This window comes from Gluconobacter roseus NBRC 3990, from assembly GCF_006538885.1.
Classification (GTDB): domain Bacteria; phylum Pseudomonadota; class Alphaproteobacteria; order Acetobacterales; family Acetobacteraceae; genus Gluconobacter; species Gluconobacter roseus.
The window spans coordinates 461,374-519,044 of sequence record NZ_BJLY01000002.1 but is presented as its reverse complement, the minus strand read 5'-3'; the positions used below and the strand labels follow the sequence as shown (position 1 = coordinate 519,044).

General features: G+C 60.5%; 46 protein-coding genes, 1 tRNA gene and 1 pseudogene (2 of these 48 only partly in view). 22 read left to right on the top strand and 26 right to left on the bottom strand.

Annotation, left to right across the window (positions count from 1 at the left end; genetic code table 11):
• The 3 genes in view from ispG to prfA are tightly spaced (at most 4 nt apart) and all read left to right on the top strand, a layout consistent with a single transcriptional unit that may run on beyond the window.
• On the top strand, positions 1–625 hold the 3' portion of the coding sequence (ispG, locus tag GRO01_RS06345) for a flavodoxin-dependent (E)-4-hydroxy-3-methylbut-2-enyl-diphosphate synthase (protein ID WP_062510248.1). The gene continues 521 nt to the left of window position 1, outside the view; the window shows 625 of its 1,146 coding nt (coding positions 522–1,146); its start codon lies off the left edge, out of view; it ends in the stop codon at positions 623–625.
• Entirely contained in the window at positions 625–1,872 is a 1,248-nt protein-coding gene (hisS, locus tag GRO01_RS06340; protein WP_062510250.1) for a histidine--tRNA ligase, read from the top strand. Before ispG ends, hisS begins: the two co-directional genes overlap by 1 nt.
• Before the next feature lie 4 nt (positions 1,873–1,876).
• Positions 1,877–2,938: a peptide chain release factor 1 gene (gene prfA / locus GRO01_RS06335; protein WP_062510253.1), complete on the top strand. Its 1,062-nt coding sequence runs from the start codon at positions 1,877–1,879 to the stop codon at positions 2,936–2,938.
• Positions 2,939–2,941: 3 nt separating this feature from the next.
• Here prfA and GRO01_RS06330 read toward each other — a convergent pair whose 3' ends face one another.
• The gene (locus GRO01_RS06330; protein WP_011251633.1) at positions 2,942–3,412 is read right to left on the bottom strand and encodes a hypothetical protein; all 471 of its coding nucleotides are present in this window, start codon (positions 3,410–3,412) and stop codon (positions 2,942–2,944) included.
• Between the two features lie 30 nt (positions 3,413–3,442).
• On the opposite strand from GRO01_RS06330, the gene prmC reads away from it, so the two are divergent.
• On the top strand, positions 3,443–4,288 hold the full coding sequence (gene prmC / locus GRO01_RS06325; RefSeq protein WP_062510578.1) for a peptide chain release factor N(5)-glutamine methyltransferase: 846 nt from the start codon (positions 3,443–3,445) through the stop codon (positions 4,286–4,288).
• Between the two features lie 264 nt (positions 4,289–4,552).
• Positions 4,553–5,011, top strand: coding sequence for a DUF4167 domain-containing protein (locus tag GRO01_RS06320; RefSeq protein ID WP_062510581.1), 459 nt, complete (start codon positions 4,553–4,555; stop codon positions 5,009–5,011).
• Between the two features lie 58 nt (positions 5,012–5,069).
• On the opposite strand, the gene GRO01_RS06315 is transcribed toward GRO01_RS06320, so the two are convergent.
• Together GRO01_RS06315 and GRO01_RS06310 are read right to left on the bottom strand one after the other, a co-directional pair.
• Positions 5,070–5,939, bottom strand: coding sequence for a glycosyltransferase family 2 protein (locus GRO01_RS06315; RefSeq protein ID WP_141306888.1), 870 nt, complete (start codon positions 5,937–5,939; stop codon positions 5,070–5,072).
• 76 nt (positions 5,940–6,015) lie between these two features.
• A tRNA-Met gene (locus GRO01_RS06310) sits at positions 6,016–6,090 on the bottom strand.
• Positions 6,091–6,292: 202 nt separating this feature from the next.
• Between GRO01_RS06310 and GRO01_RS06305 the strand changes: the two genes are divergently transcribed.
• The gene (locus GRO01_RS06305; RefSeq protein ID WP_062510257.1) at positions 6,293–7,498 is read left to right on the top strand and encodes a mechanosensitive ion channel family protein; all 1,206 of its coding nucleotides are present in this window, start codon (positions 6,293–6,295) and stop codon (positions 7,496–7,498) included.
• Here the strand turns inward: GRO01_RS06305 and GRO01_RS06300 are convergent.
• Together GRO01_RS06300 and GRO01_RS06295 are read right to left on the bottom strand one after the other, a co-directional pair.
• Positions 7,490–9,031, bottom strand: a complete 1,542-nt coding sequence (locus GRO01_RS06300; protein ID WP_062510259.1) for an amino acid permease — start codon at positions 9,029–9,031, stop codon at positions 7,490–7,492. The two genes, GRO01_RS06305 and GRO01_RS06300, sit on opposite strands and share 9 nt — an antisense overlap.
• A 38-nt stretch (positions 9,032–9,069) precedes the next feature.
• A complete protein-coding gene (locus GRO01_RS06295; protein WP_062510261.1) occupies positions 9,070–9,912 on the bottom strand; it encodes an undecaprenyl-diphosphate phosphatase in 843 nt (280 codons plus the stop codon).
• Positions 9,913–10,060: 148 nt separating this feature from the next.
• Between GRO01_RS06295 and GRO01_RS06290 the strand changes: the two genes are divergently transcribed.
• A complete protein-coding gene (locus GRO01_RS06290; RefSeq protein ID WP_062510263.1) occupies positions 10,061–10,525 on the top strand; it encodes an MlaD family protein in 465 nt (154 codons plus the stop codon).
• Between the two features lie 21 nt (positions 10,526–10,546).
• On the opposite strand, the gene GRO01_RS06285 is transcribed toward GRO01_RS06290, so the two are convergent.
• On the bottom strand, positions 10,547–11,611 hold the full coding sequence (locus tag GRO01_RS06285) for an ATP-grasp domain-containing protein (protein ID WP_062510265.1): 1,065 nt from the start codon (positions 11,609–11,611) through the stop codon (positions 10,547–10,549).
• A 5-nt stretch (positions 11,612–11,616) separates the two neighbouring features.
• Positions 11,617–12,183 (bottom strand): DedA family protein, encoded by a 567-nt coding sequence (locus GRO01_RS06280; RefSeq protein WP_041110405.1) that lies wholly within the window; start codon positions 12,181–12,183, stop codon positions 11,617–11,619.
• A 182-nt stretch (positions 12,184–12,365) separates the two neighbouring features.
• Between GRO01_RS06280 and GRO01_RS06275 the strand changes: the two genes are divergently transcribed.
• Genes GRO01_RS06275 through GRO01_RS06240 form a run of 8 tightly spaced genes read left to right on the top strand, consistent with a single transcriptional unit; the run spans position 12,366 to position 20,166 of the window.
• Positions 12,366–13,349: a lytic murein transglycosylase gene (locus GRO01_RS06275; RefSeq protein ID WP_062510267.1), complete on the top strand. Its 984-nt coding sequence runs from the start codon at positions 12,366–12,368 to the stop codon at positions 13,347–13,349.
• Complete coding sequence (locus GRO01_RS06270) at positions 13,336–14,184, top strand: septal ring lytic transglycosylase RlpA family protein (RefSeq protein WP_244926372.1); 849 nt, start codon at positions 13,336–13,338, stop codon at positions 14,182–14,184. The genes GRO01_RS06275 and GRO01_RS06270 overlap by 14 nt, the downstream gene beginning before the upstream one ends.
• On the top strand, positions 14,181–15,455 hold the full coding sequence (locus GRO01_RS06265) for a D-alanyl-D-alanine carboxypeptidase family protein (protein ID WP_062510271.1): 1,275 nt from the start codon (positions 14,181–14,183) through the stop codon (positions 15,453–15,455). The genes GRO01_RS06270 and GRO01_RS06265 overlap by 4 nt, the downstream gene beginning before the upstream one ends.
• Before the next feature lie 4 nt (positions 15,456–15,459).
• Entirely contained in the window at positions 15,460–16,104 is a 645-nt protein-coding gene (gene tmk / locus GRO01_RS06260) for a dTMP kinase (protein ID WP_062510584.1), read from the top strand.
• Positions 16,101–17,024, top strand: a complete 924-nt coding sequence (locus GRO01_RS06255; protein WP_062510273.1) for a DNA polymerase III subunit delta' — start codon at positions 16,101–16,103, stop codon at positions 17,022–17,024. The genes tmk and GRO01_RS06255 overlap by 4 nt, the downstream gene beginning before the upstream one ends.
• 30 nt (positions 17,025–17,054) lie before the next feature.
• Positions 17,055–18,590, top strand: a complete 1,536-nt coding sequence (gene metG / locus GRO01_RS06250) for a methionine--tRNA ligase (protein WP_062510275.1) — start codon at positions 17,055–17,057, stop codon at positions 18,588–18,590.
• A complete protein-coding gene (locus tag GRO01_RS06245; protein WP_062510277.1) occupies positions 18,587–19,372 on the top strand; it encodes a TatD family hydrolase in 786 nt (261 codons plus the stop codon). The genes metG and GRO01_RS06245 overlap by 4 nt, the downstream gene beginning before the upstream one ends.
• The gene (locus tag GRO01_RS06240) at positions 19,369–20,166 is read left to right on the top strand and encodes an MBL fold metallo-hydrolase (protein WP_062510279.1); all 798 of its coding nucleotides are present in this window, start codon (positions 19,369–19,371) and stop codon (positions 20,164–20,166) included. The genes GRO01_RS06245 and GRO01_RS06240 overlap by 4 nt, the downstream gene beginning before the upstream one ends.
• On the opposite strand, the gene GRO01_RS06235 is transcribed toward GRO01_RS06240, so the two are convergent.
• Together GRO01_RS06235 and GRO01_RS06230 are read right to left on the bottom strand one after the other, a co-directional pair.
• Positions 20,163–20,678, bottom strand: a complete 516-nt coding sequence (locus tag GRO01_RS06235; RefSeq protein WP_141306884.1) for a hypothetical protein — start codon at positions 20,676–20,678, stop codon at positions 20,163–20,165. The two genes, GRO01_RS06240 and GRO01_RS06235, sit on opposite strands and share 4 nt — an antisense overlap.
• A gap of 51 nt (positions 20,679–20,729) precedes the next feature.
• A pseudogene (locus GRO01_RS06230) lies at positions 20,730–22,285 on the bottom strand (porin).
• 595 nt (positions 22,286–22,880) lie between these two features.
• Between GRO01_RS06230 and GRO01_RS06225 the strand changes: the two are divergent.
• Positions 22,881–24,311: a peptide MFS transporter gene (locus tag GRO01_RS06225; protein ID WP_062510282.1), complete on the top strand. Its 1,431-nt coding sequence runs from the start codon at positions 22,881–22,883 to the stop codon at positions 24,309–24,311.
• Here the strand turns inward: GRO01_RS06225 and GRO01_RS06220 are convergent.
• The 12 genes from GRO01_RS06220 to mutM all read right to left on the bottom strand — a co-directional run bounded on the left by GRO01_RS06220 (position 24,308) and on the right by mutM (position 42,611).
• Positions 24,308–26,881, bottom strand: coding sequence for a cation:proton antiporter (locus GRO01_RS06220; RefSeq protein ID WP_062510284.1), 2,574 nt, complete (start codon positions 26,879–26,881; stop codon positions 24,308–24,310). The genes GRO01_RS06225 and GRO01_RS06220 overlap by 4 nt on opposite strands.
• A 49-nt stretch (positions 26,882–26,930) precedes the next feature.
• Complete coding sequence (locus tag GRO01_RS06215) at positions 26,931–27,551, bottom strand: thiamine phosphate synthase (protein ID WP_062510286.1); 621 nt, start codon at positions 27,549–27,551, stop codon at positions 26,931–26,933.
• Positions 27,552–27,667: 116 nt separating this feature from the next.
• Positions 27,668–30,634 (bottom strand): FAD-binding and (Fe-S)-binding domain-containing protein, encoded by a 2,967-nt coding sequence (locus GRO01_RS06210; RefSeq protein ID WP_062510288.1) that lies wholly within the window; start codon positions 30,632–30,634, stop codon positions 27,668–27,670.
• Between the two features lie 78 nt (positions 30,635–30,712).
• Positions 30,713–32,539 carry a glutamine--fructose-6-phosphate transaminase (isomerizing) gene (gene glmS / locus GRO01_RS06205; protein ID WP_062510290.1) on the bottom strand — a complete coding sequence of 609 codons (1,827 nt, stop codon included), beginning with the start codon at positions 32,537–32,539 and terminating at the stop codon, positions 30,713–30,715.
• Complete coding sequence (gene glmU, locus GRO01_RS06200) at positions 32,539–33,873, bottom strand: bifunctional UDP-N-acetylglucosamine diphosphorylase/glucosamine-1-phosphate N-acetyltransferase GlmU (RefSeq protein ID WP_062510292.1); 1,335 nt, start codon at positions 33,871–33,873, stop codon at positions 32,539–32,541. Before glmU ends, glmS begins: the two co-directional genes overlap by 1 nt.
• 104 nt (positions 33,874–33,977) lie before the next feature.
• Positions 33,978–34,769 (bottom strand): DUF3108 domain-containing protein, encoded by a 792-nt coding sequence (locus tag GRO01_RS06195; protein WP_062510295.1) that lies wholly within the window; start codon positions 34,767–34,769, stop codon positions 33,978–33,980.
• On the bottom strand, positions 34,759–37,203 hold the full coding sequence (gene gyrB, locus GRO01_RS06190; RefSeq protein ID WP_062510587.1) for a DNA topoisomerase (ATP-hydrolyzing) subunit B: 2,445 nt from the start codon (positions 37,201–37,203) through the stop codon (positions 34,759–34,761). The genes GRO01_RS06195 and gyrB overlap by 11 nt, the downstream gene beginning before the upstream one ends.
• Before the next feature lie 85 nt (positions 37,204–37,288).
• The gene (gene recF, locus GRO01_RS06185) at positions 37,289–38,392 is read right to left on the bottom strand and encodes a DNA replication/repair protein RecF (RefSeq protein WP_062510297.1); all 1,104 of its coding nucleotides are present in this window, start codon (positions 38,390–38,392) and stop codon (positions 37,289–37,291) included.
• A 13-nt stretch (positions 38,393–38,405) separates the two neighbouring features.
• The gene (dnaN, locus tag GRO01_RS06180) at positions 38,406–39,530 is read right to left on the bottom strand and encodes a DNA polymerase III subunit beta (RefSeq protein WP_062510300.1); all 1,125 of its coding nucleotides are present in this window, start codon (positions 39,528–39,530) and stop codon (positions 38,406–38,408) included.
• An 89-nt stretch (positions 39,531–39,619) separates the two neighbouring features.
• Positions 39,620–41,059 carry a chromosomal replication initiator protein DnaA gene (gene dnaA / locus GRO01_RS06175; protein ID WP_371857382.1) on the bottom strand — a complete coding sequence of 480 codons (1,440 nt, stop codon included), beginning with the start codon at positions 41,057–41,059 and terminating at the stop codon, positions 39,620–39,622.
• Between the two features lie 322 nt (positions 41,060–41,381).
• Entirely contained in the window at positions 41,382–41,651 is a 270-nt protein-coding gene (gene rpsT / locus GRO01_RS06170; RefSeq protein WP_062510301.1) for a 30S ribosomal protein S20, read from the bottom strand.
• 126 nt (positions 41,652–41,777) lie between these two features.
• On the bottom strand, positions 41,778–42,611 hold the full coding sequence (gene mutM, locus GRO01_RS06165; protein ID WP_062510303.1) for a bifunctional DNA-formamidopyrimidine glycosylase/DNA-(apurinic or apyrimidinic site) lyase: 834 nt from the start codon (positions 42,609–42,611) through the stop codon (positions 41,778–41,780).
• A gap of 30 nt (positions 42,612–42,641) precedes the next feature.
• On the opposite strand from mutM, the gene GRO01_RS06160 reads away from it, so the two are divergent.
• From GRO01_RS06160 to GRO01_RS06140, 5 genes are all read left to right on the top strand, one after another.
• Complete coding sequence (locus GRO01_RS06160) at positions 42,642–43,430, top strand: class I SAM-dependent methyltransferase (RefSeq protein ID WP_062510305.1); 789 nt, start codon at positions 42,642–42,644, stop codon at positions 43,428–43,430.
• Positions 43,431–43,434: 4 nt separating this feature from the next.
• Positions 43,435–44,625 (top strand): bifunctional phosphopantothenoylcysteine decarboxylase/phosphopantothenate--cysteine ligase CoaBC, encoded by a 1,191-nt coding sequence (gene coaBC / locus GRO01_RS06155; RefSeq protein WP_062510307.1) that lies wholly within the window; start codon positions 43,435–43,437, stop codon positions 44,623–44,625.
• Between the two features lie 28 nt (positions 44,626–44,653).
• Entirely contained in the window at positions 44,654–45,109 is a 456-nt protein-coding gene (dut, locus tag GRO01_RS06150; protein WP_062510309.1) for a dUTP diphosphatase, read from the top strand.
• Positions 45,110–45,199: 90 nt separating this feature from the next.
• Entirely contained in the window at positions 45,200–46,843 is a 1,644-nt protein-coding gene (locus tag GRO01_RS06145) for an ABC transporter permease subunit (protein WP_062510311.1), read from the top strand.
• 25 nt (positions 46,844–46,868) lie between these two features.
• Positions 46,869–48,182 carry an ABC transporter ATP-binding protein gene (locus tag GRO01_RS06140; protein ID WP_062510313.1) on the top strand — a complete coding sequence of 438 codons (1,314 nt, stop codon included), beginning with the start codon at positions 46,869–46,871 and terminating at the stop codon, positions 48,180–48,182.
• A 15-nt stretch (positions 48,183–48,197) separates the two neighbouring features.
• On the opposite strand, the gene GRO01_RS06135 is transcribed toward GRO01_RS06140, so the two are convergent.
• The 3 genes from GRO01_RS06135 to GRO01_RS06125 all read right to left on the bottom strand — a co-directional run bounded on the left by GRO01_RS06135 (position 48,198) and on the right by GRO01_RS06125 (position 52,214).
• Positions 48,198–49,580: a DUF2252 domain-containing protein gene (locus GRO01_RS06135; protein ID WP_062510315.1), complete on the bottom strand. Its 1,383-nt coding sequence runs from the start codon at positions 49,578–49,580 to the stop codon at positions 48,198–48,200.
• 59 nt (positions 49,581–49,639) lie between these two features.
• Positions 49,640–50,194: a peptide-methionine (S)-S-oxide reductase MsrA gene (msrA, locus tag GRO01_RS06130; RefSeq protein ID WP_062510317.1), complete on the bottom strand. Its 555-nt coding sequence runs from the start codon at positions 50,192–50,194 to the stop codon at positions 49,640–49,642.
• Between the two features lie 73 nt (positions 50,195–50,267).
• The gene (locus GRO01_RS06125; protein ID WP_141306881.1) at positions 50,268–52,214 is read right to left on the bottom strand and encodes a CocE/NonD family hydrolase; all 1,947 of its coding nucleotides are present in this window, start codon (positions 52,212–52,214) and stop codon (positions 50,268–50,270) included.
• Positions 52,215–52,367: 153 nt separating this feature from the next.
• Here GRO01_RS06125 and ilvD point away from each other — a divergent pair, with 153 nt between their 5' ends.
• Positions 52,368–54,224 carry a dihydroxy-acid dehydratase gene (ilvD, locus tag GRO01_RS06120; RefSeq protein ID WP_062510321.1) on the top strand — a complete coding sequence of 619 codons (1,857 nt, stop codon included), beginning with the start codon at positions 52,368–52,370 and terminating at the stop codon, positions 54,222–54,224.
• Here the strand turns inward: ilvD and GRO01_RS06115 are convergent.
• Positions 54,202–55,077 carry a hypothetical protein gene (locus GRO01_RS06115; protein ID WP_083541391.1) on the bottom strand — a complete coding sequence of 292 codons (876 nt, stop codon included), beginning with the start codon at positions 55,075–55,077 and terminating at the stop codon, positions 54,202–54,204. The two genes, ilvD and GRO01_RS06115, sit on opposite strands and share 23 nt — an antisense overlap.
• Positions 55,070–57,671: the 3' portion of a valine--tRNA ligase gene (locus GRO01_RS06110; RefSeq protein WP_062510323.1), read on the bottom strand. The gene runs 65 nt beyond the window's last position; only the last 2,602 of its 2,667 coding nucleotides appear in the window; its start codon lies off the right edge, out of view; the stop codon is at positions 55,070–55,072. Before GRO01_RS06110 ends, GRO01_RS06115 begins: the two co-directional genes overlap by 8 nt.

Genomic DNA, 57,671 nt, shown 5'->3' with positions numbered 1-57,671 from the left:
CGACTTCCATGAGTTCAAGATCAGCGTGAAGGCCTCTGACGTGTTCATGGCCGTCGCAGCCTATCAGCAGCTTGCGGATTGCTGTGACCACCCGCTGCATATCGGCATCACCGAAGCCGGCTCCAAGCGTGCCGGCACAGTGAAGTCCTCCATCGGCCTGGGCAACCTGCTCTGGGCTGGCGTGGGCGACACGATGCGTGTTTCGCTTTCCGCCGCTCCGGAAGAGGAAGTGCTGGTTGGCTGGGATATCCTGAAGTCCCTCGGTCTGCGTCATCGCGGCGTGAAGATCATTTCCTGCCCGTCCTGTGCGCGTCAGGGCTTCAACGTCGTCGAGACGGTGCAGACGCTGGAAGACCGTCTGCAGCACATCAAGACGCCGCTGACGCTGTCCATCATCGGCTGCGTGGTGAACGGACCGGGTGAGGCCCTGATGACCGATATCGGCGTGACCGGCGGTGGCAATGGCCGTCACATGGTCTATGCCGCAGGCCGTCAGGATCACACGATGCCGGCTGGCGACATGATCGAGCATATCGTCGAACTGGTGGAAAAGAAGGTTTCGGATATCGAAGCCGGCAAGGTCGAGGCTTCCACGGCCAAGCAGATGGACCCGGCAGCCAGCTGATGTCAGGACTTCAGCCCCCACGCGGTACCCATGACCTCATTGGCGAGACCATGCGCCGTCACCACCATGTTGTGGAGACGGCCCGCAGGGTGCTGCGGACCTATGGTTTCGAGGAATGGAGCACACCCATCTTCGAGGACACGCGCGTCTTTTCGCGCACGCTCGGCGAGACATCCGATGTCGTGTCCAAGGAGATGTACACGTTCGAGGATCGCGGCGGTGAGAGCATCACCCTGCGCCCCGAAGGCACGGCAGCGATCTGCCGGGCACTGGTCACGAATGGTCTGACGCAGTCCCTGCCGCAGAAGGTGTTCTATCACGGACCGATGTTCCGTTATGAGCGCCCGCAGAAGGGGCGTTACCGGCAGTTCCACCAGATCGGCGCGGAACTGATCGGCGCGGAAAGCCCGCTTCGGGACGCCGAGACAATTGCCATGGCGCAGGACATCCTGCGTGAACTGGGTCTGGGCGATCACGTCACGCTGGAACTCAACACGCTTGGCGATCTCGCCAGCCGTCAGGCCTGGCGGGAGGCTCTGGTGGCGTATTTCCGCGACCACGCGGATGCACTGTCGGAAGAAAGCCGCGTCCGGCTTGAAGCCAATCCGCTGCGAATTCTGGACAGCAAGTCCGAGCAGGACCGCAAGATGCTCGACAATGCTCCGGCATTCGCGGATTATTTGAACGACGACTCCCGGCAGTTCTGGGACGGATTGCGTTCCAGCCTTCAGGCGTTCGGCGTCGATTTCGTTGAAAACCCACGCATTGTCCGTGGCCTCGATTACTACAGCCACACGGCGTTCGAATTCGTGACCTCGAAGCTTGGCGCTCAGGGCACGGTGCTGGCCGGTGGCCGGTATGAAGGGCTTGTGGAGCAGATGGGTGGTCCGGCTATTCCGGCGATTGGCTGGGCTGGCGGGATCGAGCGTCTGGCGATGCTGCTGGATAGCGTGCCCGAACTTCCGGCTGGTATTGCGCTGGTACCGATGGGAGATGAAGCCGTCCTCAAGGCTGCGTCCATTGCCCGTGCTCTGCGCTCTGCTGGTCTGCGGGCCGAGATCGAGACCCGTGGCAACATGAAGAAGCGGATGGAGCGTGTGGTGAAGTCCGGCGCATCCCATGCGATTGTTCTGGGCGATGAGGAAATCGCCAAGAATGTTGTGCAGCTTCGGGACCTGTCCAGCCGTGAGCAGCAGGAAGTGCCGGTTGCGGATCTGGTGCGGGTCCTGAGCGCAGGACGCGCCTGAACAGATGGCTTTTGACGACAGGCTTGAGCGGATTGTCGCGCGTTCGGAGGAAGTCCAGGCCCTGATGTCTTCCGGCGAGCTGACGGGTGAGAATTTCACCCGTCTGTCGCAGGAATATGCCGAGCTGGAGCCGGTGGTCGCATCCATTCAGGCCTGGAAAAGTGCTGAGGAACAGAAAGCCGGGGCGCAGGCCCTGCTTGATGATCCGGAAATGCGTGAGCTGGCCCAGATGGAGCTTGCGGAGATCGAAGCGACATTACCCGATCTTCAGCATGCCCTGCGTCTGGCGCTTCTGCCGAAGGATGCGGCGGATGAACGCAGTGCCATCCTTGAAATCCGGCCGGCGGCGGGTGGCGACGAAGCGGGACTGTTCGCAGCGGAACTGTTTGATGCTTACCGCCGCTTTTCCGAACAGAATGGCTGGCGTTTTGAAGTCATGGAATATGCCGAGAACGAGGTAGCCGGCCTCAAGGAAGGCATGGCGACCATTTCCGGCCGGTCTGTTTTTGCGCGGCTGAAATACGAATCCGGTGTGCACCGGGTGCAGCGTGTTCCGGCCACGGAAAGTCAGGGGCGGATCCACACCTCGACCGTGACCGTGGCCGTACTGCCCGAAGCCGAGGAAGTCGATGTGACGGTCAATGACGATGATTTGCGGATCGACGTCTACCGCGCTTCGGGGGCGGGCGGCCAGCACGTCAACAAAACGGAGAGTGCGGTCCGCATCACGCATATGCCCAGTGGCATTGTCGTGGCGATGCAGGAAGAGAAAAGCCAGCACAAGAACAAGGCCAAGGCCATGAAGATCCTGCGTGCCCGGCTCTATGAGCGGGAGCGTGCGCAGCTTCATGCCACCCGGGCAGCAGACCGGAAATCACAGGTCGGGACGGGTGACCGTTCAGAGCGTATCCGAACGTATAATTTCCCGCAGGGACGCGTGACGGACCATCGGATCAATCTGACGCTCTACAAGATCGACCGGATCATGGGGGGCGAGTTCGACGAGATCATTGATGCGCTGACCCGCGAAGAGCAGACGGAACTGCTCGCCGCCGAAGGGTTTTGAGCCTCAGGTATTCGGTGTCGCGCAGACGGCGGCACGGCCATGCCGGTGCGTGGCAACAGCCGCGTCATCGTAATCGACCAGAAAGAAATCGGTGAAGTTGTTGGTGCCCACGGCGTCGAGCGAATGCCCTTCGGGATGGTGGAGCTGGCCTTCGCTGCTGACCTGATGGGTTTCCTGATGGCCGTTATGGACGATGGTGATTTCGCCACACAGGGCATAATCGACATCGAAGCGGCCGACTGGAAGCGGGATCGTCTGCGTCTCGTGGGCCTTGGACAGGCCCAGCCTGAAGGTCGCAACCAGATTGCCGTCCAGATAGAGGCGTGAGACTTCCGAAATTTCTTCGGGCGCGCGCTCGTCCGTCACGGTAAAGGACGGGGGCAGCTCCGTGGACAGTTCCGACTGGGCGTGAACAGGATTGAGCGTGCAGCCAAGCAGCAGGGCGGAATAGAGGAAGGCGCGTTTGGACTTCATGACACCAACTATAACAGGTTCGCTTCGATGATGATGGCCAAAGATGATCTTTTGCGCGAGGCCTCACAGGCGCTGGAACAGGCCGGGATCGAGGATGCGCGCCGTGAAGCCCGGCTCCTGCTGTGCTGGGCGACAGGGCGGGATCTGGGCGGTCTGCTGTCTCTGGATGGTGTAGAGCCTGCGCAGAAATCGCGATTCGCAGAGGCTCTGAAGCGGCGTTTGAACCGGGAGCCCTTGGCATTCATTACCGGAGAGACGGGTTTCTGGACGCTGGATCTGGAGACGGGACGTGACACGCTGATCCCCCGTGCCGACAGTGAAGCCCTGATCGAAGCCCTGCTGGATGTCTGTCCGGATCGCAACGCGCCGCTCTCCATTCTCGATCTTGGAACCGGAACAGGCTGCCTGCTGCTGGCGGCCCTGTCCGAATATCCGCAGGCGAGGGGTGTCGGCGTGGATCTGTCTCCGCAGGCAGCGGCATTGGCACGACGCAATTCCGTTCGCACCGGGCTGGAGAAACGCAGTGTCTTTCTGGCTGGAAGCTGGGCGGATGCGCTGAACGCCCGCTTTGATGTCGTTCTGTCCAATCCGCCTTACATCGAGACCGGAGATCTGGCCGGACTGATGCCGGAAGTCGTGCAGTATGAGCCAGCCCGGGCTCTGGATGGTGGAGCGGACGGGCTGGAAGCCTACCGTATCCTGTGCAGGGCACTGCCAGATCTTCTGGTGCTAGGTGGTCACGCGATCCTGGAAATGGGCATTGGCCAGATCGATGCGGTGTCCACGCTTGGGACGGAAAATGGCTTGCGGGAAGTTGCTCGCAGGGCAGATCTGGGCGGAGTGGACAGGGCCCTGGTCCTGCAATCGGACGGGTAAGGGCGGATCGTGGCGAAAAACCGTTGGCTTGACTGACGGAACTTGGTATTGCTAAAGCCAATGCATGCGATTTGAGGGTGTTTTATCAGCACTGTCAGGCGTATCTTTGCCCATCGTTCATGTCATCATGCACTGACGATGGAAGACTGGCTGAGCCGGGTTCAGCCATAGCGGAACAGACAGACGTCTTTTTCGACAGCGGCGGTCGGAACTTTCTGCGCTTGCAGAACGGTCCACGTCATCATGAAAGTGCATCACGGGTCGATGAATATGAAGCGCATAAGAGGCCGGCATCATCGTGCGGGCAGTGGGCCATCACGCAGCAGCAATGCCCAGACACCTCTGAACCGCAACCATGTGTTTGACAGTAACGGACCCGATCTGCGGGTCCGCGGTACGGCGCAGCAGCTGTTCGAGAAGTATCTCCAGCTCGGCCGCGACGCGACCGGAACTGGCGACCGCATTCTTGCAGAAGCGTATTTCCAGCATGCGGAGCATTACTTCCGCATTCTCAACGCCATGAACCAGGCTGCCGAGAAGAGCCAGCAGGAACGTAACGAACGCCAGCAGCAGCGTCAGCGCGCCTATGAAGACCGCAGGGAGCCACGTGGCGAGCGGAACGAGGACGATCAGCCTTCACAGGACCAGGACGCGGAACACGGCTCCGAACGGTCTTCGGATGAAGATCAGGATCGTCGGACGGCTGAAGCCGAAGCGGACTGAAGCGAAAGCTCTGAAACAAAGAAAACTGGCTCTGCAAGGAGCCGGTTTTTTTTATGTCTCAGACACGCCCCACGAAGCGGTCGGGCAGGCGCCAGAGTTCGGTTCCACTCAGATGTAGATCAAGGCGATAGCGGTCATGCAGGCGCGACTGGGCGCTGTCTTCCACCTGCTGACGCCACTGAGTTAAGCGTTCATCGCGGCTGTCGAGTGTACTGTCGCTTCGGGGAAGTCCGGCCATGGCACGCAGCATGTTTTCCCAGTCTGTGTTCTCAAGGCGCTGGTGACGCCCGACCTCGTCCGAGACCCAGGGCTGCCTGCGTGTGCGTTCCAGTCGTGCCAACCCTGAGGACAGGTCGGCATAGCGCAGGTGGAACAGGAAGAGCGGAGCCGCAAGACTGGGCACGGCTTCTTCGCAGCTGTGAAAGCCCGGTGCCCATGTAATGGGAATACGGGTCAGAACCGGTTTGCACATTGCGCTGGAAAAGCGGAGATGCCGACGTTGGAGGGAGAAGGGGCGACTGTAATCGAACGGCGCTTCTTCGTCCGGAACATGAATAACGTCAAAGCCCGTAGCGGTGATGACCGGATTTCGGTTCAGAAGTGCGAATTCTGTCAGGGAAGAGACAAGCGCCGGATCGGCAAGAAGGATTTCGTCTATATCCGTGTAGATAACGCTGTCATACCATTCGAGCAGACTGTCGCAGAACTTGCCGATGGCGCGGGTCCGGCGTTCGTCATCCTGCGGGGAGCGCGGAATGCGGACGACATTGACCTGCCCAAGATGTGCGGTTGAGTCGTCGTCAGAACCGTGATCGATGACATAACAGGCGGTTTCTCCAACCTGTGCGCCATAGTGACGGCGCCACACCTGCAGGTGTTCCGGCTCGTTGTAAACCATCGTCATGACGGCGAGGGGCTTCTTGATCATGCACGGCAGGATACAGGAAACTGCCCGGCAAAACAGGACGCTGCCGCTGTCTATTTTCTGTTTCTGGGAAAAGGGATGGTAGCGGTGGACGGATTTGAACCGCCGACCAAGGGATTATGATTCCCCTGCTCTACCACTGAGCTACACCGCCATCCCGCCGGTCGAACCGGCGTTGACGCGGGGTTTTAAGGGGGATCTTTCAGGGTGTCAACACGTTAGTCCCGGGAAAATAAGATGTTTTTTCGGGTCGCAATGGCGTGGGTGCCCGTGGCATTTGAAGTATCACTGTTTTCCATTCTGCGCGGCTCCCTGCGGCGCGTTCTGTTTCCCCGTTGCAAGGAGTCCTCCGTCTGGTGACGCAACACTTCGTCAGCACCCTGTTTGCCATAAGGTCCTACTTCACCTGGCTGCCTGCTCCCGTTGTGTCGGTGCTGATGCTAGTGGTGGTAGGGGTGCTGGCGTTCTATTGCGGCAATCTGGTCACGACGCAGCTTCTGCGGATTCCGGGATCGCGCAAGGCCGCGCTGATCCGTCGCATTGTCTCATCCCTGCGCAGGCCGACACGGCTGATGGTGGCGCTTCTGGCCATGCTGTCCGCGCTGCCGGCCGCAACCGGCTTCACGGCAGCGCAGGAAGACGATCTTCAGCTTTTCTTCCTGTTCCTGCTGATCCTGACCTTCGGGTTCTCGGCGATTATGGTCTTCCGGATCATGACGGAAGTCTATCTCAACCGCCTCGCAGCGCGCGAAGAGACTGACGACATCATGATCCGCTCGCACCAGACGCAGATCCGCGTCCTGCGCCGGTTGACTGAAATCCTGGTGGGTATCGTGACCGTGGCCTCGGCGCTCATGCTGTTTCCGTCTGTCAAGCAGTATGGGTTATCCCTGTTTGCGTCCGCAGGCGCGGCGTCCCTGATCGTGGGTCTGTCAGCGCGCGGATTGCTGACGAACCTGATCGCGGGTGTGCAGATCGCACTGACCCAGCCGATCCGGATGGAAGACCTGATCATCATCAATGGCGACTGGTGCTGGGTTGAGGAAATCAACGCGACCTATGTGGTGCTGCGGGTCTGGGACTGGCGGCGGCATATCGTGCCGATCTCGTATTTTCTGGAAAACCAGTTCGAGAACTGGACGCATAATTCAGCGGCCATCATCGGTGTCGTGTTCCTGTGGGTCGATTATCAGGCGCCGATGGACAAGATCCGCGAGATGCTGAACGAAATCGTACGGGGATGCCCGCTCTGGGACGGCCGCGTGTTCGACGTGCAGGTGGCGGATTGCGATGCGCATGTCATGTCCATCCGCATTATCGCCAGTGCGCGCACGGCGCTTCAGAGCTGGGATTTGCGGTGCGATATCCGCGAGAAGATCATCGCCCGCATCCGCGATGAATGTCCCGAGGCGCTGCCCCGGTCGCGCTTCTCCATGATGCCGCCCGCAACTGGGGCGCAGGAGCCTTGGGAGCGGATGGCGCCCCCGATCAGCCGGCCACCACCGGGAAGCTATATGGGCCCGGGTATGGGGCCGGGCAGTTCCTCGATGTCGTCAGACTGAGGGATGCTCAGGGCGCATTTTTGAATGGCGCCGCCCGTAGAAGACGTAAGTTGCAATGCCCAGCGCCAGATAGGTCACCAGAAGGATCAGTGGCACCGGGTTGCCGCTGGTGACGGCGTGAACCATGTCCGAGACCAGCGGAATGGTCATAACCAGACAGAACAGGATGCCAAGTGCAGGTGTCGTGCCGATCCAGATCCCGCGGATGCGGATACCGCCGAGCGGGACGCTGAAAGGACGCACGATGTCAGGCCGTGTGTTGCGCTGCCAGATGACCGTAAAACAGACAATTCCGAACGCTGCGGCCGTTCCGATGGAAACGAGATCGCTGATGATGTCGATCGGTAGCGTTGCGGTGATGAGGGCCACGACCAGACCAAGGACAATCGTTCCGATCCACGGGGTCCGGAACTTTGGATGGATCAGGCAGAAAATGCCTGGGATCAGACCATCACGGCTGATGGTGAGCAGAACACGGGACTGGGCATACATCAGGCCCATCAGAACCGAGCACAGGCCGATCGTGGCGCCGACATTGACCAGCAGGGACAGCCAAGGCGTGTGCATGATCTTTACGGCAATGGCGAGCGGGTCAGGGACGTCCAGCTCACGATAAGGCACGATGCCGAGCAGCACGGTCGCGACGATCATATAGACGATAGTGCAGATCAGCAGGCTGCCGATAATGCCGATCGGGACATCGCGGGTGGGATTGCGAGCTTCGGCGGAGGCTGTGGATACGGCCTCGAACCCGACATAGGCGAAGAAAATGACTGAAGCCGCACGGAAAATGCCGCGCACGCCGTAATGGAAGCCGCCTTCACTGGCGGGAATGAACGGATGCCAGTTTGCCGGATTGACGGCACCAATGCCCAGCGCCACGAACACGAACAGCACACCGACCTTGAGCGCCACGATCATGGTATTGATCCGGGCTGATTCCTCAACGCCTCGGACCAGCAGGGCCGTAACGAGAAGTGTTGCGGTGAAGCCGATCAGATCAAACCGCCATCCCGCACCGATCCGGGCACCCGCCGTGCCGGCAATGGGTTGCAGCGTCGCCTGCGTTAACGACGCGGGCATATGGATGCCAGTGACGCCAAGCAGCGAACTGGCATAGCCTGAAAGGCCTGCCGCGACAGCAGAACAGGAAATCCCGTATTCAAGAAGCAGCAGCCAGCCGACCATCCAGGCGGCCTTTTCGCCCATCGAGATATAGGCGTAGGAATAGGCTGAACCCGACACAGGCAGGGTCGAGGACAGTTCGCCGTAGGAGAATGCCGTGAACAGGCAGGCGAGGGCGGCAATAACGAATGAGATCAGGACGGAAGGGCCGGCATATTCGGCAGCGGCCGTACCCGTCATGACGTAAATGCCAGCCCCGATTGTCGAGCCGACGCCCAGGATAACCAGCTGCGTTGCCGTCAGGCTTCGTTTGAGGCCGTTCGTGTCATTCTCGAACAGGACCTGTTCAAGCGTCTTGCGACGACTGGGGCCGGGAGCATCAGGAGAAGATTGTATCGAAGCTGGCATGATCCGCAATGTGCCGCGAAAAACGGCGGCTGGAAAGGTCAGAGAAGAATGACGGAACCGGCAAAAAGGCCCGCCACAACGCAGTAGATTCCAAAGGGTGTCAGCGCCCAGCCATCATGGTTGCGAAAGAAGCGCAGCATCAGCAGCGAACAGATCAGCGCGGTCAGTCCCGCGACGACGGCACCGGCAACGCACTGCACCATGACGTCATGCGAAATCGTCATGTGACGCATCTGCCAGGCTTCGCGCACGGTTGCGGCCAGAACGATGGGCTGGGCCATCAGCAGGGAGAAACGCGCAGCCGTTTCATGATCAAGGCCGCGCAGCAGACCGCCGTTCATGGTCGCTCCCGAACGCGACAGGCCCGGCAACAGGGCAAGACACTGCCAGATGCCGATGATTACGGCGTCCTTCGGGGCAAGCGTGGCGATGGGCTTGTGATCGCGATGGCCTTTCTGACGCCGGAGCCATTCCGTCGCCATGAGCAGAAAGCCGTTGAGGATCAGGAACCCGGCAACGGCGAGAGGGGTACCGAACACGGCGCGCAGACGGTGTTCCAGAAGCCAGCCAACCAGCACGGCGGGAATGGTCGCAATGACGAGCAGCCCGAAGATCCGAATCGCTTCTGTCTGCGCATAGCGTCCGTACCGGCCGAACATGCCGCCCAGAATGGCCATCCAGTCCCGCCAGAAAACACCGGCCAGCGCAACCAGTGTTCCAACATGGAGCATGGTCAGAAATGGCAGGAATGTTGGTGCGTGTTCATCCAGATCCCAGTGCAGGAGCGCGGGCAGGAGAACGGCATGACCAAGGCTACTGACCGGAAATGGTTCGGTAATTCCCTGGACAACGGCGAGAATGAGGGCCTGAAGAAGCGTCATGGAGCCTGTTTCGGGTAGAGGCCTTTGTCACAAAGGCGGGAAAAGCAGATCACTTGCCCCATGGTGGCAGACGACGCAACCTTGACCGGGCAGTCATGGGAGGACTAACTCCCGTTCTGTTCAAGATTTTCCGGAAGGCGAGGCTGGCATGCAGTCAACATTGAGCGGCCGCGGGGGCGCCATCCTGGCCAGTGGTCTTGTGCTGGCGATTGCCGGAACATTCCTCGTCTATGGCAATGCGCTGCGCAAGGGACCTGACTTTCAGGGCGAAGTCCTGCACGCAGCCTTTAATTCCGCGAATGGCCTCCATACGGGCGCGAATGTCGATCTCGCAGGCGTGCCGGTGGGGCGTGTCGTGTCCATCACGCTCGATCCCCGGACGCAGATGGCCGACGTGGCCTTTACGGTGGACCAGCGCCTGCATCTTCCTGTGGATACGGCCGTGGGCATCGGCGCGCCGACCATGACGGCGGATAATGCCCTGCAGATCCAGCCCGGTCATTCCCGCACAACACTGTCCAGCGAAGGCAAGATCACCGATACACGGGATCAGCTTTCCCTGGAGCAGCAGGTCAGCAATTACATCTTTGGTGGCGGCAAGCTGGGCCAGTAAGGCCAGCCTGCCGCGCCGGGTTCAGTCGTTCAGCGGATAGGACGCCAGCAAACGACGCTGCTTGCGCCAGGAATGCAGCATCGAGAACGCGCCCGACGTCTTCCAGCCCCGCGCCCTGTTGGCAGCCCCGATCAGGAACGTCTGACGGTAATGTGAGAACTGGGCGCGATAGGCTTCCCAGAGCGTCGTGCGACGGTCCCAGATATGCGTGGCTTCGGAACCAACACCGTTGATTTCGATGATCCGGAAGTTCTCACCCCGGCGCAGATCTTCAATGGACGCGGCTTTCACATCCACCCGCCCGAAATGGAAATCCGGGATGTCCTTCATGATGGCATCCAGCCGTGTGGTCAGAGCCTCCGTCGTATCGGCGCGACCATCGCGGAAGACGGAACCCTTGCAGTGGTTTCCGGCAAACACCAGCGGCATTTCCTCACCTTTGGCGAGGACGTTCTTTTCCTTGCCAGCCAGACGCGGCAGATAGATCTGCGGAACGAGGCCCATGCGCGGATCACGCAGGATCAGTTCCTCGACCGTAGACACGCCATCGCCCGTCAGGATCGGCGCTTCCTTGTAGGTGATGGACGTGATGCGGCCACGGGGTTCGTCAGGGTGACGGATGTAGAACAGCCCTGCTTCGACCGGATAGGTGATGAGTTCCTGAACCAGCATGTCCACATCATAGGGGAACTGCGGCAGGACGGCTTCAAGCTGTTCGCGGGACTGGACGAGTTTCACACCCGTGCCATTGCAGCCGATATCGGGCTTGATGACGACGGGGAAGGACAGGCCCTTGCGTTCCATGGCGTCCAGCGCCCGGCGCTCCGAGCCCCTACCGCTGCGGAAGACGACGTAGGGGGCAATATAGGACTGTGCCGTGGAGCCACCCATGTCGAGAATGGAGGACTTGCTCTCCCCGCACAGGCCACCGGTTTCAATGCGCGGATTGGCGGCGGTGGAGATGCTGAGGTCGCGGTATTTGATCCCCATGGCGATCCAGTACAGGACGATGGGGGTGTAGAAGATGGATCCGGGCCAGAATTCGAAAAGGGAGAGCGGGTTCTGGTCGGCTTCTGACTTGGACATTGCTGTTACTGGCTCACGGTCTGGAGACGGGCGATCAGGCGCCCGACGACAACGATACACAGGACAAACCCCGCCAGTCCGGCCCAGCGCCAGCCGCCCTGATGGGCGAGCAGCCAGCCTCCGACTCTCATGGCGAGCAGGAAAAGACACGTCGTCCAGACCAGCGTAGCCAGAACTGCGGTCATGGCAAAGGGAAGGAACGGCGCGCGGAAAAAACCGCAGGCGGTATAGAGCGGCAGTCTGGCGCCGGGCACGAAGCGGGAAATGGCCACGACGCGGATGACGTTCGTACTGAACCAGTCCTGTGTACGTTCGCGTTTAGGAAGGGTCAGGAACCGCTTGAGGTAAGGCCAGCGGGCACCGGCGGCGCCAAGGCCGTACAGGCCCATATCCCCGACAGCCACGCCGAAATACAGTGCCCCCAGGGCGAGGGGGATGCTGACTTCGCCGGCACGGGCTGCAATCGCGGAAAGCACCGTTGCCACGTCTTCAAGAATGAAGGTGCCAACAATGATGGTGGCTGCCTTCAGCCAGGCTGGCTGGGAGGCCATGGCAGGGCCGATGGCAATCACGATTGGGAAGGTTCCATGAACATTGAGGCGCCGGTTTCGCACGCCAGCGCGCCAACGACAATCTTGCCCTGCCATATTTCGGTGCGAATGACCTGCGACACTCCTTGGGAGGCTGGCGGTCCGTGCTGCGGATTGCTAGCGTATATCCTATCATTTCTACCCGTAAGGGATCATTCCTGACCGTGCTTCAACGACGCCATCTGCTTGCCGCCCTGACCTCCGTTGCCGGCTCGGCGGCAGTCGGGTTTTCGTCCGCCCGCGCACAGGATTACAGCGCTTTTCTTGCCAGTGTCCGGGCACAGGCCGTGGCGCAGGGACTGTCCCCCTCGATCGTCTCGCAGGCGCTCAGCCTGACGACGCAGCCCAACGCCTCCGTCCTCAAACTCGACCGTCATCAGCCGGAATTCACCCTGACCTGGGCGCAGTATCGTGATCGCGTCCTGCCGGAGTCGCGTTTTGCAAAGGGGCGGAGCGTTTACGCTGCCCAGCAGTCCGTGATGTCACCCGTGAGCGCACGTTTCGGATGCGACGACCGCGCTGTCATGGGGATCTGGGGGCTCGAGTCGGGATTTGGCGTTCATGACGGGACATATTCCGTCATCGATGCGCTGGCGACGCTGGCCTTTGACGGACGGCGTTCTGCCTTCTTCCGTAACGAACTCATGAAGGCGCTTCAGATCCTCAATGACGGCGATATCGCACCTGCGGCCATGATCGGAAGCTACGCCGGCGCCATGGGACAGGCACAGTTCATGCCCAGCGCCTATCTGCGCTACGCGGCGGATGGGGACGGGGACGGCAAGCGCAATATCTGGACCTCGGAAGCGGATGTGTTCGCCTCCATCGCCAATTACCTCGGCAAATGCGGCTGGCAGGTCAACGAGCCCTGGGGGCAGGAAGTCACCCTGACCAAGGTGCTCGACAAGGCGGAAATCGGCCGGACCCGTCAGCGGACGCTGGGTGAGTGGATGGCGCTGGGCGTGCGCCGGGCTGACGGGACGGCATTCTCGCGGTCCGATGCACAGGGTGCTGTCGTGCAGCCTGATGGTCCGAACACGCAGGCCTTCATGGTCTATCACAACTTCAACGTGATCCGACGGTACAACCCGTCGGACTATTATGCGCTCGGCGTCGGGCTTCTGGGGACCGGAATTGTCTCTGCGTAAATACGGGGCCGTTCTGGCCCTTCTGCCGCTGCTCGCATCCTGCCATCGTGATGAGCCTGCGCCTGTCGTCCATCCGCATTACGAACTGGGTGACGCGTGGCATGGTACGCATGGATGGTTCTATCCGAACGAGCAGTTCGACTATCACGCGACAGGACTGGCGACGCGCGAACACGCGCCTGCCTCCAGTCTGACGGCTGATGGCGAAGCCTGGTCTGCGGATGGGATGACAGGGGCGCATCAGACGCTTCAGCTCTCGGCGATCGTCAGTGTCCGAAATCTCGTGAACGGCCGGATCGTGCGCATCCGGCTGACGGATCGTGGACCGGCTGATCCCGGACGCATCATTGCACTCTCGCCGAAGGCGGCAGACCTGCTCGGCATGCAGGCGGATACGCCTGTCGAGGTCACGGAAGACGAAGCGGCCAGCCGTTCGCTGGCGGAAGGGCTTGTGAAGGCACCGGTCCAGAACATCTCGGCAGCGCCGGTCGGCGAAGTCCGGGCGACATCGCTGAGCGACGGCTCCTCGCAGGTTTATGGCAACGACTCGTCTGCAGCCACAACATCCGTTGCTGTCGGGCCATTGCCAGCGACTTGGACGCAGGGCAGTCCGGGGCCATCGGGGCTGTATATCCTGATGGGAATATTTTCTGGCCGGGGGACGGCAGCAGGTGTCGCGGCGCGCTGTGGGGGCACTGTCCTGCATGCCCGGGAGGCCGTAGGACTTGAGTGGCGCGTTCTTGGTGGACCCTATTCCGACATCGCACAGGCTGATGCGGCACTGGACCACACCCGCCTGTGCGGGGTAGAGGGCGCGCGGATCATTGTGGAATGACGGCCAGTCGTGTGAAGGCCGTGGAACTGGGGACGAACGTGCGGACTAGACGCTCTCTTTTCGGTGGGGTGGCAGGTATTGCGGCCTGTGCTTCTTTTGCGGGACCCCTGAAGGCGTTTGCCCGCCCGCACCGCCATACGGCCCATGCTGCAAAAGCTGCTGCGGCCGCTGCGGCAGACGCTCCGGTCGGCACGCCTGCGAATACGCCCATCGGTCCGTTCGATACCGTGGCGCGCTGGGCCTATGTCGTTGATTACGACACGGGCGCGGTTCTGCTGGACAAGGCCTCCGACGAGCGCATGGCCCCGTCTTCGCTGACGAAGATGATGACGGCCTATATCGTGTTCGGGATGCTGGCCACGGGGCGTATCCGTCTGGAGCAGAGCCTGCCTGTGAGCGAGAAAGCCTGGCGCACGCAGGGTTCCAAGATGTTCGTGCCGCTGGGCCAGAGCGTTCTGGTATCCGATCTGATCCAGGGCATGCTGATCCAGTCCGGCAATGACGCCTGTATCGTTCTGGCTGAAGGCATCGCCGGTTCGGAAGAGCGCTTTGTCGCGATGATGAACGAGGAAGCGCCGAAGCTCGGCATGATGAACTCGCACTTCCTCAACGTGACGGGCCTGCCGGCGGACGGCCATTACATGACGGCGCGCGATGTCGCGACGATCGCCTCGCATCTGATCCGCGATTTCCCGCAGTACTACCATTATTTCGGTGAACTCGAGTTCACCTACAATCACATCCGTCAGGGCAACCGGAATGTGCTGGTCGACAAGGGCCTCGCTGATGGGCTGAAGACCGGTCATACGGATGCGGGCGGTTTCGGCCTCTGTGCAAGTTCTCAGCGCAACGGCAACCGCGTCATCGTCGTCATCAACGGCACGTCGTCGAGCAACGAGCGCGCCCATGAGGGTGAGCGCCTGATGTCCTGGGCCTTTGCGAATTTCGAGAACGCCACGCTGTTCCGTCGCGGGCAGGTCGTGGATTCCGCGCCGGTCTGGATGGGCGAACACCGTCAGGTCCCGCTGGTCGCAGGGGCCGATATCGTCATGACCCTCCCGGTGGGCTGGCAGCAGCGCTCCCATATCGGGGTGGACTATGCCTCTCCGGTGATCGCACCGGTGGCAAAGGGTCAGGTCTGCGGTGCGCTGGTGATTTCCGCGCCCAACATGGCTGACATCCGCGTGCCGCTTGAGGCTGGCGAATCGGTGGCGAAGCTCGGACTGGTCGCCCGCGCCATGACGCGTCTGGGCCATGGTCCCGCGCAGTAAGGGCATGGCTGGAAAAGGACTGTTCATTACGCTCGAAGGCGGCGAGGGCGCCGGGAAATCCACCCAGGCCCGCCTTCTGGCCGAGGCCCTGAGCGCGGAAGGGCATAAGGTTCTTCTGACGCGGGAGCCCGGTGGGACGCCGGGCGCGGAGGAAATCCGCAATCTGCTGCTGTTCGGTAAGGTCGATCTCTCCTGGCGGGCAGAAATCCTGATGCACATGGCCGCCCGGTCGGACCATCTCGACAACGCCATTCTGCCGGCGCTTGAGCGAGGCGAAATCGTGGTCTGTGACCGCTTCCATGATTCGACGCTGGCCTATCAGGGCTATGGCATCGGGCAGGGGGCGTCCGAAGTTCTGGCGTTCCTGAATGGCGCCCGCAAACTTGTGGATTTCGAGCCGGATCTGACGCTGATGCTCGAACTTCCCCGGACGCAGGCGCTCGCGCGTCTGAAAGCGCGAGGCGGCCAGACGGACCGTTACGAGGCTCAGGCGGAAGCATTCCACGAGCGCGTTCTGGCCGGGTTCGATGCGATTGCGTCTGCTGATCCGGCGCGGGTGAAACGTGTGGATGCTGGTCAGACGCCGGAGGCCGTCAGTGCAGCACTCCTGCAGGCCGTGCATGAAAGCCTGACGGTTCAGGGCGTGTGAGCGATCCGCGGCACACTCTGAACCTGTATGGCCACGCCGAGGCGGAAGCGACGTTCCGGCAGACTCTGGCCAGTGGCAAGCTGCATCATGCCTGGCTGATCTGTGGTCCGGCAGGGATCGGCAAGGCAACGCTGGCCTTCCGTCTGGCCCGACTGCTTCTGAACGCAGAAAATCCGGACTCGTCGCAGGCACGGCGTATCGCGGCTGGCACGCACGGAGACCTGCTGGAAATTTCGCGGGCCGTGGACGAGAAAAAAGGCCGTCTGCGCGGTGAAATTACCGCCGCGGATGTGCGCCCGGTGCAGACATTTTTGCATCACACGGCGACCGAAGGTGGATGGCGCGTGGTGATCGTGGACGGGGCGGAATATCTGAACCGGTTTGCGGCCAATGCGCTGCTCAAGATCCTCGAAGAGCCACCCCCGCGCTGCATTCTGCTGCTGACCACGTCCTCTCCGGGGGCGCTTCTGCCCACGATCCGCAGCCGCTGCCGGATGCTCACACTGTCCGCGCTGTCGGACGCGGATATGCGGGCCGCATTGCCTGGCATCTCTGCGGATGTGCTGGTGCGGGCGCATGGATCGCCTGGGCGGGCACTCTTTCTCTCGCACGACCGGGACGGGGCGATTGCCTCATTTGTGGCGGAAATCCTTGCCGGACAGGTGCGTGGATCGGAAACCATGGCCCTGAGCGAGCGTATTGCGAGAGAGGCTGAAGGTTTCGCATTGCTCTGCGATTTGCTAGGCGAGGGACTGGCAGACCGTGCGCGCTCGGCAGCGCGGCGCGGGGATCTTGCAAAAGCCGATCTGGCGGCGCGGCAGTGTTCTGAACTGGACACGCTGAGGCGCCAGACCGAAGGCTTCAATCTGGACAAGGCCCAGGCCATCCGTCAGGCAGCGGAATTCGCTTCCGGCAGTTGAGATGGTCCGGGCGTTATGAAACGAGTGGACATGACGCGGCGCTTCACCATCACGACCCCGATCTTCTATGTGAACGGCGCTCCGCATATCGGGCATGCCTATACCTCTATTGCGGCCGACGTTCTGGCCCGCTTCCATCGCCTGAATGGCGAAGAAGTCCTGTTCGTCAGCGGCACCGACGAACACGGACAAAAAGTCGAGCAGACGGCCGTCGCCAAGGGCATGGACCCGCAGGCCTATGCTGACGAGGTTTCGGCATCCTTCCGCCAGATGCAGAAGGACATGGCGATCTCGACCGACGAGTTCATCCGCACCACCGAAGAGCGCCACAAGGGCGCAGCCAAGGCGCTGTGGGAAAAGGTTGCCGCGAACGGACATATCTATCTGGGCGCCTATGAGGGCTGGTATTCCACGCGCGATGAAGCGTTCATCGGCGAGGACGAACTGGTCAAGAAGCCCGACGGAACATTCGTGGCGCCGTCCGGCGCGCCGGTCGAGCGCGTCAAGGAGCCGTCCTATTTCTTCCGTCTGTCCGATTTTCAGGACCGGCTTCTGAAGCTCTACGAAGACAATCCCGACTTCATTGGACCCGTCGGCCCGCGTCGTGAAATCGAGAGCTTTGTCCGGCAGGGCCTGCGCGACCTGTCCGTCAGCCGCACGAGCTTCAAATGGGGCGTTCCGGTTCCGAACGATCCGGATCATGTCATGTATGTCTGGTTCGACGCGCTGGCGAACTACCTTACGGCCGTTGGCTATCCCGATCTCAATGACCCGCGGGCAAAGTTTTGGCCGGCGGATGTCCATATCGTGGGCAAGGAAATTGCTCGCTTCCATTGCGTGTACTGGCCGGCCTTCCTGATGGCGGCTGGCATCGATCTGCCGAAGAGCGTCTTCGCTCATGGCTGGTGGACGGTCGAAGGCGAGAAGATGAGCAAGTCTCTCGGCAACGTCCTCGACCCGAAGGCGCTGGCCGACGAGTTCGGGCTGGATGCGCTGCGCTTCTTCCTGATGCGCGAAGTGCCGTTTGGCGGCGATTCCAATTTTAGCCGCCGCTCCATGATCACCCGCACGAATGTCGAACTGGCGAATGATCTCGGCAATCTGTGCCAGCGCACGCTGAGCCAGGTGGCCCGCAATCTGGGCGGCGTTCTGCCCGAGCGCGGCACTCTGACTGAAGACGATCAGGCCATGCTTGCGATGGTGACGCTGCTGCCGACGATCATGTCCGAACAGATCGAGCGCAAGGTGATCACTGATGCGCTGGAAGAAGTCTGGAAGGTCATCCGCGCTGCCAATTCCTATATCGACCGTCAGGCGCCCTGGGCTCTGAAAAAGACCGATCCGGAGCGTATGGCGGACGTGCTGCGGGTTCTCGTTGACATGATCCGCGGCATCGCAACCATGCTTCAGCCCTACATGCCGAACACGATGGACCGGATGCTGACACAGCTCGGTGTGCAGGAAGACGAACGGACATTCGCGGCCCTCGAAACGCCGCTGCCGGCGGGTCGCACGCTTCCCAAGCCGGAAGGTCTGTTCCCGCGTTTTGTCGAGGAAGAGGCATGACGGGACTGATCGACACCCACTGTCATCTGGACAAGCTCGACGATTTCGCGCCTGCTTTCGAGCTTGCGCGGGCGTCGGGCCTGTCCGGCATGATCACGATCGGCACGCGTTTTTCGCAGGCGGATACGCAGATTGCCCTGACGCAGCATGACACGCCGGATCTGCGGATCTGGTGCGCGATCGGCATCCATCCGGATTATGCGGGTGAGGAGCGTCTGCCTTCCGTCGAGGAACTCGTCGCCAAGACCGAAGCGCCTTCCGTTGTGGCAATCGGAGAGACGGGGCTGGATTATTTCCACAGCGGAGACGAAGCCAAACCCGCCCAGCACGCTGCCTTCCGTACCCATATCGCGGCCGCACGTCAGACGGGACTGCCGGTCGTCATCCATACCCGCAACGCCGATGACGACATGATCGCCATCCTGCGCGACGAACACGCGAAGGGCGCGTTTCCGTTCCTGATCCACTGCTTCGCGTCGGGCCCGAAACTGGCAAAGGCAGCTCTGGAACTCGGGGGCTATATCAGCTTCTCCGGCCTGCTGACCTTCCCGAAGTGCGAGGAAATCCGCCAAGTGGCGCGGATGGTTCCGGAAGACCGCATTCTGGTCGAGACGGACAGTCCGTTTCTGGCACCTGTCCCGAAACGTGGGAAACCCAACACGCCGGGTTATGTCGCCTATACGGCTGCCCGACTGGCCGAAGAGCGGGACGTGTCGCTGGATGAAATCACGCGGATCACATCTGAAAACGCCCGTCGTCTGTTCACGAGGATCGCTGCGTGAAAGTGACAATCCTTGGATGTGGCGGCTCCGCCGGCGTTCCCATGATCGGGGGCGAGGAGGGACCACGGACGGGGATCTGGGGCGCGTGCGACCCAACTGAGCTGCGTAACCGGCGCACACGCTCCTCAGTCGTGATTGAAGGTGAGGGCGGTTTCCGGCTTCTGGTGGATTCCGGGCCTGATTTCCGCGATCAGATGCTGAACTGCGGCCTAAGCCACGTGCATGCGGTTCTCTACACGCATCCGCATAGCGATCATATCGGTGGCCTCGACGAATTGCGGGCCATCAACCGCGTGATCGAAACGCCTCTGCCGCTGCTGGCCACGCCTGATGTTCTGGAAGAACTGCGCCTGCGCTACGCCTATGCGTTCGCGCCTTGGAAAGGCCCAGAATTCTACCGACCGGTTTTTAATGAGCATGTCGTGCAGCCCGGAGAGACAGTCACGTTCCCCGGACTGACCGCTCGGATTTTCGAGCAGCGACACGGTCGGATCACGTCCCTTGGCGTGCGCTGCGGAAACTTTGCCTACAGTACGGATGTCGAGACGCTTTCGGATGAGTCCCTGTCGCTGCTTGAAGGCGTGCAGACTTGGATCGTGGACTGCTTCCAGTATGAGCCGCATCCGGCCCATGCCTGGCTCGAACGCGTGCTGGAGTGGCGTGAGCGCCTCGGCATAGGGCACGTCATTCTGACCCATATGGGGCCGGAGATGGATTACCAGACCCTGCGCCAGACTTTGCCGGCAGGTGTTGAGCCTGCCTATGACGGAATGGTGCTCGACCTTCAGGCTTAATGTTGTGGGGCGCTGGTCTGTATCGGGCTGTCCGGTGCGAGAACGATCTGTCCTTCCGGCCGCTCGACCGGTTCGGCAGGCGGGACTGATGGATTGAGCGGATACCGCGCACCGTCAAACCGTATGTGACTAGTGACAAGGGCAGGGCGCCCATCCGGCAGTTTTCCGGAATAGGACACTTCGAGATCATGCCAGCCCTTCGACAGATGCGGCAGGACACGCACGGGCAGGTGAACCAGCGTCATACGTGACAGGACATGCCAGTTACCGCCACTGCTCGTGAGAATGAAGAGCGTGCAGCCACCGGTTGCCCCGCACCATGTGCTGTCTCGAGCATAGACAAGATACTGCCCTGTCGTACCGCTCCCGTTCAGCACGACATCCGCTTCCTGATAGCGGGACAGCCCAAGCTTTGACCTTACGAAGTCCTGTATTGTGGCGGCAGATGCGGCTCCCGCCTGTTCATGGAGCGCAAACAGGGCGCACAGGACAAAGGGAAGAGGCATTTTCATGACCATTTTCCTTTTGAAAGACCGGGCAGGGGAATGCCCGGTCTTTCAGGCTCAGAACGTCATCATCGCACCGGCGGACATCGTGTGATCGCTTTCGTGAGCAATGCTGTGGGAGTCCGATTCCGTATGGGCATATTCGCCCACGATCGTGAACCAGTCCGTCAGATTGTAATAGATTGCTCCGACTTCCGACTGGTTGCGCCGAACCATGGACGGATTGTCTTCGCCCGGAGCCTGATAGAGGTTGCTGACGCCATAGCTGCCAACTAGCTTGAGCTTGGGCAGAATCTTATAGCAAGACCACTGCCATAGTAGTAATAGGCTACACCTTCGAACGGACCGCGCGAGACTTTTACGCCAACGTCGCCGGCCTCGACCGTCGTGCCTTTCCGGCTGCTGCTGCCCAACGTCGAGCTGGTCAGGTTCTGCTGGTGCTGAACGAGGAAGCTGCTCCAGAAGCGGGTCGTAAAGCCTGCAATATTGCCATCATAGGTGACCTTGCCCTGAAGCATGGGAGAGCTGTGCTGGGTCGTGGTTGCGGAAATGCCGCCGCCGGCAAAGTTGAACTCGTCGAGTGGCGTCATGATGCCAACGGAGGCCTGAAAGCCTTTCCATTTCGGCGAGATATAGGTGATCTGCGGCAGCCAGTCGGTATAGACGTAACCGACGCCGATACGGCCCAGAGACGTGTTGGCGGGATTGGCGTTACTGCCAGTACTGCCAACGCTGAGAAGTGTGGCGTCGTTCAGGATGGCGTCAGACGCGAACAGCGCAATGTCGCGACCCAGCTTGACCGTACCGAACCTGTCGGTGCCAGCGGTCATGTAGACCTGACGAAAATCGAGGCCGGCCGTTCCAAGGCCGACCGGGCTGCCGCCCGAGTTGGCATTGAAGGTGCTGGGGTTGTTGTTGTTGATGCCGGGATACATGCCGAAGACGGCACCAAGCTTGATTCCGTCCTGAACCGTATTCAGCTTGAGGATCAGACCACCGGGCAGGAGGCCGTTACGCACGGACGAAGAATCAAAGCCGCTGCTGCCGGTCGAAACGCCACCTGCGACCGGGCGACCACCGCCGGGGCTATTATAGGTGTAGTAGGCGTTGACGAAGCCCGAGATATTGATGTCGATCTGGCCGGCTTGGATCGTGACACCTTTGCCCGCGACATAGGGCTTCACGCGCACGATGCTGTCCGGGTTGTAGGTCCGGCGTGCTTCCAGAAGCGAATTGCGGGCATCCTGTGCACTGGCCGAGGCATCCATGGCGGCACGGCGCGCTGCGGAAACGGCCGCGATGGTCGTCACATCCGGGGGAGCCTCTAGGCTGCTGCCTTCGTTCTGGGGCCCATAGCGCATGTAGCGGTTGCGGTGTCGTGAGGGGGCGGCAGGTGTGCTGTCGTCATCGCGCTGCAGCGAAGGGTGCGAGTGATGCTGGTGATGGGCCAGCAGCACATTATATTCCGAGCGGGTCAGACTGCCCTTGGCCCGGAGAATGTCGAGCAGTTCCGTATAATCATCAGCCCGTGCAGCGTTCGGGAGGACGGAGAGTGCAGCAATGCAGAATGTGCTTCCCAGAAGACTCAGGCGGCACAGGGACATAGATGGCATATGAACAGCCGCTCCCGCGGATACACCGGCAACCGCAATGCGGGCGCTCACCGGTAGAATGGACTACACTGCTTTTCCTAGCGCGAAAGGAGACATTCTTCGCAACAATAGGATGTGTTCTCACAAAAACGTCAGAAATTCGTAGCTTTCAGATATGTTAGTTGGCATAATATATCTTATGCGACATGCATGTGAGAAAGGCCCTGCCTGAGGCTCGCGGTTCATCCATTTTGTTCAGCATGATTCCTGAACGCGCAAAATCCGCAGTTTTCAGCCGTTCTGATTATGGTAATAAGCCATAAGCCATAAGCCATAAGCCATAAGCCTGTCTTTCCCTAAGCCAGCTTTGAATCGGTCCGCATAACGCACGGACATTCACGCTTCAGGATGCTGCTGAGCAACACATCTATGGCAAAAAGCCACAGATCGAAACTCAGGACAAAATGCCACAGCCAGGACATGTGCCTGTGGCATGATGGCAAAATGCCATCAAATGACACCTATGGCATTTTGCCATCCCCTATTCTCTGCCTCTTTACCTCACCGACTTTCTGCCTCTACGCAGGATCTTCTTCCCCTGCGCATATGAGGCCGCATGACCGAGATCATTCCTCAATCCCCAGCCGTCGATCGGTCTGCGGTCTCAAGCACGCAACAGGAACTCTGGGGCCATCCAATCGGTCTGTGGGTGCTGACGCTCACCGAAGGCTGGGTTGGTTTTTCGCTTTATGGAATGCAGGCCATTCTGGCGCTGTATCTGACGGATCATCTGCTGCAACCGGACCATGCGGAACATGTGCTGGCTCTGGAGCCGCTTGAGGCTCTCGTTTCGGCAATTTATGCACCTGTTGGAACCCAAGCCTTGGCTGGCGCCATTACGGGCCTGTTCCTGGCCCTGATTTACGCGACCCCTCTCCTTGGCGGTTTTCTTGCAGACCGCGTGCTCGGCCAGACAAGGACCATTCTGCTGGGCGCGATCCTGATGACAGCGGGACATTTCCTGATGTCGTTCGACTGGAGCTTCGTGCTGGCGCTCGGCCTGCTGCTTCTGGGTCTGGGTATGGCAGGTGGTCTGCGGGCGCAGGTAGGCGCATTATATGCCCTGACAGACCGACGACGCTCGGATGCCTATCAGATCTACACGATGGGGCTTCAGGTTGCAGTCATCGTCTCCCCGGTCCTCTGTGCGAGCCTGGCGCAGATCGAATGGCACTGGGGATTTCTGGCCGCGGGTCTGGGCATGCTGATCGGGCTGGTCGTCTATCTTGTCGGGCGGCGCTGGCTCCCCGCCCCGTCTCTGTTGGGGCGGACTACCCCTGACGCGATCGGGAATGGAAAAAAGCCGCGCCCTGCCCTGACCTTACAGGAAAAGAAAACAACGATCCTGCTTCTTGCGCTCGTTCCTGTCATGGCCGTGGGGGCTATTCCGAATTCCGAGATTTTCGATGGCTATCTGCTCTGGGGGCGTGAACATTTCCAGCTTCACCTTCTTGGATATGAAATGCCGGTCAGCGATCTCATATCCCTCGACGGATTCATCAGTACCCTGTGCGCCGTGCTCGTCCTCTGGTTCTGGAAAGCCTATGCGCGCCGACGTCAGGACCTGCCGGAAATCGCCAAGGTGGCGCTGGGAGCTTTCATCGCAGCTTTCGCGCCCCTGATGCTGGCTCTCGGAGCATGGCTGAGCCCTGGGCCGCATGAAGTCAGCCTGTTCTGGGGGCTGGCTTTCCATATCATCAACGATATCGGGTTTTCGATGAATTACGCGATCGGCATGGCGCTTTTCTCACGGGCCGCACCTGTCAGCCTGAATACCATTCTCGTCGCCTGCTTTTCGCTCCATCTCTTCCTGTCCAACCTGCTGATCGGAAAGCTGGCAACGCTGCTGGGCCGTATTTCGGACGTCTCGTTCTGGCTGCTGCATTCAGGAGCCGCATTACTGGCAGCGGCGACCCTCGGCTTCTGCGCCGTGCGCTTCCGCGATCTGCTTGCGCCCGGAAAAGAGACCGCGCCGCCCGTTTCTTAAGGCGGCGCGACCAGACGACGCATCTCGGTGGCGGAGGCTGTCGAGACCGCATCGCCATCCAGCGTCCGAACCGTGACAGGTGTGAGCAGCCCATCCGCCCTCTTCTGGCTCCGCTGGATGATGAGCCGCTGAACGATCGGATAGTCCTTCAGCAGCCTTTCAAACACGGGACGTGGAATGGCCAGAAGATGGCTGAACTGCAGCGAGCGGACTGTCCCCGGCATAACATCGTTCCGGATAACGGACGCCGCCCCGATCAGATCCCCGCTCCCGAAAAGCAGATCCCGTTCGGCAAGATTGACCTCTGCCAGTCCAGCCACCTGTGCGTAGACGAAGCGCACGCGCTGCCCACGCTTGAACAGGACCTCGCCAGGCGAGACGAAATGCATCGAGACCTTGCCTGCGAGCTTTTGCAGCACATTGTCAGGCACACCATTAAAGGCAGGAAACGCCCTGAGACGCTGCTCGATACCGCTCTTGAGATTAAAGCGCAGAGGTGCGTCGAGCCGCGCACGCTGACGTTCGATCTCGCGATGCAATTCGCGGTGCAGTTCCTCCGAAATCAGATTGTCGGCTTCGAGCGCATCATATTCCTCGTCCTCCAGACGCAGTGCGATCTGGCGCAGAATACGGCTCTCCAAGGCCTCCGAATAACCGGAATAATGCAGACGCAACGTCTCAAGCGCATCGTCCAGAAGTTTGCGCTGCCGTCCCAGAACCTCGGAAACGATTTCCGTAATACGAGGACCGAGCGTTGGCTCCATACGCTGGCGGATAAAACGCTGGAGGGAAAGTGAGACGAGATGCGCGATGATGAGCATCTCAAAACGCTCCATCATGCAGTTCGTCAATGGCTCGTCGATATGCAGGCGACTGTGCAGTTCCTGCGCAATCCGGAAACGCCAGGACGGCTGAAGACGCCGCTTGAGCGCACGGACATAACCATACCGCCCTTCCAGACGGGCGCCATCCGCCATCGCCTCAGCCGTTCGCAGTAGCGTCTCCATCACACGGCGCGACAGTCCCTGTATGCGGAACAGATCCAGCAGCAGAGAGCGCTCCTGATTGGCGATCGTGATCAGAGCAATATTGACGCGGTTGCGGTCACTCAGGGCGGACTCAAAATTATTGGCCGCCCTCTCCTTCTCGGCACGCCGCTCAAGACGGCTGATGACGCCCGCACGCGTTTGCTCGCTGAAGCCAAGTTCTTCTGAAAGCTCACGTGTCCGCTCAGCAACCTCGCCTAGTCCGATCCCCACGATCTGCTGGCGGATGGCCTGATCAATCGGTGAAAGCTGGTCCAGCTTGAAGAACAGGACGAGAGCCCGAAGCGTGGTGCCGTTGACCAGAAGGGTGATGAGCACGAAACCGGTCGCAATAATACCGACGAAATGCGCAACCGGGCTCGACACACTCTGGTTTTCGGTCACGGCCAGAGCCAATGCGAGTGTGATAGCGCCACGGATGCCACCCCACGCCATCGTCGCCTTGAAGGGGTTCGGCACAGGCGGAGACAGCTTGGTGACGGCCAGCAGCGGCAACATCCCGAAGATCACCGCCGCACGTGCAATCAGACCCGCAAGGCTCGCAATAACGATCAGCACGAAGTCCCATTTCGTCATGCCGATCAGCAATCGGGGCACGAGCATGGCCGCTAGAAGGAAGACGAGCGAGCCAGCCCAGAAGACGAGCTGCTCCCACATTTCGTTCAGGAATCGCCAGACCTGCGGCCGGAAAGTGGACGGCCCGTAAGCAGAGACCGTCAGACCCGCTGCTGCCGTCGCCACAACCCCCGAAAAGCCGAGCATTTCATCGCACAGGATATAGACTGCATAGGGCAAGGCCAGCGTCAGCGTCACCTCGGACGCTGCCGATCCCCCCAGCCCTGCAATCAACAGCAGCGTGAGACGCGCCAGACAGACGCCAACCACGATTGCTCCGATAAAGGCGGTCAGGAAGTCCATCAGCGCATCGGCCAGATGGATCTGATGATGCGATGTTACGGCCGCCAGAAGGATCGAGAAGATGGAAATGGCCGCAGCGTCATTGAGAAGCGCCTCACCCTCAACAAGCCGCGTCAGGCGCGAGGCCGCGCCGATTTCCCGGAAGATTCCCGCCACGGCAGAAGGATCGGTCGTGGCAACGATGGAGCCGAGGAGCAGACAGACAACGAGGCTCTGTTTGGCAAAGGGATAGAGCGCAAAACCGATCGTCGCGGTCGAGACGATGACTGCCACCACAGCCAGCAGAAGCACCGTCGCCGTCTCATGCGCCAGACGCCGGACGTCAATGGCCATCGCGCCTTGGAACACCAGGATTGGCAGGAAGATCAGCAGGAAGGCTTCACTGTTGACCGGGAAATAGATCAGCGCCTCGGCAGCCCCGTCCAGCAGATCGGTCGCAGAAGAGCGAACGATCAGAGACGCAACAAGCCCAAGCCCGATCCCGGTCAGCGCTAGCAGAACCGCCTCGGAAATCTCAAGACGTTTCGCGAGAGGCTGAATGATGCTGACAAGCGTGAGCAGGAACGCAAGCGCTAGGAGTACGGCCGCCAGTCCTGTCACCATCATCGTTGGTTCTGTCCCTTCATGAGATCGTCCGCAGACGACTTATCGTGTTTCAAGTTGATATGGTCTCCCGGGAGACGGCATCGAGCCAGCGCCGTACCTGTCCTTCCGGATCCTGATGGCCGATGAAGTCGCTCATGACGGCCACCGTATCGGCCCCGGCTTTGAGACAGTCTTCCAGACGGGACACGTTAATTCCGCCAATCGCAACAAGCGGAACAGTCCCGCACAGCTTCCGCCATTCCGCCAGCTGCTTCAGCCCGCGTCCCTCAAGCGATACACCCCGAAGCTGCGTGGACCAGACCGGACCAAAGGAAATGTAATCCGGCTTGCAGGCCAGCGCCGTTTCCAGTTCTTCACGGGTATGAGTGGAAATCCCGAACCTGATGCCAGCCGTCCGGATCGCGTCGAGATCGGCCGTTTCCAGATCTTCCGGACCAAGATGCAGCCACTCATAGCCCAGTTCGATGGCAGTCTGCCAGTAGCGGTTCAGGGCCAGAGACACATTGAAACGTGCGGCAAGTTCCTGTGCAAGCAGAGCCTGTGCCCTGATTTCCTCTTCCGGAAGATCCCGGAGATAAAGCTCGATAAAGCGCAGGCCTGCACCACCAAGCCGTTCCACCCAGCGGGGATGGTCAACGACGGCATAGATCCTTGATGGAAGGGAAGACATCACGTTCGTACTCCACAGGCCTGCATACAAGGTGGCGCATCATCAGACTGGACCACACTGTTACAGTTCGGACTGGATGCGTCCAGAGATACCATATCTTTATTAACGTCCTGTTTTCAGGACCGTTCCTGCAAAGCGGCGAGCAGAGCCTCTACCGGATGGGGTGGGCGATGACCGGCCATGCGCTCCGTCTGGCAGCGGCATGAAAATCCGGTCGCGAGGACTGGCTTTTCGACTTTGGTCCGCCAGTTCTGATCGAAGATCTTCCGCGACAGGTCGACATGTTCCTTCTGATGCCCGAACAGCCCGGCCATCCCACAACATCCCGCTTTCCCTGCCTGTACCGGTACGCCGAAATGACCGAGGATAAAGGCCCAGTCCCCGGCACTTTCCGGTCGTGCAGCCTGTTCCGTACAATGGGAGATCACAGTCATGGGTGCCGTCAGGCTCTCGATCTGCGCCGACGGCAATGCCCCCTGCTCTATCTTCTGGCGCAGGAACGTTTCCAGCGGGATAACGGCCGGTATCGGGGTCTCGCCTGCAACGTCCTTATATTCCTGGGTGAACATGAGCCCCGTTGCGGCATCCAGCGAAACGACCGGGATCTCGAATGCAGCGAGTTTGCGCAGGTTTCGAAGCGTCTGGCGGGCCGTAACGCCAAAGCCTCTGCGAAATCCCAGAACATGACGGGCCTTGCCGTTGTCCCAGACAGGCGTGACCTTCACATCCAGCCCGAGAGCCGTCAGAAGCGTATGGACGTTCTCGACAAGCCCACCATCAAAGCTGCCGGTGAATGAATCCTGCATCAGCACGACCGCACGCGGATTGCCACGGTTGCGCCTTAACCATGAACGGCTGATCCGGCTGTCCGCATCCAGTCGCGCCGGACGCAGGTGCGGAAGATCCACTAGCCCGAACCGGGACAGAACGGCCCGCGAGAGCGGATTATGCATCAGGAGGTTAGTCAGCGTCGGGATCGTCCGTCCTACAGCCAGAAGCGGCTCCAGCCAGTAGACAAGATAATCGCGGACCGGCCTGCGACGGTCCCGGAAATAGCTGGCAAGGAACTTCGAACGCATGGAGGGAATGTCCACACGGATCGGGCACTGTGTCGCACAGGCCTTGCACGACAGGCAGGTATCCAGCGCATTCTTAAGTTCGTCCGTCAGGGCCGAAAGCATGCTGCGATCCGCAGCATCCTGCGGTAGCGAGCGTAATCTGGCCCAGCTCCGGATCAGAAGCGCACGCCCTTTCGGGGACTGGGAGCGGTCTTTCGTGGCCTTGTAGGATGGGCACATGGCCATGTCCGGCTCACGGTTAAAACAGGCACCATTACCGTTACAGCTTATGGAAAGCGCGTAGGGTTCGCGAAGTGCGGGAGCAATGTCCTCGTCAAAACGTCCCTTGAACGGGATGCCGTCGATCCGGTCCACAGGATAGCCCGCACCGCCGGGTGCCAGTTTGCCGCGGTTGAAAATATCTTTGGGATCAAAGACATCCTTGATCTGGCAGAGTTCCGCGAACAGCGTGTCGCCGAAAAACAATGGTGAGAACTCACCACGGAAGCCGCGCCCATGTTCGCCCCAGAGCAGACCACCGTGCCGTTTCGTCAGATTGGCCACAGCATCGGAAATCGGTCGGATCAGCGCGCGATCCTCTGCGGTCAGCATATCTAGGAACGGCCGGACATGCAGGCAGCCCACATCTGCATGTCCGAACATGCCGTAAGACAGCCCGTACCCGTCCAGAATGTCCCGGAACTCGCTCACATATTCAGGCAGCACATCCGGAGGAACGGCAGTGTCCTCAACGAAAGGAACACCCTGCCGGTGACCATCGGGGCGCCCGAGCAGACCAACCGATTTTTCCCGCAGAGTCCAAAGATTCGCAATGATGTCTGGATCTGAAACTGCTTTATGATCAACGGGTTTGTGGGGAGAGTTCTCAAGCAGGGTGACGGCATGAGCCATCTGCTCCTGCAGGACTTCCAGATCATCTCCAACGAACTCGACGAAGCTCATACCTTTGACCGGAAGTGCAGATTTGTTGCCCAGAACGTTCTCAAGCACATGCCAGATCACGTCCTGCTGGGCCTTGGCCAGAACGCGATCATCCAGCACTTCCACCGCAGACGGATTGGCTGGAAGAAGGGTCTGCACGTCGCGCAGGGTGTCGTTAAAGCTGGCATAGCGGACGACGATGAGCTGCCGGTATTTCGGCAGCCGTTTCACGCGCAGCATGACTTTCTTGGTCAGGGCAAGCGTGCCTTCTGATCCTGCCAGCAGCCGCGCGAGATGAAAGCTTCCATCCTCAAGAAGAACGTTCTGAAGGTTGTACCCGGTCAGCCCGCGGTTCATGTCCGGAAAGACACGCCGGATTTCGTCTGCCTGTTCCGTGACAACCCGCTGAACTTCGCGATAGGCGCGGGCCGCAAGCCCTCCTCCGTTCACGCGGTCTTTCAGTTGCTCGGATGTCAGCGCGCCCACATGGAGATCGGTCCCGTCCGACAGAACGACATCCATGGCGTCTATATAGTCGGACGTCCGGCCGTAGATGCGCGATCCTTTGCCGGACGCATCAGTCGCAATCATACCGCCAATTGTGGCCCTGGTGGCCGTCGAGACCGTTGGCGGGAAGAAAAAACCGTGGGGTTTCAGAAACGCATTAAGCCGTGCCAGAATAACACCCGGCTCAACCGTAACCGTCCCTGCTTCAGCATCGAAATCGAGGATCCGGTCCAGATGCCTCGAGACATCAAGCACAATGCCATCCGTCAGCGACTGGCCGTTGGTTCCCGTTCCGCCACCACGGATTGCAAGGGTCAGTTCACCATCGACAGCGGCGCGTACGGCCCGGTTGATGTCTTCGCCTGTCCGCGGATGAATGACGGCCGCAGGAAGACGCTGGTAGATGCTGTTATCGGCAGAAGACACCAGACGGGAGGAGACCTGAAGATGGATGTCGCCTTTAAATCCCTGCTCATCCAGTCGTCTGACAAAGGCTTCGCGAACGGCGATTTCAGATGCACTAGGAGACAGGCCTGAATTTCCGGTCAAAGTCCCGGATACTGCGTCTCCACCCATCTGTACGTTTCCTTCACCGTCTCGTTGTCCGCGTCACTATAACCTATGCTGAAAACTTTCCCCCGATAGAAAAATCCTTCATTCCACCGTAACGGATTTCGCAAGGTTGCGGGGCTGGTCCACGTCCGTTCCTTTGAGCAGCGCCACTTCATAGGCCAGCATCTGGACGGGAATGGTATACAGGATCGGGGCTACAAACGCGTCCACATCCGGCATGATGACAACCTGCTCAGCCACGTCTTTCAGCCGCTTCGCACCTTCCGCATCAGTGAAGGCAAGAATGCGACCTCCCCGAGCCTTCGCTTCCTGAAGGTTGGACAGGGTCTTGTCGAACAGGATCGTCGATGGGGCTATAGCAACGACCGGAACGGTCTGGTCGATCAGGCTGATGGGGCCGTGCTTCAGTTCACCCGCCGCATAAGCTTCCGCATGGATGTAACTGATTTCCTTTAATTTTAAGGCACCTTCAAACGCGATAGGCGTGCAGATGCCGCGTCCCAGATACAGGACATCGCGGGCCTGAGCCACGATGGCCGCCATGGCCTGGATGTCCTTTGTACGGGTAAAGACTTCGGCCGCACGGGACGGCAGATCCAGCAGGCTCGCCGTCAGACGTTCTTCACGGGCCTGATCCATGGTGCCGCGAGCCCGCGCAAAGTCGATTGCCAGAGCCGCCAGAACAGAGAGCTGTGCCGTAAAAGCCTTGGTGGAGGCTACGGAGATTTCCGGCCCAGCATCCATACCCAGCACGAGATCGCTTTCACGTCCCATGGTCGAGTGCTCGACATTCAGCACGGAAACAATGCTCTGCCCAGCCTTTTTGAGGCTCCGCAGAACCCCCAACGTGTCAGCGGTTTCGCCAGACTGGGAAATCAGCAGCGCCACGCCCTTGTCCGGCTGCGGCGGCTCGCGGTAGCGCATTTCGGACGCAACATCGATTTCCACCGGGATGCGCGCAAGGGATTCCAGCCAGTACCGCCCGACCATACCGGCATAATAAGCGGACCCACAGGCCGTGATGGTAATGCGCGGAACCTGCGCCGGATCGAACGGCATTTCCGGCAGGGCAATGCGCTTTGAAACCGGATCCGTGATCCGCTTCAGCGTCTGCCCGATGGCCACCGGATGCTCATGGAGTTCCTTTTCCATGTAATGCCGGTAACCATCCTTGCCGACTTGTCCGGCCATGAAAGTCAGATCCTGAACCGGACGACTAACTTCCGCGCCGGTCATGTCGAAAATTCTGACATGACCGGGGGTCAGTTCGCACCAGTCGCCATCTTCCAGATAGGTCATTTTCCGGGCCATCGGGGCCAGCGCAATGCTGTCGGACCCGAGGAACATCTCACCGTTGCCATAGCCTACCGCCAGCGGAGCACCATGACGTGCACCAATCAGCAGACCCTCATGATCCTTGAAGATCATGGCAATGGCATAGGCGCCTTCCAGCCGCTTGATTGCAGCAAAGGCTGCATCGCGAGGTTCCAGTCCCTGCCCCAGATAGTCATCGACCAGATGGGCGACCGTCTCTGAATCCGTCTCGGTCCGGAACACGCGTCCCTTCGCCTCAAGCTCTTTCTTGAGCTCGGCAAAGTTCTCGATGATGCCGTTATGGACGATCGCCACGCGGCCGGCTTCATGGGGATGGGCATTGTTTTCCGTAGGCGCGCCATGCGTGGCCCAACGCGTGTGCCCGATCCCGGTCGTGCCGGGCAGCGGATGTTCCTTCAGGACATGCTCCAGATTGTCGAGCTTGCCAGCCGCACGACGGCGCTCAATGTCTCCGGACGCCGTCAGCGTAGCAATGCCTGCGGAATCATATCCGCGATATTCAAGACGACGGAGTGCCTCGAACGCGATCGGACTGGCAGGCTGGTGTCCAACAATTCCGCAGATACCGCACATCAGCCCTGTTCCTTCCGAGCTTTGAGAGACTGTTTGATCTGAAGGCCCTGCCCGCTTTTCAGCGTCTGCCGGGCCCGGCCCAGAGCGAGATCGCCGGGAGGGACATCACTGGTGATGACGCTGCCAGCCGCAATAAGGGCATCGTTTCCGACGGTCACGGGCGCGATGAGGATGGAATCCGAGCCGACGAACACGCGCTCGCCGATCGTGGTCCGGTGTTTGAATACGCCATCGTAGTTGCAGGTAATGGTCCCTGCTCCGACATTCGTGCCGCTCCCGATCGAGGCATCGCCCAGATAGGTCAGATGATTGGCCTTCGCGCCCTCACCCAGTTCCACATTCTTGAGTTCGACGAAATTGCCGACATGCGTCTGTGCGGCGCAGAGCGTGCCGGGACGCAGCCGGGCATAGGGACCGATCATCGCATTTTCTCCGACCTCGCAGCCTTCCAGATGGGAAAAGGCACGAATGAGAGCACCGGAACGGACTCTGACGCCGGGGCCAAAGAAAACGTTCGGCTCAACCGTTACATCCGCTTCGATGACGGTGTCGGTGCTGAAGAACACGGTTTCAGGAGCAACAAGCGTAACGCCCGCATCCATGGCTGCATTTCGCATCCGGGTCTGAAGTGTCGCCTCGGCACAGGCCAGTTCCGAGCGGGAATTGACGCCCGCCAGTTCGGCTTCCGATGCTTCCACGCAAACGACCGGTCCAGCTTTGGCGGCCATTTCAACCACGTCTGTCAGGTAATACTCGCCCTGGGCATTGTCGTTGCCGACATCCGCAAGCCAGGTCCGGAAATCGTCGGCTCCGGCACACATGACACCCGCATTGCACAGCGTGATGCGGCGTTCATCTTCCGTGGCATCCTTGAATTCGACGATCTTCACGACCCTGCCGTGATCCTCGACAATCCGGCCATAACGCCCCGGTTCCGCAGGCCGCATTCCGAGAAGTGCCATACTGGCGCCTTCCCTGCGGGCCGCCAGCAGGCGTTGCATCGTCTCTGCTGTAATCAGCGGATTATCGGCATAGAGAATGGCCACATCGCCAGTACCGAACAGGTCCCGCGCCGTGTTGGCGGCATGTGCCGTGCCAAGACGCTCGATCTGCGTGACGGTTTTGAAAGGATGGACGGCCTTTTCAAGGTCCGGCATGTCCGGTCCCGTGACGACGACCACATCATCAAAAACCTGCCGGGCAGTTGTGATGAGATGGTTGATCATCGGCTGGTTGCCCAGACGATGCAGCGCCTTAGGCAGACGGGATTTCATGCGCGTGCCGAGGCCCGCAGCAAGGATAATGGCAGTGGTGCGATGGGTGCTGTCGGTCATGTCCCGCCCGGGGTATCCAAACCACGGGCCCGCGTCAAACGGAGCCCGCAGACTGTGTCATCACTTCGAATTGCCGATTATTGCAAGACGTTCGAGTGCTCCGTTCAGGGAGCTACGGCGTGCTGCATGACAACCATGACACGCCCGAGTTTGGGGTGGTTGAACTCGATCCGGACCGGGACTGCGCCCAGACCATCGATCTTTTTAAACCAGACTGCTCCCGGCTGTGGTGCAGCCAGTTTTGCCCGGTTCGGAGAGTCCTTGACGAACCCTGCGAGCTGCCGACCAATAAAGTCACACCGCAGGGCCTGCCCCGAATAGGCTTCATCCTGCCCTTGCGGAATATCTGCCACGGTGGGGCCATACACTACCATTTCGCTCAGGCGGATCCCGTCAAAAACGATCTGCGAGCCGTCACATTTCCCGGTTGTCACAAGGGAATGCAGCAGCCGCGCCATACCGCTCAGTGTATCGACCGTATGGGGTAGCGAACTGTCGGGGATCGGTTCGCGGTCAGTTTCCGGCGGCTGGAGATCCGTTACTTTTGGAGTGTCGTTCGAGAATTCCAGCCGGACATGCCGGTGCTTGCCGCGGGAAATGCCTCCGCTGTCAAACAGCACCGGCTGCACGCTGCCGTCGGGCGTGAACTTTCCCTCAACGCGGGATGTCACGTCCATGGTCACGAACCAGCTGATCAGACCCGCCGGTTTGATCTGGGTGCTGCCTCCATAGCCCCAGGGCTGGAGCTGATAGGAGGCCTGCGCATTCAGAACGTGAAAGCCCTTGAGATAAACGGCATAGGCAGCATTGACCTGCCCCTCAGCCCGGGCCGGGCTACAGCCCAGTCCGGTCATCAGGGCAAGTGCGGTCCCTGCGACAAGAGCCTTAAACGTCAAGATTGGCGACCTTCAGGGCATTGCCGACAATGAAGTCCCTGCGCGGCTCCACAACGTCGCCCATCAGCGTCGAGAACACCTGCCCGGCATCTTCCACATCGCCGACCCGGACCTGCAGCAGGGTGCGGGTCGAAGGATCGAGCGTGGTGTGCCACAGCTGCTCGTCATTCATCTCGCCCAATCCCTTGAACCGGTTGATGGTCAGACCGCGACGACCCTGAAGCAGGATGCGCTCCATGACGGCTGCGGGACCGAACAGTTCATAAGCTGTGGGGTCGAGCGTAAGCGTGACGGGCTTTGCGAAGTCGCGGGCCAGACGCTCCCACTCCGACACCAGCCAGCGGGCTTCCGCCGAGCGGAGCAGCGACGGTTCGATCCGGTAGACCTCACCCACACCACGAACGGAGCGGGCACATTCCAGGCCGGTTTCCGAAATGGAGACCTTCCAGCCACGCTCATTGGGCAGCGATGCCCCATCCAGGCGCTGCTGGAACTCGGCCATCCGCGAGGTTGCGACAGCGATATCGCTGTCGAGCACACCCGAGATGGCGGCCTGCTCCATGACCCAGACGGGAACCTTGGAAGCAATGCTCTGAAGGCGACGGGCGGCAGCCGAAAGGAACGCGACTTCCTCGGCCAAGGGCTCTCCTGTCAGTTCCCGGCCATCCGCAAAGCGCAGGGAGGCATTCGCCAGGGCCTTGTCCAGCAGATACTGCTCAAGAGCGGCATCATCCTTGAGATAGCGCTCTTCCTGACCACGCTTGGCACGATACAGCGGCGGCTGGGCGATATAGAGATAGCCCTGCTCGATCAGCTCCGGCATCTGACGGAAGAAGAACGTCAGAAGCAGCGTGCGAATATGCGAACCGTCGACGTCAGCATCGGTCATGATGACGATTTTGTGGTAGCGCAGCTTTTCAGCAGAGAAACCACCCTGATCGACATCGCCCCGACCGATGCCAGTGCCAAGGGCGGTGATCAGCGTTCCAATTTCCGCCGAGCCCAGCATCCTGTCAAAGCGAGCCCGCTCGACGTTCAGGATCTTGCCGCGCAGCGGCAGGATAGCCTGGAAGCGACGATCCCGCCCCTGCTTGGCCGTGCCACCTGCGGAGTCACCCTCAACGATAAAGATTTCAGCCTTGGAAGCGTCACGCTCCTGACAGTCCGCAAGCTTGCCCGGAAGCGAGGACACATCCAGCACGCCCTTGCGCCGCGTCAGCTCGCGCGCACGACGCGCAGCTTCACGCGCGCTGGCAGCGTCGATGATCTTGGCGACAATGGCCTTCGCTTCTTTCGGATGCGTCTCGAACCAGTGGGAGATCGCATCGGAGGCAGCAGCATGGACGACAGGCTGGACTTCGGACGAGACGAGCTTGTCCTTTGTCTGCGAGGAGAATTTGGGGTCAGGCACCTTCACGGACAGCACGGCGGTCATGCCTTCGCGCATGTCCTCACCGGTCAGAGATCCTGCCTCACGCTTGGCCACACCTTCAGCATACTTGCCAACAACGCGCGTTAGGGCCTGACGGAAACCGGCCAGATGCGTACCGCCATCGCGCTGCGGGATGTTGTTGGTGAAGCACAGCATCGTCTCGTGATAGCTGTCGTTCCAGGTCAGCGCGAACTCGACGCGGATGCCGCTTTCGGGATTGTCGATCTCACCCGTAATCGGCGGAGTGACGATGGAAGTTTTTGAAGAATCAAGCCATTCCGCGAACGCGCTCAGACCACCGTCATAGTGGAAGCGCAGCTCCTTCGGCTCGGCATGACGCTCGTCGCGCAGGATGATCAGCATGCCCGAGTTCAGGAACGCCAGTTCGCGGACGCGCCGTTCCAGAATGGATAGATCGAAATCGACCTTCGTGAAGGTCTGTTTGCTGGGCTTGAACGTAACCAGTGTACCGCGGTCTTCCGTGGACGGTCCGATGACATGAAGCGCTTCATTACGCTCGCCATGCTGGAAGCGGATCTTGTGCTCCAGCCCGTTGCGCCAGATGCGCACTTCCATCCATTCGGACAGCGCGTTCACCACAGCGGCACCCACGCCGTGCAGACCACCGGAAACCTTGTAGGAGTTCTGGTTGAACTTGCCACCGGCATGAAGCTTGGTCAGTACCACTTCGGCGGCACTGATGCCCTCTTCGGGATGGAGGTCCGTCGGAATGCCACGTCCATTGTCGCGCACGGACACCGATCCGTCGCCATTGAGCGTCAGGATGCAGTAAGTCGCGTGTCCGGCCTGGGCCTCGTCCACGGCATTGTCGATGATTTCGAAGACCATGTGATGCAGGCCGGAGCCGTCATCCGTGTCACCGATATACATGCCCGGACGTTTGCGGACGGCATCCAGTCCCTTCAGTACCGAGATGGAGGAAGCGCCGTAATCTTCACCGTCGGCGCCAGGAATCTCGGGCTGGTTCTGGGTCTCTGACATGCGCGTGACGGTCTCCATGGTACTCTGAAAATCTGTTGGATCAGTATAGCCTGCGCCGCCCAATTAGGCCAGCGGCGCAGCTATGTCAGGAGGGAGATATGGTGCCGTTCCTGACGGAAAAAAACTGGGCCCGGCCTGCAATTGGCGCAAATGGTTCGATATCGGTACCAGTAATCAGGACAGGAGCCTGCAATCCTTCAAGGCTTTCGAGCAGTGCGCGCCGTCGCACTTCATCCAGATGAAGCAGAGGCTCGTCCAGAAGGATCGCCGGCGCATGGCCCCGCTCCTGCCGCATCAACCGTGCATGGGTCAGGATCGTACCCGTCAGCATGACTTTTTGCTGCCCGCTGCTCGAAAGCTCGGCGGGACGGCCTGTTGCGGTGTCGGACAGAGTAAAATCGGCGCGATGGGCACCGACAGAGGTGCCGGAACGCAGCCGGTCCTCATCGCGGGACTGCTGAAGGCTGCTCCTGATCCAATCCTCCACCTCCAGTGCGGGCTGACTGCCAAGGCGAGCGGAGATGGCACAGTCCAGATGAAGCGTGCTGGCAGAAAATCCATCATTTTCAAACGGATGGGCGTTCATGCTCTCAACGAGTGCGAGCCGCGCAGCAGAAGCAGCAACAGCATGCCGGGCAATGGAGTCCTCAATGGAGGACAGCCAAGCGGTCTCGTTGGGGCGTTCGGAAAGGAGCCGGTTGCGGCTGGCAACTGACCGATCATGGGCCGCAATCTGCCGTCCATGATCGGGTGACAAGGCCATGACCAGTCGGTCCAGAAACCGGCGTCGCCCGCTGGAGCTTTCCTGGAAAAGCCGGTCCATCTGCGGGGTCAGCCACACACAGGAAAATTTTTGCCCAATTACAGCCTGAGAGCGGATATTTTCCCCATCAAGGCGGAATGTCCGGCGCTGTTTCTCGGTCAGATCGCTGCCGGTGCCGATCCGGAATTCATCCAGACCGGACTGAAGTGTCGCTGCAACGCCCCAGTGGTCCGCCCCATTGCGACAGAGAGCCGGAAGGGGCGCTGCCCGAAGACCCCGACCGGGTGCCAGCAGGGAAACGGCTTCGAGCAGATTGGTTTTCCCGGAACCGTTCTCTCCCGTCAGAACCAGAATGGAGGCATCCGGGGTCCAGACGGTATGGGTGTAGTTCCGGAAATCCGTCAGCGCGAGCCGGGTCAGTTTCAATCGTGGCTCGTGCTCAGACCCGCATGGGCATCAGGACGTACAGCGCCGAAGGGGACGCCGTGTCACGGACGATGGTGGGAGCAGAGCTGTCAGAGAATGCGAATTCCACTTCCACGTCGATCTGATCGGTGATGTCCGTCAGGTAACGGGCCTGGAAGCCGATCTCAATCGGCGCCGCGTCGTAGGAAACGGCGTTTTCATCCAGTTCCTCATGCGCTACGCCCTGATCGGGGCTGGTGGCGGACAGGTTCAGCATGTTCTGCGTGACAGACAGCTTGACCGGGCGCGAACGCTCCTGGCTGATGGCCGCAACACGACCAACGGCGGCTGCGAAATCGCGCTTGCCGACCCGCAGGATGCGATCATTGCCCTTGGGAATGACACGCTCATATTCCGGGAAAGTGCCGTCGATCAGCTTGGAGGTCAGCAGAACCGGGCCAGCCTGGAACTGGATGCGGGTATCGGACAGGGACACTTCCAGATCGGCCGCCCCTTCATCGAGCAGCTTGCGCAGTTCGTTGATGGTCTTACGCGGAATGATGACGCCCGGCATGCCGCGTGCGCCTTCCGGAAGTTCCGTCTCGACGCGGGCGAGACGATGGCCATCCGTGGCCACGGCCCGCAGCATCGGGATGGACCCGTTTTCTGCAACGTGCAGGTAAATACCGTTCAGGTAATAACGGGTTTCTTCGTTGGAAATGGCGAACTTGGTACGGTCGATCAGACCACGAAGCGTTGCAGCCGGGATCGAAAAACGATGCGGCAGATCACCAGCAACCATGGCCGGGAAATCATCAACCGGCAGTACATTCAGGCTGGTGGCATAACGACCGGCCCGCAGGGCAAGAGGAGCCTCGCTGTCCTGATGGTCGAACTCCAGAGCCACGCCATCAGGCAGCTTACGAACGATTTCGAAAAGCACTGCCGCCGGAACAGTCGTAGACCCCGAACGCTCGCCGCTCGCAGGAACATCTTCTACGACGGCGATTTCCATATCTGTCGCCGTCAGGCGCAGAATATCATCCTGATAGCTCATCAGAACGTTGGCTAGGATGGGAATGGTATTCCGCTTTTCCGCAACGCCGTGAATATGCGCCAGAGCCCGTTGCAGCAGGGTACGGTCAACCTTGAATTTCATTCCGAGCCTCGGCGAAGATCTTGAATTAATTGAGAGAACCTAGCAGACCCCCGCCCCTCGGGAAAGAGAGGGATCGGAGGTCGCAAAGGTCAGCCTTCCAGCATCCGGCGCAGCAGTTCCACGTCTTCGGCAAAGGATGTGTCCTGGTCCATCAGCTCGGTCACGCGGTTGACGGCGTGCATGACGGTCGTGTGATCGCGGTTGCCAAACTTGCGTCCGATTTCCGGAAGAGACCGGCTCGTCAGCTGCTTGGCCAGATACATGGCAACCTGACGCGGACGTGCCACGGCACGGGCACGGCGGGCGGAGGACATGTCTGTCAGGCGGATGTTCCAGTGCTCGGAAACCTTGCGCTGGATTTCCTCGATGGTCACGCGGCGGTCATGGGCCTTCAGCATGTCCTTGAGAACATCCTGCGTCGTATCGAGCGTAACCGGACGTCCCACGAGGTCTGCATGGGCGATCAGACGGTTGAGCGCGCCTTCAAGTTCACGGACATTGGTCGTGATCTTGTGGGCGAGATATTCCAGAACCTTGGACGGAACATGCGTGCCCGATGCCTTGGCCTTGGCTTCCAGAATGGAAATGCGCAGCTCGAAGGTCGTAGCATGGATGTCAGCGACCATGCCGCAGCCCAGACGGGTCCGCAGACGGTCTTCCAGGCCTGACAGATCAGACGGGCTCTTGTCAGCGCTGACAATGATCTGGCGACCGGCATCGACGAGGGCGTTGAACGTATGGAAGAACTCTTCCTGCGTGTTGTCCTTGCCGATCAGGAACTGGAGATCGTCAATCATCAGCACATCAACGGAACGGAGTTGTTCCTTGAACTCCATCGTGGACTGCGAACGGATCGCCGCGATGAAGCGGTACATGAACTTTTCCGCGGACATATAAGCCACGGAGACCTTGCCTGTCCGGGTCAGTTCCGTCCCGATAGCGTGCATCAGATGCGTTTTACCGAGACCAACGCCGCCATACAGGAAAAGCGGATTGAAGCCGGGGCTCGACGGCTTTTCCGCCACGCGGCGAGCGCAGGCATAGGCAAACTCGTTCGGCTTGCCGACGATAAAGGTATCAAACGTAAAGCGCGGATCAAGCGGCACGGCCAGATCGCTGCGGCTTTCAGGCGCGGCAGCCTGAGGTAGGCTTTCGCTGATCTCGCCCGTGCTCTCGCTGCCCTCATCCAGATCATCCACCGGCACTTCCGGCAGACCACGCTTGACCTGAAGTTCAACGCCCTTGATGTCTTCGCGCTCGGTACGCCAGAGCGTCTGCAGGCGCTCTTCATACTGGCTGCGGACCCAGTCGCGGAGGAAGCGTGTGGGCAGGTAAAGGGTCAGTTCATCTTCGTCGAGCGGCCCCAGAACGATCTGCCGGAGCCATGTCCGGTATTCGACCTCGCCGACCTCACTCTTCAGTTTCTCACGAACGCGGACCCAGGCGGTCTCCAGCGATGTCGTCGAACCGGGGGCGGAGGCGCTGGCGTCCAGATACTGAGCGTTTTCCACCATTGTACCCCCTTTCATGTCCATTCCCGCATCCGCGGGCATCAGTTGTGGTTCCCTGCACGCAGGGCAATTGTGCTCTCGACAGAAAAACTGCAGCAGAAAAGCCGACGAATTTCCGGAGAAGCCAGAGCATCCGATACTTTTTTGTCGAACGTCCAGAATAGGCGTCCGTTCGGCCCGAAGCAAGCTGGAACACGAAGGGTTCAGCGGGATGTCGCGGGAGTGTTCCCAATGAGCAACCCGGCAACAGGAGCCCGGGAAAAAATATCGGGAATGCAGTCAAAAAAGAACGCGCTCCTGGAGGGGAGCGCGTTCTTCAGTTCCGACCCGAAGGGAAAGCTCAGGCGGTTGCCAGAGCCTTCACGCGGGCGGACAGACGGGACAGCTTGCGGCTGACCGTGTTCTTGGCAATCACGCCCTTGCCTGCTGCGCGCTGCATTTCCGGCTGTGCAACCTTGAAAGCCTCGGAAGCAGCGGATTTGTCGCCAGCCTGAATGGCGAGTTCAACCTTCTTGATGAACGTACGCATGCGGGACATGCGGGCAACGTTGCGCTCACGGCGACGTTCGTTCTGACGGATACGCTTGCGGGCAGAAGCTGTGTTTGCCATGGATCTTTCGGTTCAGTTTGCGTTTTGGTCGCGTAAATGGTTGGCGCCGTCTACTCTGTCCGGACGGGTCCCGTCAAGCGTTTTGCACATTTTACACAGGATGGGGGCATCTTCCTGTCACGCTGCCTATTTCTGGCAGGTCGGACAGAAGAACGTCGAACGGCCCGACTGCGTTATACGCTGGATCAGATGTTCTGCCCCACAGTTCGGGCATGGAGCCCCTTCGCGTCCGTAGACGAGGTGCAGATCCTGAAACCCGCCTTTCGTGCCGTCAGCCTGCACATAGTCGCGCAGAGACGACCCTCCGGACGCGATGGCCTGCTCCAGGATCTGCGGAATGGCTTCCGCAAGAGCGGCGGTCTCTTCTCCTGTCAGGGTACAGGCCTGCCGCTCGGGATGAATGCCACAGCGGAACAGCGCCTCGCACACATAGATATTGCCAAGACCTGCAATCAGCTTCTGATCCAGCAGCGCGGATTTGATCGGTGTACGCCTGCCCTGGAACAGGTCTGCCAATGCCGGACCGGTCATGGCGTCCGAAAGCGGCTCCATTCCCAGATGCGCAAGCAAGCGGTGACTGTCCTCTTCAGACGTCCGAACCAGATCGACCATGCCAAAGCGTCGGGGATCAACCAGCCCTGCCCGCGCGCCGCTGTCCGTTTCAAGAACCAGATGCTCGTGTGCCGGCGGAGTCGCGTTTGTTCCCGCCTGGCCAATCGTGAGTCGGCCTGACATGCCCAGGTGCAGCAGCATGCTCCACCCGCCTTCAAGACGCATGAGAATATACTTCGCGCGCCTGCGGAACGAGAGAACGTGATGGCCTTCCAGCTTTTCCCGCAGATCAGCGGGAAACGGCCAACGAAGGTCGGGGCGATTAACGGAAACATGGCTGATTCGGTGCCCTTCAAAGGCATCACGAAATCCGCGCATGACGGTTTCGACTTCTGGAAGCTCTGGCATGGCTGGCCTCAACGATATATCGATTGCCCCATGACCGATAGCGCAGAACACAACGCCTCGCCCTTCCAGTCCTCCGCACACGCCGAGGACACCACCGATTTCGGCTACCGGAGTGTTCCGCGCGGCCAGAAGAAGACGATGGTCCGGGAGGTGTTCGAGAGCGTCGCCGGGAAATACGACATCATGAATGACGTGATGTCGCTGGGCATTCACCGCGTCTGGAAGCGCATTTTCGTGGGCATGCTCAATCCGCGCCCGAACATGAAGCTGCTGGATCTGGCTGGTGGTACGGGTGACATCACCTTTGGCTGGCTCCGTGCCGGCGGTGGCCCCACCATCCTGTCCGACATCAACGCTGCCATGCTCTCCGTGGGACGTGACCGCGCCATCAAGGCGGGACTGATCGGCAAGATCGAAGTCTGCGTGGTGGACGCGGAAGCCATCCCCCTGCCCGACTGCTCCGTCGATCGCGTGACGATCGCCTTTGGCCTGCGTAACTGCACGGACAAGGACGCCGTGCTGCGTGAGGCGCGTCGTGTGCTCAAGCCAGGCGGGCGCTTCTTCTGCCTGGAGTTCTCGCAGGTCGAAGTGGCAGCCCTCGCGCCGATCTATGACATGTGGTCTTTCCAGGTTCTGCCCAAGATGGGCCAGATCATCGCCAAGGACTCCGAGAGCTACCAGTATCTCGCCGAGAGCATCCGCATGTTCCCAGATCAGGAAACGCTGGCGCAGATGATGCGCGATGCCGGGCTTGAGCAGGTCCAGTACCGCAACCTGTCGGGTGGCATTGCCGCCATCCATTCAGGCTGGCGTCTGTAAGTCCATGCGCCGCGTCCTGCTGATCGTCTCGGGCGGCATTGCGGCGTTCCGGGCGCTTGAGCTGGTGCGGCTGTTGCGGGCTGAGGGCATTGCTGTCACACCCGTCATGACCGGGGCCGCAAAAGCCTTCGTCACCCCGCTCAGCCTTGAGACACTGGCGGGCGAGCGCGTGCATGATGCGCTGTTTGAGCCTACGCAGGAAAGCGAGATCGGCCATATCGCCCTCGCCCGAAGTGCGGATCTTGTGGTCGTCTGTCCCGCCACCGCCAACATCATGGCGCGCATGGCCCATGGTTTTGCGGATGATCTGGCGACCACGCTTCTGCTCGCAACCACATCCCCCATCCTTCTGGCTCCGGCCATGAATGTGCAGATGTGGGAACACCCAGCCACGCAGGGCAATCTGAAAGTTCTCGAAGCACGCGGCGTTTCTGTTGTCGGGCCGGATGTGGGAAGCATGGCCTGCGGAGAAGTCGGCGCGGGCCGTCTCAGCGAACCGCCGGCAATCCGCGACGCCATCCTGCATATCCTGACGCCGGACCGCTCTTTGGCTGGACGTCGTATTCTCGTGACGGCTGGCCCGACCGTCGAGCCGCTTGATCCCGTGCGGTTCCTGTCCAACCATTCTTCCGGACGACAGGGTTACGCCATCGCCGCGGCTCTGGCAGCACGGGGCGCGGACGTCACACTGGTCAGCGGGCCGGTTTCGATCCCTGTGCCTGAGGGCGTCCACCGCATCTCCGTTCAGACCGCCCGCGAGATGCTGGCGGCCTGTGAAGCTGCGTTGCCGGTCGATGCTGCCGTCTGCACCGCCGCCGTTAGCGACTGGCGCGCAAAGGAACTGGCGCCGGGCAAGATCAAGAAGACCGGTGACGGACCGCCCAGACTCGAACTCGTGGAAAACCCCGACATTCTGGCGACGCTCTGTCGTTCCGCCCAACGCCCGTGTCTTGTCGTGGGATTTGCGGCTGAGACGGATGATGTTCTGGACAACGCCCAGGCCAAGCGTCTGCGTAAGGGGTGTGACTGGCTGGTGGCCAATGATGTGCGTCAGGGCGTGTTCGGCGCCATGCGCAACACCGTTAGCCTGATCGACGACAATGGCGTTCAGAGCTGGCCGGAAATGGACAAAACCGACGTCGCGGAACAGCTCGTGCAGAGGATTGCGGCCTTCTTTGCCGATCCGTCTTCATAGGCATCGCGATCCGGGATAAGACAGAGGCATGACGACAGACCTGATTGATGTGCGCATCACGCGCCTGCCTCATTCCGAAGGCCTTCCCCTTCCCGCCTATGCCACTTCCGGTGCTGCAGGATTCGATTTTCTGGCCGCGGTAGACGCTCCCATGACGATCGCTCCGGGTGAGCGCGTTCTGGTGCCGACCGGGCTGTGCATCGCCCTGCCGCCCGCCTACGAGCTTCAGGTGCGTCCCCGCTCGGGTCTGGCCCTCAAGCATGGCATCACGCTGCCGAACTCACCTGGCACCATCGACGAAGACTATCGCGGCGAACTCCGCATCATCGTCATGAATGCGGGCACCGAACCCTTCACCGTCGAGCGTGGCACCCGGATCGCGCAGGGCGTACTGGCCCCTGTCTCCCGCCTGCGCTGGACGGAAGTCGAGACGCTGGACGAGACGGCGCGTGGCGAGGGCGGCTTTGGCAGCACCGGCCACTGATCCGACCGGTGACATGCAGAAAACACTTGAGCCTTCCAGATTTCTCTTTCTAACCTCTGACTCCCATCACGAGGAAGGATCGCGCGCATCATGACGGGCAGCCCGATGGCCATGCCCATGCGGATCATGCATCGCTGGCGACAGCGCATGAGCGGCATCGAGCTTTCGATCCTGTTCTGCGCGACGGCGCTGGCACTTCTTGTAGCGCATCGCGGCCCGGCCATGTCCGTCCTTGCCGCCGTTCCGCCGGGCCTGACGCCGCCCCTGTGGGAGGTGGCCGGTCTGACGCTTCTGCACATTGCCCTGTCGCTGGTGATCGTTGTGGGAACGTCCCTGCTCCTGTCGGGTGCGGCCTGTCAGTGGCCACGCTTCCGGGCCTTTCTGGTCCCTGCTCTTTCTGTGGCCCGTGCCATTCCGGGTCTTGGGCTGATCGGGATACTGGCCGCCATCTTCCCCCCTGACCTGACAATCATGCTGGTTGCGGCCTCAAGCATGATCTGGCGGATCGTAACCGCTGTTCTGGATGCTGAGGACACACTTCCTGCCGCGCTGGATGAGGTGGCAACGGGCCTGCGCATGACGGGCTGGCAGCGCTTCTGGCGCCTGCAGATGCCAATCGCCGTACCCCTGACAACATTCAGGGCCATGCAGGCAATGCCGGCCTTCTGGGTCCGACTGCTGTCTGCGGAAGGCGTGATGATGCCGATGAGCCACCAGACGACAGGCGGATGCGGCGCGGAAGTCCTGCGGGCGACGCTGGAGCATCATCCCGTCCGGATCATCGAAGTCTCCGTAGTCATCCTTCTGCTGATCCTCCTGCTCGATCAGGCCGTCATGCGTCCGATGGTCGGCTGGGCACAGCGCTATCGTCCCGAAGGCCCGTTCGAGGAGCGCTCACGTCCGCAGTCATGGCTGCTGATGATCTGGCGACGGACAAAACCCATGCTCTGGATCAGTGGCACCATAGGCCGCGCGCTTACATGGATCGGCAACTGGCGGATCGGGCGCCCCCGGATCATTCTTCCCGAACGCACCATGGCAATTCGGCAGCTTCCCGAAGCGGTCCTGCCTGTCGTTTCGCTGCTTCTGCTCGTCTATGCGATCTATCATGCCGGTCTTCTGCGGCTGCTTCCCTCGGACCTTGCCGAAGCTATGCTGACGCTCCTGCATGTCTGCGGAACGCTGGTCCTGTGCGTGCTGGTCTGGATTCCCTTGGGCCTTCTGATCAGCGAGAGCAGGTCGTCCCTGCGCAACCTGTGCCGCGCGGCTGTTGCGGCCTGCGGGCTGTTCCCGGCCGTCCTGCTTTATCCGCTCTGCCGGGAACTCGGGCTTAATTCTGCTGTCGTGCTGCTGTTCCTCGGCGCGCACTGGCTGATCGGGATCGTCGTTCTGGACGCGGCAAAAGCCATTCCTTCGGGCCTGAGACAGGTCGCGACAGGGCTTCGGCTGCGCGGTGTCCTGCTCTGGCGCCGCCTTCTGCTGCCGGCCATTGCGCCTGAACTGTGCGGTGGCCTTCTGACGGCCGTCGTGCCGGTCTGGAATGCCGTGATGGTGGCGGAGGCCTTCGTGCCTGCCGATAGCGGGCTGGGCGCGCGTCTGCTGTCCGAAGTGCTGAGTGGTGCTGTGAGCGCCCAGATCCTTGCCCTGATGCTGCTGACGCTTCTGTCCATGATGCTGGACCGGCTGGTCCTGCAACCCCTTGCCGTGAACGCGGCCCAGAAATACACGATCTGAACCCCAGGCTGAAATTCACAGACCCATGAAATCCCTTCTGTCCCTTCGCGAATGTCGCCAGACCTATCTCAAGGAGAGCAGCACGGATCTGGTCGTGCTCGACCATGTCAGCTTCGATGTGCGGACGGGAGAAATCCTTGGCCTTCTCGGGCGCTCCGGTTCGGGAAAATCCTCCCTGCTGCGGATCATGGCCGGACTGACGCCGCCGATGTCAGGACAGGTCTTCTGGCAGGGCGCTCCCGTGACAGGGCCTCTGGACGGTGTGGCGACGGTTTTTCAGTCCGGAGCACTCTTCCCCTGGCTGACCCTGCGGCAGAATGTGGCGCTGGGTCTGGAAATGCGCCGCCTGCCCCGTGCCGAGCGCGAGGCCATGACCGACGCCGCCATTGAGGTCATGGGGCTTGAAGGCTACGAGAACGCCTACCCAAAGGAACTGTCCGAAGCGCTCAGCCAGCGTGTCTCCTTCGCCCGTGCCCTTGCGCTTCAGCCGTCCCTGCTTCTGCTGGATGAGCCATTCTCGGCGCTGGATGTCCTAAGTGCCGAAAACCTGCGCACCGATCTGATCGAACTGTGGGATGAAAAGCGCCTGCCCCTCAAGGCCATGCTGCTTGCAACGCACGGGATCGAGGAAGCAGTCCTGATGTGCGACCGCATCCTCATTTTTTCCTCCAGCCCCGGCCGCGTAACACACGAGATCGCCGTCCCCTTTCCCCATCCGCGTAACCGTGAGGACGAAGATTTCCGCCGGTTCGTGGACCAAATCTACACCCTCATGACGCGCCGCGCGCCAATCGTGTCCGAGGCAGATCCGGTGCAGCCCTCCTCGGCCTCAGGCACGACACTTCCGCCCTTCTCCATCGTTCTGCCTGACCTAGCGGTCGAGGTTCTGGTCGGATTGATGGAAGTGCTGGGAAGCGAACCGCTTTCCGGCCGCGCGGATCTCCCCGAACTGGCGCAGCGGCTTCAAATGACGCTGGACGATCTGCTGCCTTTGGGTGAATCGCTCCAGCTGCTTGATCTGGCTGAACTGGAAGATGGCGACATCCTGCTCACACCCGATGGCAAGGCTTTCGTCGAGGGCGATTCCGATACCCGCAAGGATCTGATGCGCACGGCCCTGCTGCATCATCTTCCCCTGCTCCGCTCCATCCGCAGTACGCTGGATGAGCGGTCCAGCCATGTCGTTGATGCGGCGCGGTTCCGCAAGGCCATGGAAGAAAACATGTCTCCGGACTACGCGCGCCAGACCCTCACCACTGCCATCAGCTGGGCACGTTATGCCGAGCTGTTTGACTATGATGAGGAATCCGACCGCTTCCATCTGGAAAACGAGGAATAAGCCAGCTCACCGGCCTCAGGCGCAGGAGACGCGCTTCTCCGCAATGGCCTGCGTGAAGGCCTTCCAGTCCGCCTCGCTCTGCTTGGCGTAGAGCACGGCAAACTCGGTAATGGCTCGGGCAAAGGAATGGCCTTTCCCAAGATACCCGGCCAGCATCGCCAGATCCGCAGAGCGTCCATGCGCACGCCCAAGCGTCCGCCCACACAGGGCAGCGTAGTCCGGCAGAAGATTGTCCTGGATTTTCTCACCAATAGCGGCAAGACGAACGTCCTTGGTCTGGCGAACGTAGAAGTCCCGTCCGCCTCCGGCCTTGCGTCCCGTCTGTGCGGCGGTTCGCTTGCCCGTAGTATGCGTCCAGCCCAGGAACGGGTCCGAGGCTGCCTGCATGATGCGCTGCCCTGTTACAACCCGCTCACCATGATTGGGCATGTCCACCGCGCCTTGATAGGGCTCCAGCACCGAGGACTGGGCTTCCTTGATCTGCAGGATCAGCGGTTCGTTGTCAGCCGTGGTGAAAAGCCCGAGGGCACAGAATGTTCCCACGCTGCCGATGCCCACCACCTTGAACAGAACGTCCTGAAGGGCATAGCGGTCGAGCACGATCCTGCGTTCCGGAGGAAGCTGGCTGACATAACGGGCGAAGGCCGCGCGGACGAGATCGTTCTGCTGCGGCAGACGCGTGACAAAGGGCGGCCGTTCTTTCAGGCGCCGGGCGGATTTCGGATCAATCATCCCGAAATGACTGGAAATCGCCCGAAGCTGGGACTGGAGCTTTTCCGTCATGCCTGTCCGGATGTCGTCATCCTCGATCCGGCTGATGACGTCCCGCACATCCAGCCGCTCATTCCAGGCCCGCAGTGGCGGAAGTGCCGCAAGACGCGCAATTTCACCAACATAACTGCCAACAGCAGAGGTCACGAGGCCCTGACACGCCTTGTCCGACATGGATGCTTCACGGCCAGCCAGCACGAGGCTTGTAGCCAGACGCTTGAGATCCCATTCAAAAGTGGCCGGTGCGGTCTCGTCGAAATCGTTGATATCAAAAACAGGAATGCCTTCAGGCGACGGATAGCAGCCGAAATTGGCCAGATGGCAGTCCCCGCAGGACTGAACCTTAAGCCCGGTCTGCGGCGTGAAGGACAGGTCCGAAGCCATCACGGCCGCTGCGCCTCGCAGAAACGCGAACGGGGACGCTTTCATGCGTTGGTGCCGGATAGGCAGAAGGTCCGCAATCCGGCTTTTCCCCTGTTCGAGCAGGATTTCGACCGGGTCGCGCCGGTTGGCGGGAGGCAGCCAGAGGGCATGGCTGCTGCGTTTGATGGTCTTGCGCAGGGCCACACCCGCCTCATAGCGATCCTGACGGGTACGAAGGGGGGAAAATGTTCTGGCTTGGGTCATAATTTGTCACGATAGCGGAGAACGCTGCCGCGACAAAGTTTCCCGCTCCAGTGCGCGCCTTAGCCCGGATTCTTCAGGCGGTCCCGGTAGAGCTTCCGTGCCTTGGCGACCTTCGGGGCAACAACCGCGGCACAATAGGCCGTCTGCGGATTGCGGGCGAAGTAGTCGTGGTGCTTTTCCTCGGCTGGCCAGAAATGGGCCGGCCCTTCAATCGAGGTCACGATCGGATCAGGCCAGATGCCTTCCGCTGCGATTTCGTCACGGACCTTGCGGGCCGTTTCCTGCTGTGCGGCATCCGCGAAAATGATCGACCGGTACTGCGTGCCAACATCGTTGCCCTGACGGTTGAACTGCGTCGGATCATGCGTCGTAAAAAACACGCGCAGCACGTCTTCCAGTCCGATCTCGGCCGGATCGAACACGACTTTCACGACTTCGGCATGGCCCGTCCGGCCGGTGCAGACCTGTTCATAACTCGGGTTCTCAACGGAGCCACCGGCATAGCCCGGTTCCGCCGAGATAATGCCACGCAGACCGGTAAAGACGGCTTCCACGCACCAGAAGCAGCCGCCGCCAAGGAGAATGGACGACAGATTGGAGGACTGGGTCGTCATGATGATGCTCCGTTAAAAGGACAGCCTCCCCATATGGGAAGGCTGATCCAGTTTGACGAGTTGCCGGCCGGAATTACGGCGCCGGCGTTACTGTCGGCAGCCAGATGGCACTGGCATGGTCGCCACCACGATGGATGGTCTGGGTCGCGACGTGATAGTCCGAAGCCTTGGCGTCGAAGATGTTCGGCACGAAGGTCTGCGGGTTACGGTCATAGAGCGGGAACCAGCTCGACTGGATCTGGATCATGATCCGGTGGCCCTTCTGGAACACATGGTTCATGGCCGGAAGCGTGAAGCGGTATTCCTGCACCTGCCCTGCCGGAATGGCGGACGGATGCGTAAAGCTCTGCCGGTAACGTCCGCGGAAAATATCCATCGACATCGGCAGTTCATACCCGCCCATCTGCGGATTATCCGGCGTCAGACCAGGCTGGACGTCAATGATCTTGACGACCCAGTCCGCATCCGTCCCCGTGGTCGCGGCGAACAGATCCGCCGTCGGAACACCGGAAACCGTAACCGGAGCATCAAGCACGGGCGTTTCATAGGTCAGCACATCCGGGCGGCTTTCCGCGAAACGCTGGTCGGTCACAAGCCAGGCCTTCCAGCGCGGATCCTCGCCCATCATGTACGGACGCTGGACGAAAGGCACCGGATGGGCCGGGTCGGAGACATAGCTGTCGGTGCCAGGCAGCGTACGCTTGAAGGCCAGACCATGATCCGGCTGCAGATACAGGCGCTCACCCTTCTGCATGCAGGTCGTGGTGCAGTCACTCAGCCAGTTACGGAAGTGATCCCAGTGGTTCTCACCCGTATTATAGATGATGGCTTCATCAAAATGGGGATCGGGCGCGTTCTTCAGATAATGATCGAAGAACGGACGCATGACATTGGCGCGGTACCACAGGGCGGTGTCACCGTTGAAATGCAGTGGGCCAAGCGTGGAGCCATCATAATTCACGCCGCTATGACGCCACGGCCCCATGACGAGGATGTTCGGAACCTGCGTGTGATGCGCCTTCAGATTCATCCAGGAATGGATCGCACCCCACATGTCCTCCTGATCCCACAGCCCCTGCTCCCACATGGTCGGAACCTTGAGCGGCTTCTTCACGATCAGCTGGTCGAGCGCCTGATCCTGCCAGAAGGCATCATAGGCCGGATGGGCCTTCATGCGGCGCCACCAGGGGAACTGGTCCAGACCGGCTTTCGTTGCGAAATTGCCGGTTGAGACATCGGCAAGGAACGTCGTGTAATCATCCGCATCCGGGCGGGGAATGGACGCACCGGAGCCGGCCTGCGTCATCTGGGCGGTGAAGTAATCCAGACCCGGCTGGCGGAACGCGCCATAATGGAACCAGTCATCGCCCATCCAGCCATCAACCATCGGGCTCTCCGGAGAGGCCACCTTCAGGGCCGGATGCGGATCAAGCAGCGCCATGACCACGGTCCAGCCCTCATAGGACGATCCCGTCATGCCGACCTTGCCGTTGCTCTCGGGCAGGTTCTTCACCAGCCAGTCGATCGTGTCCCAGGCATCGGTTGTATCGTCCGTCTTGGTCGGGTTCAGCGGACCGATCGGCGGCCGCGTCATGACATAGTCGCCCTGTGAACCATACTTGCCGCGAACGTCCTGAAAGACGCGGATATAGCCTTCATCCACGAACACACCGTCACCCTGCGGCAGGATGGCGCGCATGGTCGAGGCATTGGGAACCCGGTTGGCGCGCTCGCTCGCATGATACGGTGTGCGGGTCAGAAGGATCGGGGCGTTCTTCGCGCCCTTGGGGATCACGATGACGGTATGCAGCTTGATCCCGTCACGCATCGGGATCATCACGTCGCGCTTGATATAGTCGCGCTGGTCGATCGGCATGTTGACATGGGCGGGAATGTCACTGCCCGTCTGGATCATGTCAGGTGTGACCGCAGGGCTGAATGCAGCAGGTTCGGCGGCCTGGGCTGCACACAGGCAGGTCACGGCCAGAGCGGTACCGAGGCTCAGAAAATGACGTCTCACAAAAAGCTCCTGATCTTTGTTGCGAGTTTGGACCGAACGGAGTCTTCGGGGCAAGGGGAGCCGGTGCGGCTTTTCACATCTTTCCCGCACTGGCTTCTGCGCGTCTGATTCGCTATGGATCAGGGCCTTCCCCTGTCATGAAAGTATCTTTCCATGCCTGCCTATCGCTCCCGCACCACCACACATGGCCGCAACATGGCTGGCGCACGTGCGCTCTGGCGGGCGACGGGCATGAAAGACGGCGATTTCGGCAAGCCCATTATCGCCATTGCCAATTCCTTCACGCAGTTCGTGCCTGGCCACGTCCATCTGAAGAACATGGGCAGTCTGGTGGCTTCCGCGATCGAGGAAGTCGGCGGAATTGCCAAGGAATTCAATACGATCGCAGTGGATGACGGCATCGCGATGGGCCACGGTGGAATGCTATATTCCCTGCCCTCGCGCGAGTTGATCGCGGATTCCGTGGAATACATGGTCAATGCGCACTGCGCTGACGCCATCGTCTGCATCAGCAACTGCGACAAAATCACGCCGGGCATGCTGATGGCCTCCATGCGCCTGAACATCCCCGTCGTGTTCGTCTCCGGAGGCCCGATGGAAGCCGGCAAGGTCAACGGTCCGGGTGTGACGCGCAAGCTGGACCTGATTGATTCCATGGTCGCGGCCGCCAACCCGGATGTGTCCGACAGCGAGTCCGAACAGATCGAGCGCTCCGCCTGCCCGACCTGCGGCTCCTGCTCGGGCATGTTCACCGCCAATTCCATGAACTGCCTGACCGAAGCTCTGGGCCTGTCCCTGCCCGGCAACGGCTCCCTGCTCGCTACCCACAGCGATCGCCGCGAACTGTTCCTGAGCGCAGGCCGCCGGATCGTGGATCTGGCACGCCGCTGGTACGAACAGGACGATGCGTCTGTCCTGCCCCGCAACATCGCCACGCGCGCGGCCTTCGAGAACGCCATGACGCTCGACATCGCCATGGGCGGTTCGACCAACACGGTCCTGCATCTTCTGGCGGCAGCCCGCGAAGGTGAAGTCGATTTCCACATGCACGACATCGACCGCCTGTCGCGCCGTGTGCCGAACCTGTGCAAGGTCGCACCGGCCAAGAATGACGTGCATATGGAAGACGTCCATCGCGCAGGCGGCATCCCCGCCATTCTGGGTGAACTGGATCGCGCCGGCCTGCTTGATACGAGCGTTTCAACCGTTCACACGCCGACGCTGGGCGATGCCCTGAAGAAGTGGGACATCCTCAACGGCGACGAAGAAGCTGCCCATCTGTTCAAGGCCGCTCCCGGAAACGTCCGGACCGTTCACGCCTTCTCGCAGTCTAGCCGCTACCACGAACTGGATCAGGACCGTGAAGCCGGCGTGCTGCGCGACAAAGCGAATGCGTTCTCGCAGGATGGCGGTCTGGCCGTACTGTACGGAAATCTCGCTGAGGACGGTGCCATCGTCAAAACAGCAGGCGTCGAAGCCAGCATCCTGACCTTCACGGGAACGGCACGCGTGTTCGAGAGCCAGGACGATGCCGTGGCAGCCATCTTGGGCAATCGCATCGTGGCCGGAGACGTCGTGGTCATCCGCTATGAAGGCCCCAAGGGCGGCCCCGGCATGCAGGAAATGCTCTATCCGACGAGCTATCTGAAATCGAAAGGTCTGGGCAAGGTCTGCGCCCTGATCACGGATGGCCGCTTCTCAGGCGGAAGCTCGGGCCTGTCCATCGGCCACATGTCCCCCGAGGCGGCCGAAGGCGGCCTGATCGGTCTGGTCGAGGACGGCGATCGCATCGAGATCGACATCCCGAACCGTACTCTGCACCTCGCCGTGTCAGATTCCGACATTGCCGACCGCCGCGAACGCATGAATGAGCGTGGCGCCAGCGCCTGGAAGCCGAACCGTGAGCGCGTGGTTTCAAAAGCTCTTCAGGCCTATGCCGTGATGACCACGAGCGCAGCCCATGGTGCCGTCCGCGATCTGTCGCAGATCATCGTGAAGACGCGGATCTGATCGCAGTCTCAATGGCGTCCTGCAATTCGGCGGACGCCAGCATTTTTGACGCCTCATGGCCGGTTGCCGGGACGAGCGTAATCGTCCAGCCAAAGGGAACATTCAGCTTTTCAGCCTGTTCCCGCGCCTGCGCATACGCCCACTGCCCCCGTTCAAGACGGTTGCGACCCTGCTCTGCGGCTGCAGGACTGTGATATGTGGCTGATGTCGTTTCAGTATCATCCGCGCCCAGAATCACCGCGATATTTCTTGCAAGATAACGTCTGAGGTCTGGAAGACTGGCCGGCTCCGGCCAGTTGCGAAAGCCGTAAGGAACGGCCGTATCCGTCTCGGGCTCGACATAGGTGGAAGGATTCATGATCACGGTCATGCTCTCCTCCCCCGGAGCATAGGCTGCGACACGCTCCAGATACTGCGCCCCGGCAGAATGTCCCACCAGGATGATCGGAACCCGCGGCTCGTCCGAAACGCTGCGCGTCCAGTGCTCCAGCGGCTTCATGTAGGATGCTGCCGGCACAGTCTGCCGTGAGACGGGATACCCCCCACGCTGATACTGCTGGACCGGAAAACGCGACATGGGAAAATCGGGAGCGAACACCAGACTGCATTCATGTCTGGCAAGCGGAATTGCGTCGTCGCGATAGGTCGCGCTGTCACGGTTTTTTCCGGCAAGCACGATCAGGATGGCCCGGATCTGACAGGATGCGGGCCTGAAAACCGCAACATCGAAATGCTCACCGGCAACGGTCACATTTTCAAGGCTGCGGCCTTCGGGCAAAATCCCGGCTTCAGCCGTCCCTGCCATGAGAGCAAGAACGGCGGCGCCGAGGCAGGCAGCCTTCAAATCAGGCAAGACGCCCCAGGGCTGCCTTGAGACGGGCCAGATCGCTCTGGAAAGCCACGAGACGTTCACGATTTTCTTCCACGACTTCCGGCTTGGCCCGGGCAACGAAATCCGCATTGTCCAGCTTGCGCGTCACCTTGAGGATCTCCCCTTCAATCCGGGAGGTTTCCTTGGCAAGGCGCGCCCGTTCCGCATCAAGGTCGATCAGACCTTCCAGCGGGATGAAAATGGTCGCTTCATCCAGAACGATCTGGGCGGCATTGCGCGGCGTATCCTCGCCAACAACACCAACTTCGGAAACCCGCGCCATGCGACCAATGGCTTCAGCCCAGGTCTTTGCACGTTCCAGATTTTCCGGTGCGGCATCACGCAGCAGAAGCGGCGCCTTCTGTGACGGCGGAATGTTCATTTCCGACCGCACCGTCCGAACCTCGCCAATCAGACGGATCACCCAGTCCAGCTCCGAACGGGCTTCATCCGCGGCAGGAACCGTCATTATTTCCGGCCAGCGGATCTCTTCGAATTTGCCCGGATAGCCAAGCTCCTGCCACAGAGTCGCCGTCACGAACGGAATAACCGGCTGCATCAGACGCAGGATCAGCCCCAGCACATGCGCGCTGACAGCCCGCAATTCCGCAGTTTCCTCGTTTTCCGCCGCAAAGACGGGCTTGGAGAACTCCACAAACCAGTCACAGAAACGGCTCCAGACGAACCGGTAGCAGCAATTGGCATATTCATCGAAACGATAGACCGAGAGAGCCCGCCCCGCTTCGGTAATGGCATCGTTCGCTTCCGTCAGGATCCACCGCCCAAGCGCGCTCTTGACGCTCGCGGGGTCGAAGCCTTCCGTCGGTTTGGCACCGTTCATTTCAAGGAAACGCGCGGCATTCCACAGCTTCGTGACGAAAGCCCGGTGTTCTTCAACACGCTTGCGCCCAAGCTTGATATCCCGTCCCGGCCCCGTGCCTGCACAAATCGCCAGACGCGTCGCATCCGCCCCGAACTCGGCCACAAGATCCAGCGGATCAAGACCGTTGCCCTTGGACTTGGACATTTTCTGCCCCTTCTCGTCCCGGACCAGCCCGTGAATCAGGACAGTCCGGAACGGAACATCATCCATGAAGTGCAGGCCCATCATCATCATCCGGGCAACCCAGAAGAAAATGATGTCAAAGCCCGTAACCAGCACGCTGGTCGGATAGTAACGGGCAAGCTCCTCCGTCCTGTCAGGCCAGCCAAGCGTCGTGAAGGGCCACAGCGCCGAGCTGAACCAGGTATCCAGAACGTCTTCATCCTGCGTAAGGCTTACGCCCTCGCCGGCCTGTGCCTGCGCATCCTGTTCATTCTCAGCGACATAGACCTTGCCGTCCGCGCCATACCAGGCCGGAATCCGGTGTCCCCACCAGAGCTGCCGGCTGATGCACCAGGGCTGGATATCGCGCATCCAGGCATGGAACGTGTTTTCCCACTGTCGCGGTTCAAAAGCGATCTTTCCGCTTTCGACCGCTTCCACAGCGGGGCCGGACAGGGTCTTGGCATCGCAGTACCACTGAAGCGTTAGGCGCGGCTCAACGATTGCACCGCCACGCTCCGCATGCGGCACCTGAAGCTTGTGCGGCTCGATCTTCTCCAGCCATTCCAGACGCTCAAGCTCGGCAACAACCTGCTTGCGCCCCTCTTCGCGGCTCAGTCCATTCAGGGATTCGACGAACGCAACCGAAGCCAGTCCTTTAACATCGCGCAGTTCAGGACGGATTTCCTCGATCCACAGGCAGGCTGTTTCATCAAGAACAGTCGGAGCCGGCAGGTCATGACGTTTGCCGACTTCAAAGTCATTGAAATCATGTGCCGGCGTGATCTTGACGGCGCCTGTGCCCTTTTCCGGATCGGAATGCAGATCGGCGACAACAGGAATTCGACGTCCCGTAAGCGGCAGGATCACGGTCTTGCCGATCATGTCGGCATAACGCTCATCCTCGGGATGCACGGCCACCGCGACATCGCCCAGCATAGTTTCCGGGCGTGTTGTGGCCACCGTGATGGTCCGGCCATCTTCCAGCGGATAGCGGATGTACCACATGGACCCCTTGGTCTCGTGGTTTTCCACCTCCAGGTCCGAAATGGCCGAACGGAACTTCGGATCCCAGTTCACCAGACGCCGGTCGCGGTAAATCAGGCCTTCATTGTAAAGGGTAACGAAAACCTTTCGGACAGCACGGGACAATCCGTCGTCCATCGTAAAGCGCTCACGCTCCCAGTCCGCCGAAGCACCGAGCTTGCGGAGCTGTTTGACGATCGTGCCGCCGTATTCCTGCTTCCAGTCCCAGACGCGTTCGAGAAAACCTTCGCGCCCCAGAGCGGTTCTGCTGGTGCCTTCTTTATCGAGAGCACGCTCGACGACCATCTGCGTGGCGATGCCCGCGTGATCCGTTCCGGGCTGCCAAAGGACATTGTATCCCTCCTGACGTTTCCAGCGAATCAGCATGTCCTGAAGGACAAAATTCAGGGAATGGCCAAGATGCAGCGTGCCCGTGACGTTCGGCGGCGGGAACATGATCGAAAAAGGCTCACCCGGCTGGTCAGGATGAGCCTGGAAAGCGCCG

Coding starts and splice junctions, on each gene's coding strand:
- hisS (WP_062510250.1), top strand. CDS start 625: ATGTCAGGACTTCAGCCCCCACGCGGTACCCATGACCTCATTGGCGAG.
- prfA (WP_062510253.1), top strand. CDS start 1,877: ATGGCTTTTGACGACAGGCTTGAGCGGATTGTCGCGCGTTCGGAGGAA.
- GRO01_RS06330 (WP_011251633.1), bottom strand. CDS start 3,412: ATGAAGTCCAAACGCGCCTTCCTCTATTCCGCCCTGCTGCTTGGCTGC.
- prmC (WP_062510578.1), top strand. CDS start 3,443: ATGATGGCCAAAGATGATCTTTTGCGCGAGGCCTCACAGGCGCTGGAA.
- GRO01_RS06320 (WP_062510581.1), top strand. CDS start 4,553: ATGAATATGAAGCGCATAAGAGGCCGGCATCATCGTGCGGGCAGTGGG.
- GRO01_RS06315 (WP_141306888.1), bottom strand. CDS start 5,939: ATGATCAAGAAGCCCCTCGCCGTCATGACGATGGTTTACAACGAGCCG.
- GRO01_RS06300 (WP_062510259.1), bottom strand. CDS start 9,031: ATGCCAGCTTCGATACAATCTTCTCCTGATGCTCCCGGCCCCAGTCGT.
- GRO01_RS06295 (WP_062510261.1), bottom strand. CDS start 9,912: ATGACGCTTCTTCAGGCCCTCATTCTCGCCGTTGTCCAGGGAATTACC.
- GRO01_RS06290 (WP_062510263.1), top strand. CDS start 10,061: ATGCAGTCAACATTGAGCGGCCGCGGGGGCGCCATCCTGGCCAGTGGT.
- GRO01_RS06285 (WP_062510265.1), bottom strand. CDS start 11,611: ATGTCCAAGTCAGAAGCCGACCAGAACCCGCTCTCCCTTTTCGAATTC.
- GRO01_RS06265 (WP_062510271.1), top strand. CDS start 14,181: ATGACGGCCAGTCGTGTGAAGGCCGTGGAACTGGGGACGAACGTGCGG.
- tmk (WP_062510584.1), top strand. CDS start 15,460: ATGGCTGGAAAAGGACTGTTCATTACGCTCGAAGGCGGCGAGGGCGCC.
- metG (WP_062510275.1), top strand. CDS start 17,055: ATGACGCGGCGCTTCACCATCACGACCCCGATCTTCTATGTGAACGGC.
- GRO01_RS06245 (WP_062510277.1), top strand. CDS start 18,587: ATGACGGGACTGATCGACACCCACTGTCATCTGGACAAGCTCGACGAT.
- GRO01_RS06235 (WP_141306884.1), bottom strand. CDS start 20,678: ATGAAAATGCCTCTTCCCTTTGTCCTGTGCGCCCTGTTTGCGCTCCAT.
- GRO01_RS06225 (WP_062510282.1), top strand. CDS start 22,881: ATGACCGAGATCATTCCTCAATCCCCAGCCGTCGATCGGTCTGCGGTC.
- GRO01_RS06220 (WP_062510284.1), bottom strand. CDS start 26,881: ATGATGGTGACAGGACTGGCGGCCGTACTCCTAGCGCTTGCGTTCCTG.
- GRO01_RS06215 (WP_062510286.1), bottom strand. CDS start 27,551: ATGTCTTCCCTTCCATCAAGGATCTATGCCGTCGTTGACCATCCCCGC.
- GRO01_RS06210 (WP_062510288.1), bottom strand. CDS start 30,634: ATGGGTGGAGACGCAGTATCCGGGACTTTGACCGGAAATTCAGGCCTG.
- glmS (WP_062510290.1), bottom strand. CDS start 32,539: ATGTGCGGTATCTGCGGAATTGTTGGACACCAGCCTGCCAGTCCGATC.
- glmU (WP_062510292.1), bottom strand. CDS start 33,873: ATGACCGACAGCACCCATCGCACCACTGCCATTATCCTTGCTGCGGGC.
- gyrB (WP_062510587.1), bottom strand. CDS start 37,203: ATGTCAGAGACCCAGAACCAGCCCGAGATTCCTGGCGCCGACGGTGAA.
- dnaN (WP_062510300.1), bottom strand. CDS start 39,530: ATGAAATTCAAGGTTGACCGTACCCTGCTGCAACGGGCTCTGGCGCAT.
- dnaA (WP_371857382.1), bottom strand. CDS start 41,059: ATGAAAGGGGGTACAATGGTGGAAAACGCTCAGTATCTGGACGCCAGC.
- rpsT (WP_062510301.1), bottom strand. CDS start 41,651: ATGGCAAACACAGCTTCTGCCCGCAAGCGTATCCGTCAGAACGAACGT.
- mutM (WP_062510303.1), bottom strand. CDS start 42,611: ATGCCAGAGCTTCCAGAAGTCGAAACCGTCATGCGCGGATTTCGTGAT.
- GRO01_RS06160 (WP_062510305.1), top strand. CDS start 42,642: ATGACCGATAGCGCAGAACACAACGCCTCGCCCTTCCAGTCCTCCGCA.
- coaBC (WP_062510307.1), top strand. CDS start 43,435: ATGCGCCGCGTCCTGCTGATCGTCTCGGGCGGCATTGCGGCGTTCCGG.
- dut (WP_062510309.1), top strand. CDS start 44,654: ATGACGACAGACCTGATTGATGTGCGCATCACGCGCCTGCCTCATTCC.
- GRO01_RS06145 (WP_062510311.1), top strand. CDS start 45,200: ATGACGGGCAGCCCGATGGCCATGCCCATGCGGATCATGCATCGCTGG.
- GRO01_RS06140 (WP_062510313.1), top strand. CDS start 46,869: ATGAAATCCCTTCTGTCCCTTCGCGAATGTCGCCAGACCTATCTCAAG.
- GRO01_RS06135 (WP_062510315.1), bottom strand. CDS start 49,580: ATGACCCAAGCCAGAACATTTTCCCCCCTTCGTACCCGTCAGGATCGC.
- msrA (WP_062510317.1), bottom strand. CDS start 50,194: ATGACGACCCAGTCCTCCAATCTGTCGTCCATTCTCCTTGGCGGCGGC.
- ilvD (WP_062510321.1), top strand. CDS start 52,368: ATGCCTGCCTATCGCTCCCGCACCACCACACATGGCCGCAACATGGCT.